This is a genomic window from Nocardioides dilutus (assembly GCF_054779555.1).
Genome location: NZ_BAAGYA010000004.1, coordinates 1 through 56,563, shown reverse-complemented (window position 1 = coordinate 56,563; position 56,563 = coordinate 1). Strand labels below are relative to the sequence as shown.

The window sequence follows — 56,563 nt, the reverse complement described above, 5'->3', positions numbered from 1 at the left end:
CGGCGGGGGCGGGACGAACCGCTCCTCGCCGTGGGCCGAGGAGAGCTCGGCCGGCTCGGCTGACGCATCGGCTTGCGGGTGGGACGCCGGCTCGGCGACTACGGCTTCGCCGGGGTCGAGCTCGGCGCGCTCGCCGTAGTTCTCGACGATCGCGCGCCAGGCCTCGTCCTCGTTGCTGCGCGGCACACAACGAGTGTAGAAGCCGCGCCGCAGACCCGGTCTGGTGCCGACGTCGAATGCGACTAGGCTCCACCCACGGTGGCCCGACCGGGTGGGTCTCGCGGGTGGAGAGAGGTGCACGGGTGTTCTACTGGTTCCTCAAGTGGATCGCGCTCGGCCCGGTGCTCAAGCTCGTGTTCCGCCCGCAGGTCAGTGGCGCCGAGAACGTCCCCGCGACCGGCCCGGCGATCCTCGCCAGCAACCACCTGTCCTACGCCGACTGGCTGTTCATGCCGCTCACGCTGTCGCGGCGGGTCACGTTCGTGGCCAAGGCCGAATACTTCAACACCCCCGGCATCAAGGGCTGGTTCCAGAAGAAGTTCTTCTCCGGCGCCGGCCAGGTCCCGATCGACCGCTCCGGTGCCTCCGCGGCCGAGGGTGCGCTCAGCAGCGCCCGCAAGATCCTCACCGCGGGCGAGCTGTTCGGTATCTACCCCGAGGGCACCCGCTCCCACGACGGCAAGCTCTACCGGGGCAAGACCGGCGTCGCCCGGCTCGCGCTCGAGTGCAAGGTCCCGGTGATCCCGACCGCCGTGGTCGGCACCGACGTCGTCGCGCCGCCCGGCCAGACCTTCGGCAAGTTCACCCGCCCGATCGTGCGCTTCGGCAAGCCCCTGGACTTCTCCCGCTATGAGGGCATGGAGAACGACCGCTACATCCTGCGCTCGATCACCGACGAGATCATGTACGAGATCATGCGCCTCTCCGGCCAGGAGTACGTCGACCAGTACGCCACCAAGGCCAAGGAGGAGGGCAAGCGCCTCGAGCGCGAGGAGAAGGCGGCCGCCGAGGCCCGCGAGATCGAGGCCGAGCTCCGAGGGCAGGCGAAGGCGTCCTGACCGACGCGCCCTCGTCTTCGGTGAGGCCCTCGCCGGGCCGCAGGCTGGTACCCGCGGGCGTCCGCCGGATGCTCACCGCCTGGTTCGCTCCGGCGATGACGGTCGAGGACCGGATGTTCCGCTGGTTGGCGGTGGTGCGGGTGATCGTGCTCGTCAACGCGGTCGTGCTCGTCGTTTACCGATTCGACAACGTCCAACGACCGGTCCTGGCGGCGGTCTGTGCGGGGGTGATGATCGCGTGGACGGGCCTCGCGATCTGGGCATACCTCGAGCCGTCGCGGCGTCGGCCACCGCTCCTGGTCGCCGACCTCGCCGTGGCCGTGGCGCTGGTCGCGATGTCGCCGGTGGTCAAGGGCGCGGGCTTCAGTGCGACGATCCCCGGCTTCTGGGTGATGGGCGCACTGCTGGCCTGGGCCGTCCATTGGCGCTGGGTCGGTGGTCTGGTCGCCGGCCTCGTGCTGAGCGTCGTCGACCTGTCGGTGCGCCAGGACATCGCCCAGGTCAACTACGCCAACGCCTTCCTCCTGGTTCTCGGCGGCACGATCATCGGCTTCCTGGTCGAGTCGCTCCAGCTGATGGCTGCCGAGCGCGACCGGGCCCAGCGCTCGGCCGCCGCGGCGGCCGAGCGGGCCCGGCTGGCGCGGGCCGTGCACGACGGGGTGCTCCAGGTCCTCGCGCTGGTGCAGCGTCGGGGCGCTGAGCTCGGTGGGGAGGCCGCAGAGCTCGGACGGCTGGCCGGAGTGCAGGAGGTCGCGCTGCGCACGCTGATCCGCGCCCAGGACGCGGTCGTGTCCACCCCCAACGAGGCGATGGTCGACCTGACCGCCGCCCTCTCCGCGCTGGGCACCCGGCCCGGGGTCCACGTGGCGACACCGGGGTCGGCGGTCGAGGTGCCTCGGGCGACTGCGCAGGAGCTGGTGGGTGCCGTCGGCGCCTGCCTGGACAACGTGGCTCGCCACGTCGGCGCCGGCGCCCCGAGCTGGGTCCTGCTGGAGGCATGGCCGGACCGGGTCGAGGTTTCGGTGCGCGACGAGGGCCCCGGCATCCTGCCCGGGCGGCTGCGGGAGGCCGAGGTCGAGGGTCGGTTGGGGGTGGCGGAGTCGATCCAGGGCCGGCTGCGCGAGCTGGGCGGGACCGCCACTGTGCACACCGGGCCGGACGGCACCGAGTGGGAGCTGGTCGCCCCGCTGGAACCCACGAGGCCGCCGCCGCGATGACCATCCACACCACGCACCCCTTCGCCGACCCCGAGCCCGACGGCGTACGGCGGTTCCGCGGGCGGCTCGGTGGGGCGGTGACCCTGTGGACGGCCGACTCGGGCGGCGGGCGGTCCGGCCTCACCGTCACCTCGCTCATGGTCGCGCTGGGGGAGAACGCCCGGGTCCTCGCGCTGCTCGACCCCGACTCCGACCTGGCGGAGGGGCTGGAGGAGTCAGGTGCGGCGGTCGTCCAGCTGCTGTCGTGGGGGGACAGAGGGCTGGCCGAGGCATTTGCGGGGACGGCGCCGGCACCGGGCGGGCTGTTCCGGCAGTCCGAGTTCGTCGACACCGCCTGGGGACCGCGGCTGGCCGCTGCGTCCACGTGGGCCGGCCTGCGCCTGGAGACGAGCGCCGAGGTCGGGTGGTCGCGGCTGGTCACCTGCCTGGTCGAGCACGTCGAGGTCGGCGAGGACTCAGACCCGCTGGGGCACCGCCGGGGCCGGTTCACCCGGCTCCGGCCGCCCGAGGCCGGTTAGCCGGCGGCCTCGGTCGCCTCGTCCCGCCCGGCCACGCAGAACTCGTTGCCGGCGGGGTCGGTGAGCGTCACCCACCGGAAGGATTCGTCCCCGCGTCGCTCCACCAGCCCGGCGCCGGCGGCCAGGAGCCGGTCGACCTCGGCGTCGAGGTCCTCGGCGGTGAGGTCGAGGTGGAGCCTGTTCTTGCCGGGCGTGGGGTCGTCGACCTTCTGGAACGCCAAGGTGACGGGGCCGCCCGTGACGAGCAGGTAGGCGCCGTCGTAGGGGTCGGCGACAGTGCCGCCGACCTGCTCGGCCCACCAGGCCGCCAGCGGGGCCGGGTCGGTCGAGTCGCAGGTGATCATGCCGATGGTGAGTGTCATGCGCGTCACCGTAGGACGACCCACCGACAGCCTCGCCGCGTTATGTTCTGCGGCGTGACCGAAGCCAGCGGGGCCCCCGCCGTCCGGGTGATGGTCGTCGACGACCATCCGATGTGGCGGGACGCGGTCGAGCGCGACCTCCGGGCGGCCGGCTTCGACGTCGTCGGGGTCGCCGCCAACGGCACCGAGGCACTGGCCCGGTTCCCCGCATGCCGGCCCCAGGTCGTCGTCCTGGACCTCCAGATCCCGGAGCCCAACGGCGTCGAGGTCACCGCCCAGGTCCTCCAGCACGACCCGAGCGCCCGGGTGCTGATCCTGTCCGCCTCGGGTGAGCAGTCCGACGTCCTCGACGCGGTGAAGGCGGGTGCCACCGGCTACCTGGTGAAGTCGGCTTCCCGCTCCGAGCTGCTCGACGCCGTACGCCGGGTCGCCGCCGGCGACACGGTGTTCACACCGGGCCTGGCCGGCCTGGTGCTCGGCGAGTTCCGCCGTCTCAACGAGGGCAAGCCGGAGACCGACCAGTCGCAGCCGGCGCTCACCGAGCGCGAGACGGAGGTGCTGCGGATGGTCGCGAAGGGCATGTCCTACAAGCAGATCGCCGAGCGGCTTGTGCTCTCGCACCGGACCGTGCAGAACCATGTGCAGAACACGCTGCGCAAGCTCCAGATGCACAACCGGGTCGAGCTCACCCGCTACGTCATCGAGCACGGGCTCGACGAGCCCGATGAGTGACCTGCTGAGCATCGCCGACGAGCTCTACGCGCTCGGCCTCGGTGACTTCACCCCGGCCCGGGACGCCAAGGCCAAGGAGCTCAAGGGCACCGAGCTGGCTCCGCGGGTCAAGGCGCTCAAGAAGCCGTCGCTGGCCGCGTGGGTGGTCAACCTGCTCGTCCGGCACGAGACCGAGCAGGTGGAGCAGGTCCTGACCGTCGGCGCGGCCCTCCGAGAGGCGCAGGCCGCCATGTCGGGCGACGAGCTGAGAGCCCTGACCAGGCAGCGGCGACAGCTGACCGCCGCGGTCACGACCCGGGCCCGGGCGCTGGCGCGCGAGCACGGCCAGAAGGTGACCGATGCGGTCGCGGAGCAGGTCGAGGCCACGCTGACCGCGTCGATGGTGGACGAGGGCTGCGCCACCGCGGTCCGCAGCGGTCTGCTCGTCACCGCACTGTCCGCCACCGGCGTGGACGCAGTGGAGATGGACAAGGCGGTCGCACTTCCGGAGGCGCTCGGGTTCAGCGCCCCGGCCCGCGAGTCCGTCGTGCCGGAGAAGCCGGATCTCCACGTCGTGCCCGACCCCGACCGGGACGAGAAGGCAAAGCGGGCCGCCCAGGAAGCGTTCGACGCCGCGGAGGATGCCCTCGCCGAGGCCACCGAGTCATTCGAGACCGCAGCCGCCGAGCTGTCCGAGCTGGAAGCCCGGTCGATGCAGGTCCAGGCCGAGATCGACGAGCTCAAGCGCGAGATCGCCGAGCTCGAGGAGACCGCCGACGAGGTCGACGAGGCCATCGGCGAGGCCGAGGACGCCCGCGACGAGGCCCAGGAGGCGGTCGCCGAGGCCATCCGCGAGCGGGACGCCGCCGCGGCGAAGCTGGCCCGGCTCCAGCGTTAGCGTGCCCAGCCTTTCGAACGCTCGACGGCGTCCATCCAGCGGGCGTGCGCGGCGTCGGCGGGGGCACGGTCGGCCGAGGGAGTGAACGACGTGTCCAGCTGCCAGGTCTCGCGCAGGTCGTCGGTGGACGACCAGACGCCTGTGCCGAGCCCGGCCAGGAACGCGGCACCCAGAGCAGTGGTCTCGACGAGCTTCGGCCGCTCGACCGGCACGCCCACCTGATCGGCCTGCAGCTGGCAGAGCAGGTCGTTGGCCGAGGCCCCGCCGTCGACCCGCAGGGTCGACAGCTCCGGCATCGTCTCGAGCACGTCGCGGACCTCGAAGGCGATCGCCTCGAGCGTGGCCCGGACCAGGTGGGCACGGGTGGTGCCGCGGGTGATCCCGATGATGAGCCCGCGGGCGTGCGGGTCCCAGTGCGGCGCACCCAGGCCGGTGAGTGCCGGGACGAACACCACGCCGTCGGTGGAGTCGACGGTGGAGGCGATCGCCGCGGTCTCGGCGGCCGACCCGACGATCTGCAGGCCGTCGCGTAGCCACTGGACGGCGGCCCCGGTCACGAAGATCGCGCCCTCCAGGGCATAGGTCAGCTCGCCGTCGGGGGAGCGCCAGGCCGCCGTCGACAGCAGGCCGGCGTCCGAGCGCTGCAGCGTCGTCCCGGTGTTGGTCAGGATGAAGGAGCCGGTGCCGTAGGTGCACTTCGAGTCGCCCTCGTCGAAGCACGTCTGACCGAAGAGCGCCGACTGCTGGTCGCCGGCGACGCCCGCGATCGGCAGGTCGAGGCCGAGGAACGACGCGGGGTCGGTGCGGGCGATCTCGCCCCAGTTGGGGACCAGCTCCGGCAGCGCGTCGCGGGGTACGCCGAACAGCGAGCACAGCTCCTCGGACCAGTCGCCGGCGGCGAGGTCGAACAGCAGGGTGCGTGAGGCGTTGGAGACGTCCGTGACGTGCCAGGTGCCGCGGGTCATCCGGGCGATGAGGTAGGAGTCGACGGTGCCGACGGCGTAGCGGCCGGACTCGACGAGGGCCCAGGTGTTCGGCTCGTTCTCGGCCAGCCAGACGAGCTTGGTGCCGGAGAAGTAGGGGTCCAACCGCAGGCCGGTCAGCTCGGCGACCCGGTCCTCGTGGCCCTCGTCGCGCAGCCGGCCGCAGATGTCCGCCGTACGCCGGTCCTGCCAGACGATCGCGCGACGGGGTGAGCCGAGCGTCTCGCGGTCCCAGAGCACCACCGTCTCGCGCTGGTTGGTGATGCCGATACCGCGCAGCTGCGAGGGGTCGACCTGGGCGAGCGCGGCCCGGGTGGCCTCGAGGGTGGACTGCCAGATCTCCTCGGGGGCGTGCTCGACCCAGCCGGGCTGGGGGAAGTGCTGCGGGAACTCCTCGTAGCCCTTGGCCGCGATCCGTCCGTCCGAGGTGACCACGACGGCGGTGACGCCGGTCGTGCCGGCGTCGATCGCCAGGATGCTCACGCGCGGCCGTCCTCGGTGGCCCGGACGATGTCGAGCACCTGCTGGTCGATCCAGGCGAGCTCGGGGTCGACGCGCATCTCGTAGTTCTCGGTGCCGACCCACTCCTGGAAGTCGGCGTGGCCCTGCGCTCGGGCGAACGCCTGGAGCTCCTCGCCGAGCGCCGCGGTCACCGGCACCTTCTCCTCCTCGGTGGAGGCGGTGAGGTAGAGGTCGTTGAGGTCGAGCAGCCGCGCCAGCTCGGGGATGGGGGCGGCGTGGTCGTCGACGCGCAGGTCGACCGCGATGTCGTCGTTGCCGCCGTAGCCGGCCCCCTCCCGCACGACCAGGAGCGCCGCGGACTGCCGCCCGCGCTTGTCGCCCCCGGCCTCGTCGCCCGCGGTGAGCGCGGCCAGCAGGCGGTGCGCCAGCGGGAGGTCGGGGGAGGAGGCCTCCCAGGCGGCGACCATCGCGAGCACCACGTCCTCGCCGGCGAGGCAGTTGCCCTGGACCGCGAAGCCGTCACCGGTCTCGCCCCCGGCCCACTCGATGCACGCATGTCCGGTGTGGGTGGCCGCGCCGCCCTCCACGTCGACGATGCCGACCTGCCGGTGGTCGCGGCCCTCGTCCTCCTCGAGCAGCCGCAGGAGCGCGACCGAGGCGGTGGCCCCGGCGTCGAGGTGGGCCAGGGCGAGGCCCTTGTAGGCGACGTTGGCGTCGGCCTGGGTGGCGATGGCGCCCACCCCGGCCACCGCGGCGGGGACGGCGGCGCCGACGGCGAGGAACTTCGAGGCGACGGCGACCCCCCAGGACTCCCCGTCGGCGGATCTGGCCACGATCGAGAACGTCATGTGCAGGGACCATAGTGCCCGTGCTCAGTCCCTGGACGCGGCCTCGCGTTGCGCTAGGGTCGGCGTCGACTTGAACGATCCAATTTTCTCAGGAGCAAGCATGCGCGTCGGCGTACTCACAGGAGGCGGGGACTGCCCCGGCCTCAACGCGGTCATCCGGGCGGTCGTCCGTCAGGGGGTCAAGACCCACGGGTTCGAGTTCGTCGGCTTCCGCGATGGGTGGAAGGGCCCGCTCGAGGGCCTGACCATGGAGCTCGGCATCAAGGAGTGCCGCGGGATCCTGCCCCGCGGCGGCACCATCCTCGGCTCCTCGCGCACCAACCCGTTCAAGATCGAAGACGGGGTCGAGCGGATCAAGGACAACCTCGCGGCGGCCGGGGTCGACGCCCTCGTCGCGATCGGTGGCGAGGACACGCTCGGCGTCGCCACCAAGCTGTTCGACCTCGGGGTCAACGTGGTCGGCGTTCCCAAGACCATCGACAACGACCTGTCCGGCACCGACTTCACCTTCGGCTTCGACACCGCGGTCAACGTGGCGACCGAGGCGATCGACCGGCTGCACACCACCGCGGAGTCACACCACCGGGTGCTCGTCGTCGAGGTGATGGGCCGCCACGCGGGCTGGATCGCGCTGCACGCCGGCATCGCGGGCGGCGCCAGCGCGGTGCTGATCCCCGAGCAGCCGTTCGACATCGAGGCCGTCTGCGCCCACGTCGAGACCCGCTTCCAGACCCAGTACGCCCCGATCATCGTCGTCTCCGAGGGCGCCGTGCCGGCCGAGGGTGGGGACATGACCTTGGTGTCCGGCGAGCTCGACGCGTTCGGCCACGTGCGGCTCGGCGGCATCGGTGACCGGCTGGCCAACGAGATCGAGCAGCGCACCGGCAAGGAGGCCCGCGCGGTGGTGCTCGGCCACATCCAGCGCGGCGGCACACCGTCGGCCTTCGACAGGTGGCTGGCCACCCGGTTCGGGCTCAACGCCATCGACGCGGTCGCGGACGGCGACTTCGGCAAGATGGTCGCCCTGCGGGGCACCAACATCATCCGAGTGCCGCTCAGCGAGGGCACCGCCGAGCTCAAGCTGGTCAGCCCCGAGGAGTACGCCGAGGCCTCGGTCTTCTTCGGCTAGCAGCCGCCCGGACGGGCACCGCCGCGGCGCCGGGGTGTGGTCGACAGGGCCGCCGGTTCGGTGTCTGATGGGGCCAAGCCACTCGCAACTCGGAGCAGGAGGCTCGCATGGCCACGCAGACCGCAGAGCGGGACGTCAACGGTCCTGAGCCCGACCTCAAGCGGGTGATGGGGCCCAAGCTCCTCCTCCTCTTCATCGTCGGCGACATCCTCGGCGCCGGGGTCTACGCGGTCACCGGCCAGATGGCCGGTGTGGTCGGGGGGATCGTGTGGCTGCCGTTCCTGGTCGCCTTCATCGTGGCCACACTCACGGCGCTGTCCTACCTCGAGCTCGTGACCAAGTACCCCCAGGCCGCGGGCGCCGCGCTCTACACCCACAAGGCCTTCGGCCTGCACTTCGTGACGTTCCTGGTCGCGTTCGCGGTGATCTGTTCCGGCATCACCAGCGCCTCGACGTCCTCCAACGTGCTGGCCCAGAACCTCACGGGCGGTCTCGAGGCGAACGGCTGGATCGACGAGCTCCCCGGCAAGGGCACGATCACGCTCATCGCGCTGGGATTCATGGTCCTCCTGGCCCTGATCAACCTGCGCGGTGTGGGCGAGTCGGTGAAGTTCAACGTGCTCCTCACGCTCGTCGAGGTGACGGCGCTGACCATCGTGATCGGCGTGGGGTTCTACGTCATCGCCCAGGGCGACGGCAGCTTCGACCGGGTCACGACGTTCGAGAACCCCGACGACAAGGGGATCTTCCTGGCGGTGACGGCCGCCACGTCGATCGCGTTCTTCGCGATGGTGGGCTTCGAGGACTCCGTCAACATGGTCGAGGAGACCCAGGAGCCGGAGCGGATCTTCCCGCGCACGCTGCTGACCGGTCTCGGCATCGCGGTCATCATCTACATGCTGGTGGCGATCTCGGTCGTCACGGTCCTGAGCTCGGACCAGCTCGCCGAGATCAACGAGGCCGAGGGCCGGGCGCTCCTCGAGGTCGTCAAGGTGGGGTCACCGGACTTCCCGATCGACAAGTTGTTCCCGTTCCTGGCCGTCTTCGCGGTGGCCAACACAGCCCTGATCAACATGCTGATGGCCAGTCGGCTGCTCTACGGACTGGCCCACCAGGACGTGCTCCCACGCACCCTGGGCAAGGTGGCGCCCAACACCCGGGCGCCCTACGCCGGGATCATCTTCTCGACCCTGCTCGCGCTGGGCCTGATCGTCTACGTCGCCAACCGCGAGGACAACGTCGTCGCCAACCTGGCCAACGTCACCGCGCTGCTGCTCCTGGGCGTCTTCACGGTCGTCAACGTCGCCTGCCTGGTCCTGCGCGGCGACGGCCGTCCGTCGCTGTTCCGGTCGCCGGGCCCCACCCCGGTGCTCGGGGCGGCCGCCTGTCTCTTCCTGATCGGGCCGTGGGTGGATCGCGAGACCATCGTCTACCAGATCGCCGGGGTGCTGCTGCTGATCGGTGCGGTGCTGTGGGCGATCACCTGGGCCACCAACCGCGGTGTCCGGGCGCAGCGCACCGGCTTCCGCAACATCGACCACATGGACGAGGACCCGCCACTGCGCTAGCCAGGCGCCGTCCAGGATCTCGCGCGGAGTCGGGGCCGCGGGGCGGTCCGCCGTACGCTTGACCGGTGACGATCCCCGACCTCGAGACGCTGCGCGCGCTCGGCCCGGCGCAGCAGCCGGCCTACGACGACGCCGCGGCCGTCGAGCGAGCTGTTGCCCGCCTGCGCACCATGCCGCCGCTGGTGTTCGCCGGTGAGTGCGACGACCTCAAGGACAAGATCGCCGCGGTCGCCCGTGGTGAGGCCTTCCTGCTCCAGGGCGGCGACTGCGCCGAGACCTTCGACGGCGTCACCGCCGACAACGTCCGCAACAAGCTGCGGGTGCTGCTGCAGATGGCCGTCGTCCTGACCTACGCGGCCTCCGTGCCCGTGGTCAAGGTCGGCCGGATCGCCGGGCAGTACGCCAAGCCGCGGTCCTCGGACCTCGAGACGCGCAACGGGGTCACCCTCCCGGCCTACCGCGGCGACGCCGTCAACGGCTTCGAGTTCACCGCCGAGTCCCGCGTGCCCGACCCGCAGCGACTCGTCGACGTCTACCACTCGTCGGCGGCGACCCTCAACCTCGTCCGGGCGTTCGTGACCGGCGGCTACGCCGACCTGCGCCAGGTGCACACCTGGAACACCGACTTCGTCCGTGAGTCCTCGGTCGGCCAGCGCTACGAGCTGGTCGCCGCCGAGATCGAGCGCGCGCTGACGTTCATGAAGGCGATCGGCGCCGACCCCGACGAGTTCCACCGGGTCGACTTCCACTCCAGCCACGAGGCGCTGCTGCTGGAGTACGAGCACGCGATGACCCGCATCGACTCGCGCACCCAGACGCCCTACGACGTCTCGGGCCACTTCGTCTGGATCGGCGAACGCACCCGTCAGCTGGACGGGGCGCACGTCGAGCTGCTGCGCCACATCCGCAACCCGATCGGCGTCAAGCTCGGGCCGTCGACCTCGCCGGACGACGCGATCGCCCTGGCCGAACGGCTCAACCCCGACAACGAGCCGGGCCGGCTGACCTTCATCACCCGGTTCGGTGCGGGCAAGATCCGCGACGGGCTCCCGGTCGTGGTCGAGAAGGTCACTGCGTCAGGAGTCGAGGTCGCCTGGGTGTGCGACCCGATGCACGGCAACACCTTCGAGGCGTCGTCCGGCTACAAGACCCGGCGGTTCGACGACGTGATCGACGAGGTCCAGGGCTTCTTCGACGTGCACCGCGCGCTGGGCACGTGGCCCGGCGGTCTCCACGTCGAGCTCACCGGCGACGACGTCACCGAGTGTGTCGGCGGCGGCGAGGACCTGCTGGAGATGGACCTCGGCAACCGCTACGAGTCGGTGTGCGACCCGCGGCTCAACCGGGTGCAGTCCCTCGAGCTCGCGTTCCTGGTGGCCGAGATGTTGCGCAAGGCGTCCTGACCCCACGCACCTCTCACGAAACGGGTCTAGCGTCCGTGCATGCGAACCCGTCTGCTCGCGGCCGCGGTGCTCGCGGCCGTCGCCCTGCCACAGCCTGCCTCCGCGGCCGACGCCGACGTCACCGTCGAGCACCTGACGTACCTGCCCGGCAAGGTCAGAGTCGGGCTCGGTGAGACCGTGACCTGGACCTTCCCCGAGGTCACCCAGCACACCACCACCTCCGACCAGGGCTTCTGGGACAGCGGTGCGAGGTCGGGTGGCGCGACGTACGTGCGCACCTTCACCTCGGCGGGGCGGTTCGCCTACCACTGCACGTTCCACCCGAGCATGCACGGCTCGGTGGCGGTCGGGCTGCGGGTCGTCGCGCCGAGCGTGAGCGTGCGCGCGGTCAGGTGGTCGACGGTCAAGGGGGCGGGCGGCACGACGTTCGACGTGCAGGTCAAGGTCGGCTCCGGGCCGTGGAGGGCCTTGCTGACCGACACCAAGAAGCCGAGGGCCAAGATCGCGGTGGGCTCGGACCCCGTCAAGGTCCGCGCCCGGACGTCGAAGGGCGGCGAGGACTCCGGGTGGTCGAGGGCGGTGCGCCTCACGTAGGTCCGTAGGTTGTGAGGGTGATCGATCTCCGCTCGGACACCCTCACCAAGCCCACCGAGGCAATGCGGGCCGCGATGGCACGTGCCGAGGTCGGGGACGACGTCTACGGCGAGGATCCCACGGTCCGCGCGCTGGAGGAGCGGGTCGCGGGGCTGCTGGGCCACGAGGCCGCCCTGTTCACGCCGACCGGGTCGATGGCCAACGTCCTGGCGGTCGGGTCGCTCGTCGCGCCCGGCCAGGAGGTGCTCTGCGAGTCCTCCGCGCACATCGCCCGGGCCGAGCTCGGCGCCCACGCCGCGATCGGCGGGCTCACGATGCGCACCTGGACGCATCCGCGCGGCCAGGTCGACCTGGCCGCCGTCGCCGCGATGTTCGCGCCGGACATGGGTCCGTTCTTCGTGCCCACCGCGGCGGTGTCCGTCGAGAACACCCACAACTTCGCCGGGGGAGCGGTGCTGCCTCTGCAAGACCTCCGCGACCTGCGCGAGTTCGCCCTCGGTGCCGGGGCCCGCATCCACCTCGACGGTGCCCGGCTCTGGAACGCACACGTCGCCACCGGAACGCCCCTCGCGGACTATGGCGCCGTCGCCGACGTCGTCTGCGTGTGCCTGTCCAAGGGCCTCGGCGCACCCGTCGGATCACTGCTCGTCGGCTCGGCGGACGCGGTCGCGCAGGCCCGGGTGCGACGCAAGCGGCTCGGCGGCGGCATGCGCCAGGTGGGCATCCTGGCGGCGGCCGGCCTGCACGCCCTCGACCCGGCTCACGGGCACGTGGAGCGGCTCGCCGACGACCACGCGCACGCCCGGCTGCTCGCCGAGGCGTGCGGGGTCGACCCCGCCTCGGTCGACACCAACATCGTGGTGGTGCACCGTGCGGACGCCGCGGCGTACGTCGCCGCCGCAGAGGCGGCCGGTGTGCGGATCGCCACCGTCGGGCCGGCCACGGTCCGCCTGGTCACCCATCTCGACGTGAGCCGCGCCGACGCCGAGCGCGCCGCCGCGGTGCTGGCCGGGCTCTGACCGGTCGGTCAGCCGGCCAGGAAGACGTCGCTGATCGCGGTGAAGTCGCGGCGCGCCGGTCCGTCTCCCGGAGCGGTGGTCGCGACGATCTTGAGCACGACCTTGCGCACCTCGACCGGCCCGACCTCGACCGTCTGCAGCGTCCGGCTGTCCTCGAGGTCCTGCCGGACGAGGTCACCGGCGCCGAAGTTCCAGGTCACCTGGGTGATCCGGCGGTGTCCGGCGTACCAGTCGAACGTCGCACCGGCGTCGTCGGTCGCGGTCTTCGCGTAGCCGTTGACCAGCCCGACCTCGGAGATCCTGGTCTTCTCGGGGAAGGTGAAGACCAGCTTGAACCCCGAACCGTCGCCGGCCGCCCGCCACGCGGTCTCCGGGACGCCGTCGAGCATGTTGCTGGCGTCGTAGGAGGTGGGGTTGCCGTCGACGTCCTGCGTCGACGGCGCCGTCCTCGGAGCCTCGGCGCTGGCCTCCGCGGTGTGGTCGACGGGATCCTGGCCGGCCTCGGCCGAGCCGCTGGGCGACGGGTCCCCCGCGGGCTCGTCGTCATCGCCGAGGGCCTGACCGAGGAACCAGGCGCCGACGACGAGCGCCGCGAGCAGCAGCACCGCGCCCGCGACCCAGAGCGCGCGCGGTCGTCGGCGGTCCTCCCAGTCCTCGTCCCACTCGTCCCAGTCCTCGTGGTCGTGCTCGTCGTCGACCTCCGCCTCCTCCCACGCCCCCGCGGGGACCGGGTCGGGGACGTCTGGAGACGAGTACGACGCCGGTGTCTCCGCCGCGGTCTCGGCAGGAACCACCTCGTCCGCGAAGAGGGGGAAGCGGGGCGGAGGCGGTGCCTCGAGCACGGCTGGTGGTAGCCGTGGCAGGGCCGGGGGAGCAGCGACCCGGACGTCGTCCGGCCCCGCCGGACGCGGGCCCCGCTCCGCGGTGTCGGTGCGCCAGTCGTGGTCGTCGTCGTCGGGTCCGGCGGCTTCCACCGGCGACGACAGCGGTGGTCCGTCTCCGAGGTCGATCGGGTCCGACAGCGGGTCGGCGTGGCGGGACGCGACCGGGTGGCCGCAGTTGGTGCAGAACCTGCCGAGCCCCAGGACGTGACCACATTGCGTGCAGTGCTTCACGGTGTCATGCCTTCCCGCGCCGGCCCGCCCGATTCGTGGCTGATGGTCCAGGTGGATGTTCGGCGGTCAGCCTATGCGGATGTGCGACGCCGCGTCCGCACGGCCCACCGCTCGGGGCAGCCGCCGCACCACCTGGGCGAGCTCGCGCAGGTCCGACCCGGCGAGCGCCTGGGGCCCGTCGCACAGAGCGGTCTCCGGCTGCGGGTGCACGTCGACGATCACCCCGTCGGCGCCGACGGCGATGGCGGCGCGGGTGAGGGGCACGACGAGGTCCTTGCGCCCGGCCGCGTGCGACGGGTCGACGATCACCGGGAGGTGGCTGGTGGACTGGACGACCGGGATCGCGGAGATGTCGAGGGTGTTGCGAGTGGCGGGCTCGAACGTGCGGATGCCGCGCTCGCACAGGACCACGTCGAGGTTGCCGCGCTGGGCGATGTATTCCGCGGCCATCAGCCACTCCTCGACGGTGGCGGTCATGCCCCGCTTGAGCAGCACCGGCTTGCCGGCCTCGCCGACCGCCTGCAGCAGCCCGAAGTTGGCCATGTTGCGGGTACCGACCTGAAGCATGTCGGCGTGCTCGGCCACGACCGGCACATCGCGGGCGTCGACTACCTCGGTCACGACCGGGAGGCCGGTCGCGGCGCGGACGTCGGCCAGGATCTCCAGCCCGGCGAGGCCCAGGCCCTGGAAGGCGTACGGCGAGGTGCGCGGCTTGAAGGCGCCGCCGCGCAGCAGGGTCGCGCCGGCGGTGCGCGCCATCACCGCGGCCTCGTAGGTCTGCTCGTGGCTCTCGACGGCGCAGGGACCCGCGATGAGCGTGAAGGTGTCCGGCCCGATCGGGACCTGGTGGGCCGGCGGGCCGACCCAGACCGTGGACCGCTCGGGATGGTGCTGGCGGCTCACCAGCTTGTAGGGGTCGGAGATCCGGTGGACGTCGGCGACGCCTGCCAGGGTGCGCAGGTTGAGGTGGTGGAACGAGTCGATGTCACCGACCAGGCCGATGATCGTGCGCACCAGCCCGCGGGAGACGAACGCCTCACCGCCGACCTCCTCGACCCTCGCGACCACCGCGGCGATCTCGTCGTCGGTGGCGCCGGGTGCCATCACCACGACCACCGCGTGAACCTAGCCCCGGGGCCGGGGTCCGCACGGTCCGGAATCCGGAGTGCGGACAGGTGTGACGCAATCGTGACGTCGGGCGGTCACCTGGCGGCTCAGACGGTGAGGTGCTGGACCTCGCCCTCGACCCGGCGCCGGGGCGCGAGCTCGACGGTCAGCATCGCGGCCAGGACCATCAGGCCTCCGAGGACCATCCGGCCCGTGAGTCCCTCGCCCCCGAGGAGGACGGCGAAGAACGCGGCGAACACCGGCTCGGTGCTCATGATGATCGCGGTGCGGGTCGGCGCGAGGTGCGCCTGCGCCCAGGTCTGGGCAAGCAGGGCGAGCGCGCCGGCCACGAGGGCCATGTAGACCACCGACAGCCAGTCCCGGCCGGTCGCGGGCAGGACCACCCCGTCGGGCGCGGTGGCCAGCAGGCAGACCGCCGCGATGACGAGCAGCTGGACCACCGACATCCCCAGCGCCTCGCTGGGCGTGGACCACGCGCCGAGGCCGACGATGTGCAGCGCGTAGATGAGGGACGCCACCAACGTGATCGCCTCGCCGTACCCGACCGAGAACCCGTCCAGGGTGAGCACACCGAGCCCGGCGGTTGCCAGGACGACCGCCGCCCAGGTGACCGACGTGACCCGGGTGCGCAGGATCAGCGCGGCGAACAGGGGTGTCGCCACGACGTACATGCCGGTGATGAAGCCGGAGACACTGGCGGCCGTGTGCGCGAGCCCGGCGGTCTGGAGGATCTGCGCGACGCCGTAGAGCAGCCCGAGGACGAGCGCGTGGCGACGTGACTCGCCGGAGAGCCGGCGCAGCGCCCCGGGCGCGACCGCGGCCATCACCACGCCCGCGATCAGGAACCGCACCGCCAGGAAGTCCAGCGTCGGCACCCGGTCGAGCAGGTCCTTGATCAGGAAGAACGTGCTGCCCCATGCCGCGGTGGTCGCCAGCAGTGCCGCGGTGGCGAGCAGGGACGTACGACGCGAGGCCACGCTGCCAGTCTCGCGGGTCGCTCTACTGAGTCAGATCAGGTAGAGCGTGACCGTGGAGCCCTTCGGGATCTCCGAGCCCGCGTCGGGGTCCATGGAGAACACGAAGCCGAGGCCCAGGTAGCCGGGCGCCTCCGTCACCACGACCTCGAACCCGAGGCCCTGGAGGGTCGCGGTGGCCGACTCCACGCCCGACGCCACCACGTTGGGCACCTCGACGAGCTCGGGACCCAGGGAGACACGGAGTGCGACGGTGTCGTTCTTGAACAGCGTCCCACCGGGCGGGTCCTGCGCGATCACGAGCCCGGACGCGACGTCGTCGTTGTATTCCGCCGTGCGCTCGACTCTGAGGCCACGCCGCTCCAGCACCCGCTGCGCCCGGTCGGCGTCCTTGCCGACCCAGTCGCCAACAGGGATCGGCCGGGGGCCTTTCGAGACGATCAGGTCGACGATCGCGCCGGGCCGCAGCGTGGTCCCGGCCTTGGGGTCGGAGTTGATGACGATGCCCGGTGGCACGGTCTCGGAGAACTCCTCGATGGTCTTGCCGTAGGCCATCTGGGTGTCGAGGATCTTGTCCTGGGCCTGGTCGACCGTGAGTCCCTTGAGCTTGGGCAGCTCGTAGGTCTCCTTGCCCAGCGACACGACGATCGCGACCTTCTCGCCGTCGAGCACCCGGTCGCCGGCGCCCGGGTCGGAGCTGATGACCCGGCCGCGCTTGACCGTCGAGGAGTAGGCCGGCTCGCTGACCACGACCTCGAGACCGGCGCTCTCCAGACGCTCGGTGGCCTCCGCCTGGGTCAGCCCGATCACCCCAGGGGTGGTCGTGTAGCGCGCGAAACCGAACCACCAGGCGCTGACGCCGATGGCGCTGGCCAGCAGCACCGCGATCACCAGCAGGACCGGGCCGCGCCGGGACCGGCGTGGGCGCTCGGGCCGGTCCCGCGGCGGGCGGGTCGTCCGGGCCGGGGGCGGCGTCGGGGCGAGCCGGACCGGTGTGTCCTCAGCTCGGGCCTCCTCCCGGTGCAGGGTCGCGGTCGGCTCGCGGCGCGGCCGGCGGAGCACCTCGGCGGTGTCGTGCGGGTCGGTCGGGACCTTGGCCAGCTCGGCGTCGGCGTAGGTGCTCGCGGGCACCCTGGGCTGCAGGTCGGCGACGAGGTCGGCGTCGTCGCTCACCCCGGCGTTGAGCGCCTGGGTGACCCGGCGGACGTGCTGGAGAAGGACGCCGGCGTCGGCCGGACGCTGCTCCCGGTCCCGAGAGGTGGCACGGGCGACCAGCGCATCGACGTACGCCGGGATGCCGGGCACGGCGGCCGAGGGGGCCGGGACGTCCTCGTGCACGTGCTTGTAGGCGACCTGGATCGGCGTCTCGCCCTGGTGTGGCTTGGACCCGGTGAGCAGCTCGTAGAGGATCACGCCGACGGCGTAGACGTCGGCCCGCGCGTCCGAGCGGCCCTCGACGACCAGCTCGGGAGCGATGTAGGAGACGGTGCCGATGAGCACGCCGGTCGCGGTGTGCTTGGTGTTGGCGCTGACCGCCTTGGCCAGCCCGAAGTCGGCGACCTTGACCCGCCCGTCGTCGGCGATCAGCACGTTCTCGGGCTTGACGTCGCGATGGACGAACCCGGCCCGGTGTGCGGCCGCGAGCGCGGAGACGACCGGCTCGAGCAGCGCCAGCGCCCGCGAGGCCGACATCGGCGCCTCCTTGCCGATGGTGTCCCGCAGTGTGTGGCCGGGGACCATCTCCATGGCGAGGAAGACGGTGCCGTCGTCGTTGCCCTGGTCGTAGACCGCCACGACGTTGGGGTGGGAGAGCCGGGCCGCGCTGCGCGCCTCGCTCACGAACCGGCCGGCGAACTCGTCGTCGTCGCCCAGACCGGGGTGCATGACCTTGACCGCGACGGTGCGGTCGAGCCGCAGGTCCATGGCCTCGTAGACGGTGGCCATGCCGCCGCGGGCGATCCGGCCGCTGATCCGGTAGCGGCCGTCCAGGAGCCGGCCGACCATGGGGTCGCTGAGGCCCGCGGGCTCGCCGCGTGGGGGGTCCGGGGCGTCACGCCGGTCGGACACGTCGACCTCCTGCGTCCGGACGGGGAAGGTCTCCGGACTGCCCCATCGTACGGATCCGGCGGGTCACGCCCGTTTCGACGCTCCGTGGCGCGGCGTGGCTCCCCCGGGCAGCGGCACGGGCCCTGGGGTGCGACGATTCCCCCATGACAGACCTTCCGCTGGCTGAGCACGACCTGGGCGCCCTGGTCGAGGAGTGGCTGGACTGGTCGGAGGCCGGACGCCTGCTCGGGGTCACCGAGGCCAAGGTGCGCACCATGATCCGCGACCACCAGCTGGCCGCCGCGGTGCCGCGCCCGGGCACCGGGCCGCAGGTGCCGGCGGGGTTCATCCAGGACGGGCTGCCCGTCAAGGGACTACCGGGCCTGCTCACGGTGCTGCACGACGGTGGCTACGACGACCGCGAGATCATCGCCTGGCTGCACCTCGACCTGGACCTGCCGGGCCGCCCGATCGACGCGCTGCGGGAGAACCGCGGCGCGGAGGTCAAGCGCCGGGCCCAGGCGATGGCCCTCTAGAGCGGGTAGGACGGGCAGGGCGGGCGCCGTGAAGTGGGACAGGCAGACGGTCAAGATGGTCGTGATCGTCTTCGTGACGGTCGCGTTCACCTCCTGGGTCATCAAGTTCGCCGTCGACCACGACGGCGAGACGATCACGATCGGTGGCCCGGACCCGTCGTCGCAGGTCGCCGCAGACCCCGGGTCGGGGCCCGACCCCGCCTCGGCCGACGTCGAGACCGGGGACACCGACCCCGAGAGCGGCCTGCCCTGGGTGATCGAGGACGACCTCCCCGTGTTCGCGCAAGGCACCTTGGCGCTCATCGACCAGGGTGGCCCGTTCCCGTGCGGCAAGGACGGGGCGACCTTCCACAACCGGGAGGGGATCCTCCCCGACCACGACGTCGGCTACTACGCGGAGTACACCGTGCTCAGCGCCACCTCCTGCGAGGGCCCGCGCGGCGAGCTGAGGATCGTGACCGGCGAGGGTGGCGAGTTCTACTGGACCGAGGACCACTACGAGTCGTTCCAGCGCATCGCGCGGAGGGCGGGATGAGCGGCCTCGCGGCTGTCCTGGCCGGGCGCCGCACCTCCGGCGTCTACCTGTGGCACGCGGCGTTCGAGGTGGCCGAGGTGCGGCACGCCGTCGAGCACGTCGGCTGGCAGTTCGGCCACGTCGACGGCTGGCGGCGGTCCGACAAGGTCGGTGTCCTGACCGCCGTCGGCGAGGCGCTCGGCTTTCCCGACTACTACCGCGGGCGCAGCCTCGACGCGCTGTGGGACTGCCTGACCGACGTCGCGGAGCCCACGGTGCTGTTGTGGGACGGCTGGGGGACGCTCGCCCGGGAGGACGAGGTGACCTTCGCCAAGGTGCGCGGGATCCTCGAGGAACGCGCGGCCCTCGCGCCGCCGTTCACGACGCTGCTTCGCGGTGAGGGCCCGGAGATCGACGTCCCGTCCCTCGACTGAGACTCCGGTCAGTCGGCGGTGGGCGTCGAGCCGCCGGCCACCTCGTAGCTCCACACCTCGCTGTGCGTCGAGACCGGCTTGGGCGCCTCGCCGCCGGCACGCTCGACTGCGGACCGGTGCCCCTCGGCGAAGCCGGGCGAGCTCACCCACGCCTGGAACGCCTCCTCGTCGCGCCAGCGCGTGACGACGAGCCACTGCTCGCGGTCGTCGGTCGGGCGGAGCAGCTCGAAGCCCTCGAAGCCGTCGGCGCCGTCCACGGCACCCGCCCGCGCGGCGAACCGGTGCGCCAGCTCGTCGCCCGACCCGGCGGGCACGGTGATGGCGTTGATCTTGATGGTGGTCACTCGCTCAGCCTGCCAGGGCGGTCAGACGACGCGTTGGGTCACGGCGGTCGCCAGCCCGCGTAGCACCTCGCGCGCGCTGTCGTCGATGTCGGCGCGGTCGAGCGCCGACAGGGCGTGCTGACCGAGCTGCTCGATGACGCCCTCGACCTGAGCGTGGGCGCCGGCGTCGTCGATGATCGTGCGCAGCCGCTCGACGTCCTCCACCGACAGCGGGGTGCCGAGCGCCGCGTCCAGCTCCGCCGCGGCGGCCGGGGGAGCGGCGTCCAGCGCGAGCGCGATCAGGACCGTGCGCTTGCCCTCCACCAGGTCGTCGCCGGCCGGCTTCCCGGTGACCTGGGGGTCGCCGAAGACGCCCAGCAGGTCGTCGCGGAGCTGGAATGCCTCGCCCAGCGGCAGTCCGAAGGCGCTGAGGTCCGCCAGCGTGGCCGTCGAGCCGCCGGCCAATGCCGCGCCGATCTGGAGAGGCCGCTCGATGCTGTACTTCGCGGACTTGTAGCGCAGCACCGTCATGGCGGTGTCGACGTCCGCGGTGCCGCGGGCCTGCGCCGAGACGTCGAGGAACTGGCCGGCGATGACCTCGGACCGGCACAGGTCGAAGACCTCGAGCGCCGGCGCAACCGCGCTGAAGGGCAGGCCGCAGCGGCGCAGCAGCTCCTCGGACCACGACAGGAGCAGGTCGCCGAGCAGGATCGCCCCGGCGGCGCCGTACTGACCCGGATCGCCGCGCCAGCCTGTCGAGCGGTGCTCGGCCTCGAAGGCGCGGTGGGTGGCGGGGTTGCCGCGGCGGGTGTCGGAGGCATCCATCAGGTCGTCGTGCACGAGGGCGCTGGCGTGCAGCAGCTCGAGGGCGGCGCAGGCTCTCGTCACCGCGCGCTCGTCTGCGGGGGCCGCCACAGCGTGGTGCCCCCACCAGCAGAACGACGCGCGGAACATCTTGCCGCCGGCGACCGACGTACGGGCGGCCGCGACCAGCCGCTGCGCATCCCCACCGAGCGGGGCGAGCCGCTCGGCCTGGGCGTCCAACGCCTCCGTCAGCGCGTCCTGGACCCGGGCCCGGAAGCCTTCGACGTCCCAGGTCGCGCTCACGTCCTCGACCCTAGGGGTCGGTCGCCCGGCGATCGCACAGTGGTCAGGATTGGGTGGCGCACTCGCCGTCGCGGAGAATCGGGCCCATGATCACGGGACGCGGGCGCAGCATCAAGGAGCTGCTCGAGCAGGGAGAGCACTCCTACTCCTTCGAGTTCTTCCCGCCCAAGGACGAGGCCGGCGAGGCCCAGCTCTGGGACGCGATCAGCGCGCTCGAGCCCTACCGCCCGACGTTCGTCTCCGTGACCTACGGCGCCGGCGGCACGACCCGGGACACCACCGTGCGGGTGACGGGCCGGATCGCCCAGGAGACGTCGCTCACCCCGGTCGCCCACCTCACCTGCGTCGGGCACACGCGGGCGGAGCTGGAGCACATCCTCGACTCCTACGAGGAGGTCGGGGTCCAGCACCTGATGGCCCTGCGGGGCGACCCGAGCGAGGGGCCGCGAGCGGAGTGGCAGCCGACCCCCGGCGGCTTCAACTACGCCACCGAGCTGGTCGAGCTGGCCCACGCCCACGGAGGCTTCCGGATCGGTGTCGCGGCGTTCCCGGAGCTGCACCCGTCGTCCCCGTCGCTGGACCACGACGCCGACGTGCTGGTCGCCAAGGCTCGCGCGGGAGCCGAGTTCGCGGTCACCCAGATGTTCTTCCGCGCCGAGGACTACTTCGCGCTGGTCGACCGGGTGCGCGCCCGCGGGGTGGACATCCCGATCCTGCCGGGCATCATGCCGATCCTGAACCTGGCCAACATCCGCCGGCAGGGGGAGCTGATCGGCACCGCCGTTCCCGACAGCGTGGTCCAACGGATCACCGCCCACGAGGGCGACCCCGTAGCCATGCGGTCGGCGGGGATCGCCCTGGCCGCGGAGCTGTGCGAGGAGCTGCTCGCAGGCGGGGCTCCCGGCCTGCACTTCTTCACGCTCAACCGGTCGAAGGCGACCCTGGAGATCTTCTCGGCGCTGAACGTCCGGGTCTGAGCGCTACTGTCGCGGCCATGTCGCGCACCGTCACCGTGACCGGCCACGGGTCGGCCACGGCCGTCCCCGACACCGCCGTCGTCAGGGTCGCCGCCCTCCACCGGGCGGCCGGGATGGCCGAGGCGCTGTCCGGGGCCGAGTCGGCGCGGTCGGCCGTCGTCGCGGCCGCCGGTGAGGCTGCCGGCGACCTGGTCGTCTCGTCGACGGACCTCAGCGTCTGGCCGGCCCACGACAACGAGGGACGCCGCGCCGGGTTCGAGGCGCGGCACGCCCTGACCATCACCGGAGGCGACCTGGACACGGCCGGGGCCCTCGTCGGGCGGCTGGCCGAGGAGGTCGGCGACCGGCTCCAGGTCGAGAGCGTGTCACTGTCGGTCGGGGACCCGTCGGCCGCCGTCGGTGAAGCGCGCGAGGCGGCGTTCGCCGATGCCCGCGCCCGGGCGGAGCACCTGGCGGGGCTCGCGGGCGCCTCCCTCGGCGAGGTGCAGGAGATCGCCGAGGGTGCCGGCGCCCCGGTGCCGCGCGGTGGCGTCGAGGCGTTCGCGGTCAAGGCCGATGTGGGATTCGCCCCGGGTCAGACGGTGCTCACCTCGACCGTGACGGTGACCTGGGCGCTGGTCTGACGGGCGGCGAGTTGCACCGGACTAGCCGGTGAAACTCACGCCGGGCCGACGGCCTGCGCCACAAGCGCGGCGGAAAGGCCGACGAACGGCAGGCCACCCCCGGGGGTGGCGTGCGCACCGGCGGCGTAGACCCCGGCGACCGGTGTGGACGGACCGAGGCGGCGGCGGATCGTGGCGCGGCCCTGCCAGAGCACGCCGAGCGGTGAGCTGCCCCAGTGCTCGACCATCTCGCGCGGCGAGCGGTCGACCCGCTCGACGACGTGCTCGCGCAGGTCGATCCCGTGCCGGGCGAGCGCGTGCAGGATGTCCTCGGCGAGCCGGCCGCGCCCGAGCACCGTCCAGGCCGCCCCCCCGGACCGGGCCCGGCCACCGGTGCGCACGACAAGCATCGGGTCGCCGTGCAGCACGGTCTCGTGCGGCATCGACGCGAGGTGGTCGGCCAGCTCGCCCTCCAGGCCCACGTGGCAGACGACCGGAGGCATCGCGGGCATCGTGCGCTCGACGTACGCCGCGAGGCTGGGCAGCGTGCGCGGGTCGACGGCTACGACGACCACGTCCGCGTCCACGTCGCCGCCCGAGGTGCGCAGGCCGACCGCCCGGCCGTCGCGGACCACGACGTCCTGGACGGCCACCCCCGTCTCGACGGCCACCCGGCGGGTGGCCAGTCGCGCCGTCAGTGCGGTCGCGAGCACGCCCATGCCGCCCTCGACGGTCCACGCGCCGAAGCGTTGCTCCAGGTAGGCCACCAGCCCGGCCCAGGCTGGCACGTTGCGCGGGTCGTGTCCGTCGACGACGAAGGGGTGGGCCGCGACCTGGCGCAGCCGCTCGTCTCGGAACCGCTTCTTGAGCCGGCGGTGCAGGACCTCGCGCGAGTCCAGCCGGGCCGAGACCTCCTTGGGCAGCGCCTCGGGGGTCCAGGGCACCTCCAGGTAGGCGCGCCGGAGGACCTCCCAGTCGTCGGCGTACGACGCCACGTGGTCCACCCACTGCTGCCCCAGGCCGTGGCCGAGCCCGTCGAACGCGGCGATCTGCGCCGCCCGGGAGCCCCCGGGCAGCCGGACGACCGAGGCGTCCTCGAAGACGTGCTCGCGGACGATCTCCAAGGGCACCAGGTCGAGCTCGCGCTCCGCCGGGCGCCCCGACTTGCGGAACAGGTCGCGGATCACGGCGGGCAGCAGGGTCGAGGCCGTGGTGTCCCAGGACCAGTCGCCGGCCGTCACCGGCACCAGGGCGCCGCCGAGGTCGGGGAGGCGCTCGATCAGGGTCACGTCGTGCCCGAGCTTGGCGAGCCGGGCCGCGGAGGCCAGACCGCCGAACCCGCCTCCGACGACGGCGACCCTCACGGGGCGGCCGGCTGCGGGTCGCCGCGGCCCTTCCACCGTCGCCAGCCGCGCCTGACCAGCTTGGCGACGAAGTAGAGGACCACCAGGCCCGTCGCCAGCAGCACGCCCGCGATCGCCGCGGCCGCGCGCGGGTGCTCGATCGCGAACCACACCACGGCCAGGACGGCGAAGTCCTCGCCGAGACTGGCGAGGACGTTGGTCACCGGCTCGGGGGAGGCGTTGATGGCGAGCCGGCTGCCGGCCTTGACCAGGTGCGAGGCCAGCGCCGTGCCGCCGCCGACGGTGCCACTGACCGCCTGGTCGAGGGTGTCCGCCTCGCCGGCGAGCAGCACTCCGATGACCGCGCCGACCGTGGGCCGGATGGCGGTGGAGATCACGTCCCAGGTGGAGTCGACGTAGGGGATCTTGTCTGCGACGAACTCCATCGCGTACATGAACGCCGCCGCCCCCAGGACCTCCCACCGGCCGAGCGCGTCGGGGACCTGCTCGAGGTCGCCGACCCGGTCGGCGATCCCCAGGACCAGGACGACGAGGTAGGCGTTGATGCCGCTCGCCCACCCGCTCGAGAACGCCAGGGACAGGGAATCCACGTCGTGATCCTAGGGAGACGGCGCTGCTCGACAGCGCTCGACGGGGCTACTCGACCTCGATCGTGGGCGCGCCGGTCATCGCGGCGAGCTCGGCGTACGTCGTGCTGAAGACGGCGGCCGGGTGGCCGGCGGCGGCCCACACGACGTCGTAGCGCTCCAACCACGAGTCCAGCCAGGTCGGGACCGGCCGGTGGTGGCCGATGGGGGAGACGCCGCCGATGACCTGGCCGGTGTGCTCGCGGACGAACTCGGGCTTGGCCCGGCGGAGTGCACCGACCCCGATGGTCGCCGCGGCCTTGTCGGTGTCGACCCGATGGGCGCCGGAGGTGAGGATCAGTACGGGCGCGCCGTCGGCGTCGAAGAGCAGGCTGTTGGCGATCGCGCCGACCTCGCAGCCCAGCGCTTCGGCGGCCAGCGCTGCGGTGTGGACCGAGTCGGGCAGAATGACGACCTCACCGGTGCCGCCGAGGCGTGCGTGCTCGTCGCGGAACCTGGTGATCGAGGGGTGCTCGGCCGTCATGGGGCGAGCCTAGGAGCATGGCCCGAGACGTCGAGGAGGGGGCAGCGAGTGGCGGAGGACGTTGCCGATGACAGGGCCGATGACAGGGCCGATGACAGGGCCGATGTTCCGGGTCGGCCGAGCTCGGTCACCCGGGCGATCCGGATGCACTGGCTGCTCGTGCTGCTGGGGCTGGTCGTCGTGGTGCTCACCGTCGTCCTCAACGACGAGCTGATCCGGACCTGGGCCGAGGGGCGCCCCGACCTGCGCCGGGTGCTGGAGACCCAGGGCCTGCAGGCGATCAAGGACGGCGAGGTGCGTCCGCCGGCCTTCGTCGCGCCGGCGATCACGCTGTTCGTGGTCGTGGGTCTGCTGATGTGGATGCTGCTTGTCTTCTTCGCCAACGGGAACAACTGGGCGCGTCTGTGCCTGACCGCGTTGCTCTTCTTCGCCGCGGTCACCACGGTCGCCGGGATCCGCACCCACCCGCCCGGGGTGTTCGTGGTGCTGTCGGTGGCCTCGATGGTGCTGGAGGTGGTCGCGGTGGCCTATCTCTGGCACCCCGACACCAACAGGTTCCTGCGGAGCACGCCCGACCCCTGAGGTCTTGTCTGGCTCTTGACGCGCTGTCCTCGCCCGGAGGTATGATTCGAACAGATGTTCGAACAACCTGAGGGGGAGCGATGCGGCGTTACGACGACCCGGTCGAGGTGCGGCGGGGCCCGGTCGGCGGTGTGCTCGCGACGCTAGCCCCTGGCGCCGACACCACCGATGGCTCCACCGAGGGCTACCTCGACGACAGGGCGCCTGCGCAGTTCCTCTGGCGCGGGCGGCTCTGGAAGGTTCGGGCGGTGCTCGCCCACTGGGTCGAGACCGGTCCCTGGTGGAGCTCCCCGGGGGTGCGGGCGGTGATCGGCTCGCACGACGAGCAGCATGACGAGCAGCACGACGAGCAGCACGACGAGCAGGGGGAGCACGAGCCGGCGTTGCCGCGGCCGCTGGGTGACCTGATCACCGAGCGGGAGCTGTGGCGGGTCGAGGCTGCCCGCGGCCGGGACATCGAGGACACCGGTGGGGTCTTCGACCTCGCCTTCGACTGGGCAGACGGCCGCTGGCAGCTCGTCGGCTGCGTGGACTGAGAGGACTGAAGAGAGAGCCATGACCGCCACCACCACGACCGTGACCACCAACCCGTTCGGCCTGCCGGCCACCACCCACTCCTACCTCGCCCGGGCCGCGGAGTCGCTCAGCGAGGCGATGGCCGACACCGAGGTCTCGGCCCGCTACGCGCACGCCCACGTAGCGGCACTGCGGGCCGCGGCCGCGCTGCTCGCCGCCCGGGCCAGGCCCGCCTCCGGGCGCCGGCGTCCGCAGAAGAACGCCTGGGTGCTGCTGGCCGAGGTGGCCCCCGAGCTGGCGGAGTGGGCGAGCTTCTTCGCCGCTGGTGCGCCCAAGCGCGCTGCCGCTGAGGCCGGCTCCACCCGGGCGGTCACCGAGCGCGAGGCCGACGACCTGGTCCGCGACGCCGACCGGTTCCTCGCGGTCGTGGAGCAGTCGCTCGGGCTGGCGCCGCACGTCCCGCAGCTCCCGCTCGCCCGCCGGGTGGGATAGACCGAGCAGTGGGGCACTGATGCCCGACCCCTTCGTCCACCTCCACGTCGCCTCCGGCTACTCCCTGCGCTACGGCGCCTCGCACCCGCAAGCCCTGGTCGCCCGAGCCGCCGAGCAGGAGATGGACACCCTGGCGCTCACCGACCGGGACGGCGCCTACGGGGCGGTGAAGTTCGCCCGCGCCTGCTACGCCGCGGGGGTTCGCCCGGTGCTCGGGGTCGAGCTCGCCCACCGGCCGGCGCTGGCACCGGCGGTTCCGGACGACGGCCCACGGCGACGTACGCCGGTGCGCGGCGGCGCCTTCCGCGAGCCGGTCGGCGGTGGTCTCCCGCGGGTCACGTTCCTGGCCACGGCCGACAGCGCTGGGGGAGGCCGGTCCGGCTGGGCGGCGCTGTGCCGGCTGGTCTCGGCGACCCACCTGTCCGGCGAGCGGGGCGTCCCGGTCCTCGACCTCGAGACGCTGCCCGACGACGTACGCACGGGTCTGGCGGCCGGCCACCTGATGGTGCTGCTCGGCCCGGCCTCCGAGCTGGCCCGGGCCGCGCTCTGTCCGTCCGAGGGCCGCCGCGACGCCCTCGGCCTGGCCGCGCTCGCGCCCTGGCGAGACCTGGTGCCGCGCACCCACCTGCAGGTCGAGCTCGTCTCCCACCGGCTCCCCGGCGGCGGAGCGGACCGCGGCGCCTGGGGGCCGGGCACCTCCGCGCACGCCGCCCGGATGGCCGGCCTGGCCCGGCGGGCCGGGCTCGGCGCGGTGCTGACCAACGCGGTGCGCTACGCCGACCGCGGCGACGCCACCACCGTCGACGTCCTCGACGCGGCCCGCCGGCTGGTGGCGCTCGACCGGCGGCACGTCGACCGGGGCAACGCCGAGGGCTACCTCAAGTCCGGCAAGGAGATGGCCGAGATCGCCGAGGAGGTCGTCCGGCTCTATGCGGGATCCGGGGGAGGGCTGGGCGAGACGATGCGAGAGGCCCAGCAGCTGCTCGCCCACACCCGCGCGGTCGCCGACCGGTGCGCCCTCGACCCGCGCCGCGACCTGGGCCTGGGGGAGGTGCACTTCCCGGAGTTCGAGCTGTCCACCGACCACACCGATGCCGACGTCGCGCTGCGCGCTCGGTGCGAGGGTGCGATCGGTGACCGCTACGGCTCGGGGCCCAAGGCGGTCGTCTGGAAGCGCCTCGACGACGAGCTCGAGCTGATCCGCGGCCTGGGCTACGCCTCCTACTTCCTCACCGTCGGCGACGTCACCGACCTGATCCGCGAGATGGGGGTGCGCTGTGCGGCGCGCGGGTCGGGCGCGGGCAGCATCGTCAACTACCTGCTCGGTGTCTCCGGGGTCGACCCGGTGCGCCACCGGCTGCTCATGGAGCGGTTCCTCTCGCCGCTGCGCGAGGCGCTGCCCGACATCGACGTCGATGTCGAGTCCGCGCGCCGGCTCGAGGTCTACGAGCGGATCCTCGACAGATACGGCGGCGAGCGCTGCGTGACCGTCTCGATGATGGACACCTACCGGGTCCGGCACGCCGTCCGTGACGTCGGCGCCGCGCTCGGCATGCCGCCCAGCGAGACCGACGCGATCGCCAAGGCGTTCCCGCACATCCGGGCCCGGGACGCCCGGGCCGCGCTCCGCGAGCTGCCCGAGCTGCGGGCCAGCGGGCTCACCGACACCCGGCTCGACGTCATGTTCCAGCTGGTCGAGCGGCTCGACGGGCTGCCCCGGCACGTCGCCATGCACCCGTGCGGGGTGCTGCTCTCCGATGCCACCCTGCTCGACCGGACCCCGGTCGAGGCGAGCTTCGCCGGCTTCCCGATGAGCCAGTTCGACAAGGACGACGTCGAGGACCTCGGCCTGCTCAAGCTCGACGTCCTGGGCATCCGGATGCAGTCCTCGATGGCGCACGCGGTCGCCGAGATCAAGCGAACCGACGGGATCGAGATCGACCTCGACGACGAGACCCAGGTGCCGCTGGACGACCCGGAGACCTACGCCGTCATCTCCTCGGCCAAGACCCTCGGCATGTTCCAGATCGAGTCGCCGGGCCAGCGCGAGCTGGTCGGCAAGTCCGGCATCGGCTCCTTCGAGGACATCATCACCGACATCTCGCTGTTCCGGCCCGGCCCGGTCAAGAGCGACATGATCACGCCCTACTTGGAGGGCAAGCAGGGCTGGAAGACGCCGACCTACCTCCACGACGACCTGCGGCCGATCCTCGGCGACACCCAGGGCGTGGTGGTCTTCCACGAGCAGGTCATCGAGATCATCGCCCAGTTCGCCGGCATCTCCTTCGCGGAGGCCGATGAGAAGCGCCGCGCCCTCGGCGACGTCGAGGGGATGGCCGAGACCAAGCTCTGGTTCTTCCCGCGCGCCCTCGGCCGGGGCTACCCGCTGCCGGTGGTCGAGAGGATCTGGGAGGTGCTCAAGGCGTTCGCGTCGTTCGGGTTCTGCAAGGCCCATGCCGCGGCGTTCGCACTGCCGACGTTCCAGTCGGCCTGGCTCAAGACGCACTGGCCGGCGCACTTCCTGGCCGGCGTGCTCACCCACGACCCGGGGATGTACCCCAAGCGACTGATCCTCGACGACGCCCGCCAGCTCGGCCTGGCGGTGCTCGGGCTCGACGTCAACGCCAGCGAGAAGGCCTACGTCGTGGAGCGGATCGAGGGCCCCGACGGGCGACCGCGCGATGGCATCCGGCTGGCGTTGGCCGAGGTCAAGGGCATCAACGAGGCCGAGGTGGAGCGCATCGTCGCGGGCCGGCCGTTCCACTCGCTCACCGACTTCTGGCACCGCGCCCGGGTGTCCCGGCCGATCGTCGAGCGGCTGGTGCTGGCCGGTGGGTTCGACGGGGTCTATGCCATCGCCGGGGCCATCGGCGCGGAGACGGGGCGGCGTGGCCGGGTCACCCGTCGCGACCTGCTGCTCCAGGTGGCCGAGCTCGACCGGCACGCCCGCGCGGTCGACAAGGGGAGCCGGGGCCGCGGGGGCCGGGCGCTCCGGTCCGGCAGCCGGGCCGGCTCGGTCGCCCGGGCCAAGGCCGACGACGCGGCCGCCCGCAACAGCTCCGACCCCCGGGTCCGCGACACGGTCGCAGACCTCGAGCGCCACCCCCTCGGGAACGCCGGGGTCTGGGCCAAGGCGGCCGCCCAGTCCAAGGCCACCCCGGCTCCGCCTCCCGTCGACTCGGTGCAGCTGACCCTCGCCCTCGGCGACGAGCCCGCCGAGGGCGAGGTGTCCGGGCTGCCGGAGATGACCGCCGAGGAGCGGATGCGCGCCGAGCTGGAGATCCTCGGCCTCGACGTCAGTCGGCACGTCGTCGACTCCTACGCGCCGTTCCTCGACGCGCTCGGCGTGGTCCGCAGCCGCGACCTGCTCACCCGTCGGAGCAGGTCCGAGCTGCTGGTGGCCGGGGTCAAGGTCGCCACCCAGACCCCGCCGGTCCGCTCCGGGCGCCGGGTCATCTTCCTGACCCTCGATGACGCGACCGGCCCGGTCGATGCGACATTCTTCGAGGACGCCCAGGGTCCCTACGCCGCCACGCTGTTCCACTCCTGGCTGCTGGTCGTGCGCGGTGAGCTGCGCAAGACCGGCTACCGCGGGGTCTCCCTGCGGGCCACCGGCTGTTGGGAGCTGCCGGTGCTGGCTTCGCTGTGGCAGCGCGAGGGGCTCGAGGCGGTGCGCGAGCAGATGGCGGTGGTCCCGGAGGGCTTCGCCGGCGTCGGGACCATCGAGGCGGTCACGGGTGCCGCGGAGAGTCGGTCCAGCCGTCCGGTGATGGCGTCTCCCCAGGCCTTCGGGCAGGAGACCGAGGCCGAGACGGGCCACGCTCCCTTGGATGCGCCGCTTCGCGGCGTAGCCGGCGGCATGGGGCGGCGCCGGGTGCTGGTGCACTCCAGCGGCTTCCAGGTCTCGCCCTACGCCGACATCAAGCCGGCCGGTGAGGACACCAAAGAGGTGGCCCGCAAGCTGTGGCACCGCAGCCCGGGGAGCCCGGGATGAGACCCCTAGGGTGGTGCCCATGTCGAGCGAGCGTCCCAGCGAGCGACGGGCGAGCGCCCGCACCGCGGTGGTGTGGGAGGCACTGGAGAGCGCGCTCGACCAGCCCGGCGCCTCCTACGAGCAGGGGGCCCGCATCGTCGACGTCGGCGGCGGCACCGGCGGGTTCGCCGTCCGGCTCGCCGAGCTCGGCCACCAGGTCACCGTGGTCGACCCCAGCCCCGACGCCCTGGCTGCCCTCGGCCGCCGGGCCCGTGAGGTGGGCGTGGAGGTCACCGGACTCCAGGGCGACCTGTCCGACCTGGCTTCGCTTGTCGACGGCCAGGTCGACGGGGTTGTCGACGTGGTGCTCTGCCACGGAGTGCTCGAGGTGGTCCACGACCCCGCCGCCGCGCTGGCCACGATCCGCGAAGTGCTGCGTCCCGGCGGCACCCTCTCGCTCCTGGTCGCCCAGCGGCACGCTGCCGTCATCGCCCGCGCGATGGCCGGCCACTTCCCGCAGGCGCTCGCGATCCTGGCCGACGCACCCGACACATCCACCAGCAAGACGGGACACCGGTTCACCGCGGACGAGGCCACCGCGCTCCTCGAGCAGGCCGGCTTCGAGGTCGTCTCGACCCACGGCGTCCGGGTCTTCGCCGATCTGGTCCCCGGCTCGCTGCTCGACCTCGAGCCCGGAGCGACGGCTTCGCTGGTCGAGCTGGAGAGGGCCGTCTCGGAGCGTCCCGAGTACCTCCCGCTGGCTACCCAGCTGCACCTGTTGGCTCGCTGACCGCCGCCGCAGGTCCCTTGATGAACCGACCACCGTGGCTTCCGAGCGGCGGTGACATGACGACCACCCCGATCCTCCACGTCGACATGGACGCTTTTTACGCCTCGGTGGCCACGAGGGACCGCCCCGACCTCCACGACGTGCCGGTCATCGTCGGCGGTGGCTACCGCGGGGTGATCCTCGCTGCCAACTACCACGCCCGCGCCTACGGGGTCCGCTCCGGCATGCCCTCCACCCGGGCCCGGCGGCTGTGCCCGCACGCGGTGTCGGTGTCGGCCGACCATGACACGTTCTCGACGGTGTCCGCGGCGGTGGTGGAGACCTTCCGCCGGGTCACCCCGCAGGTCGAGGTGGTCTCCCTGGACGAGGCTTTCCTCGACGTCCGCGGGTCGACCCGGCGCCTGGGTGACCCGCCCGGGATCGCCGAGTGGCTGCGCGCGACCATCCACGACGAGCAGGGCATCACCTGCTCGGTCGGGGTGGCGGCCTCGGTCTCGGTGGCCAAGCTGGCGAGCCGCCGGGCCAAGCCCGACGGTGTGGTCGTCGTACCCCCCGAGGCGATCACCTCGTTCCTGCATCCCCTCGACGTCGGCGAGCTCTACGGGGTGGGGGAGAAGACCCAGGCGATGCTGCACCGGCTCGGCCTGGTCACCGTCGGCGACGTCGCGCACACGCCGCTGCGCACCCTGCAACGCGCGGTTGGGGAGGGGCTGGGCGGCCAGCTCCATGACCTGGCCTGGGGCACCGACCGGCGCGAGATCACCCCGGGCCGGGTGTCAGTGTTCGGCATGGGCGGCGACCCGGACAAGTCGATGGGCGCGCAGGAGACCTTCGGTCGCGACATCGACGACCGTGACGTGGTGCTGCGCGAGGTGCTCAAGCTGACCGCCAAGGTCGCCTCCCGGATGCGCGTCGCCGGGGTGGCCGGCCGCACCGTCTCGCTGACAGTCCGGTTCGCCGACTTCACCACCATCACCCGGGCCCGGACGATGCGCGAGTCCACCGACGTGACCCAGGAGATCTACCGCACGGCGGTCGCGCTCTACGACGGGCTGGGCCTGCAGCGGGCCCGGCTGCGGCTGGTCGGAGTCCGGGTCGAGGGCCTGGTGCCGCGCACCTCGGTCCACCGTCAGCTCGTCCTCGGCGAACGCGAGCACGGCTGGTCCGACGCGGACCGGGCCGTGGACCGAGCGACCCGGCGTTTCGGGGGCGCTGCGGTGCAGCCGGCGAGCCTGCTCGCGCGCTGACCAGGGATCCACCCGACGCGCGGCTCAGGCCTTTGGTCACAATTCTGCCGAGACGCCTAGTCTCGCCACCGGCGCCTGCCTACACTTGGCGTGTCGACGGTCGCTCAGACCCGCCGCGTGGGGACCTGACGGGAGGAACCGGTGCCACTCTCCGAAGAGGAGCTTCGCCTGCTCGAGCAGATGGAGCGCGCCCTCGTCGAGGAGGACCCGAAGTTCGCCTCCACTCTGCGCGGCACCTCGCTGCGCCGCTCGGCCCGCCGCCGCGCGATCCTCGCCGGCGCGGTCTTCCTGGCCGGCGTCACGATCCTGATGACCGGGGCCATCACCCAGATGCCGTTCATCGGCATCGCCGGGTTCGTGGTCATGCTCGGCTCCGCCACCGTCGCGCTCACCGCGATCCGCGGCCAGCAGGCGGCCTCGGCCCCCGCCGACCCCCGCACCGCGATGCACCCGTCGCGCGGTTTCGCCGTCATCGACGGCGGCCGCACCAGCCGACCGCGTCGCCAGCGCCGTACGTCGGCTGGGCACGGCTCCTTCATGGAGCGCATGGAAGAGCGCTGGCGCCGGCGCCGGGAGTCCGGAGGTTTCTGATCGCTACGTCCCGAGGAACGAGGGACGAAGCGATCGATGGTGGTTGAGCAGCGACCGCGGCTGAGGAACGAAGCCGCGACGGAGCGTGTCGAAACCTCGTGAGCCGGGGCTGGAACTCACCCCACGTGGTCGACCACACCCGCATAAGCAGGCCGCTGTGAGTCCTCGTCGTCGCTCGGCGGGCGGCTGACCACCCGCTCCCGCGCGAACAGCGACCGCGGCCACCACTCGGCCCGGCGACGTGTTCGGAGGGTCGCGCCGCCGGTCAGTGCCACGACACACGTCTCGGCGTCCGCGCGCCACGCCCCGTCGGCGCCTGGGTCCCGCTCGGCGTAGCGGGACAGCTCCAGGGCGAGCACGATCCGGTCGAGAGCGACGACGGCGTCCGAGTTGACCTCGGGTCCTCGGCGGGGCCGCTCGGGCGTGAACTCGTCGGGCGGTGCGCCGAACCAGCGCACCAGTGTGTCCGCGGTCTGCCGGGGGGAGCGATCGCGCGGCCAGGTCAGCCCGAGATCGCGCGCGGTGTCGCGGAGCTCGAGCCAGGCGTCCTCGGGGCCGCCGCGGAGTCGTGTGGCGCGACGTCGACGTCGCATCGCGCGAGGGGCCAGTGCCAGCGCCAGGAGCAGCGTGACCACGAGGAGGATCAGCAACACCAGCAGCCAGGGGATGTCGGAGCCGGAGCCCGCTCCCGCGGTCTCGTCGTCGCCCGCCGCGGACGGGGACGCCGAGTCGCGCACTGGTGGGTTCGCGATGTCCTCCTCGCTGGGGTTGGTGGTCGGCTCGTCGCTGGGGATGATGACCGGCTGCGTCGTGTAGTCCGGCACGGACTCGGCCCGGCCGCCGGGGGTGGGCTCGAACCGCACCCACCCGGCGCCGGCGATGTAGAGCTCGGGCCAGGCGTGCAGGTCGTGGGCGCTGTAGACATAGGTGCCGGTCCCGACCTGCTGGGGCCGCAGGAAACCGACGGCGACCCGGGCGGGGATGCCGAGGATGCGTGCCATCACGGCCATCGAAGCGGCGAACTGCTCGCAGTAGCCGGTGCGTCCGCCGGGGCCTTCGCTGAGGAATGCCAACAGGTCGTCGGCCCCGTTGGCGAGCACCGCGGAGTCGTCGTAGGTGAAGCCGCCGCCCCGGCGGAACCAGTTCTGCAGGGCCACGGCCTTCTCGAACCGGGACGGAGCCTTCTCGGTCACGTCGAGGGTCAGTTGCCGGATCTCCTCGGCGAGTCCAGACGGCAGGTCGGTGAACTCGTCGCTGACCTGCCCAGCGGCGGTCGGCGCGACCGCGAGATCGGCGGCGTCGAGGTTGAGCTCGATCGACGAGAACTCCCACTCCAGGCCGGCCGTGTCGAGGCCGTCGTCGCTGGCGAGGAAGTCACGGGTGTCCTCGTCGTAGCGCCAGTCGCCGGGTGCCTCGATGCGGCTGATCAAGCTCTGCGTCGGGAGCCATGTCGAGGAGAAGTCGTCGGTGGCGCTGATCGCGTAGTCGAACTCCTGCCGGGTGACCGACGGGTCCACGCCCTCGAGCGAGGGCATCTGTCCGCTGGCCTGGTTGCTGCTCGGCACGTCCCGGTCGCCGGAGCTCCATGCTTCGGAGGAGAACCTGTTGAGCACGGCGATCCGGAGGTAGGACGGGTCTGGATCGTCGGTGACGACTCGCAGGAGGTCCTTGTCGGCTCCCCTGATCAGGTCGCGACGCAGGTCGACCATGGGGTTGTTGATGTCGATGTCCCCGCTGCCGCCCGACCCGGGTCCGAAGTCGAAGACCTGGAGCTGCAGAGTTGGGATGGCCGCCGGGACCACGATGGCGAGCGTCGTGACGACACCACCGATCACACCGGCGGTTCTCCGCACCGAGCCCGTGCGCACCCCGAACGCATCCGCGTCGACACCGCCCTGGTCACGGAGGAGCGACCGGCCCCACCGGGAGACCTGCTCGTCCTCGTGCACGAACAGCATCGCGATGAAGCCGGCCGCGGTGGGGGCGAAGACGTACCAGGACGGGCCTGACCCGAGCATGCTCAGCGGCACGCTGAAGATGGTGAGCAGTGGCACCCCGGCGAGCGGGACCCGGCGCAGCGTGCACGCGAGGAAGTCCACCAGCAGCATGCAGCCCAGCCCGCCCACGACGAGGATCGGGTCGACGGGCGGGACGTCGGCGGGCACGGGGGAGGCGAACTGGTTGGCGCTGTCGACGGCCGCCTCGAACTTGTCGGTCAACCGCGTCCACGCCGCGCCCACTGGCAGCGGTGACCCGGTGAGCATCAGCGAGGCCGCCACCGCCGTGGCCAGTGTCTGCGCCAGCACGACGACTGCGGCGGGTGAGCGCCACCAACGGGCCAGGGTGCCGGAGGCGACCAGGACGGCCCCGAGCAGGAGCAACGGGCCGAGGAACCGGCTCGAGTGCTCCACGAATCCGCGCCAGGAGAGCATGGCGACCCACGTGGTGGCCACGCTGAGGGTCGAGAGCGTGGCAAGGGAGACCAGGCTCGCGCGCGATCGGGGCATCACCATGTGGTCACCTGACCCACCCCGGTTCCCACCGGGGCCGCGCCGGCGCGCGAGCGGGCGCTCTGCGTCGACCCGCGGCCCAGCTCGTCCCACGCGCTCTCCAGGCGGTCGCGCGGACCGAGCGGGACCGCGCGCCACCCCTGCTGGGTCAGCAGTCCCGCTGCTCCGCCGGTACCGCCCCCCGAGACCCACGCGTCCACGTCGAGGGCGACCGCCAGGGCCGAGCCGGCGTGTGCGTGCATCCGGCGCAGGACCGGCGTGTCGGTGGGCTCCATGCCACCGACAACGGCGACGACCAGTCCGCCGCCTCCGTGCTCGGTGAGCCACCCGGTCTCGAGCTTGGGAGCCTGGGTGGGTGCCAGCACGGCCAGCGCCTCGAGGAGGGGAGCGGTGTTGAGGTCGGACTCGCGCAGGTGCCAGGCGCTCGAGGGGTCCTCGCCGGACGCGGTCACCAACCGGACGGCGAAGCCACGGTGGGTCAGGTGCACGGCGATGGACGCGGCGACGGACACGGCGGCCTCGAGCGAGGAGGCGATGCCCTGCCCGCGGTGCGATCGCATCCGGTTGTCCAGGAACAGCGTGGCCCGCGACTGCCAGGGCTGCTCCTCCCGGCGCACCATCAGCTCACCCATCCGGGCCGAGCTGCGCCAGTGCACCCGGCGGAGGTCGTCGCCCTGGCGGTACTCCCGGACCGTGACGTCCTCGGCGCTTCCGGTCGCGAAGGCGCGGGGCCGGTTGTCGCCCGACCCGGTCCAGGCACCGCCGAGCGGGATGGAGGACAGCGGCACGGTGCGCGGCGTCACCGTCAGCGGCACCGTGGTCTGGAAGGCCCGGGCCAGCTCGATCAGGCCGAACGGGTCGACCACGCGCACCGTCATCGGGCCGATGTCGAACTTGCCCCGGACGTCCGAGCGCACCTGGTAGGACACGTGCCTGCGCCAACCGTGACCTATCCCCTCGAGCACGAAGCGCGGACGGGTCCCGAGGACGTAGGGCAGGTGGTCCTCGAGCAAAAGGACGCCGCTCGGGGTGCGGCCCTCGTTGGTGAGCGAGAGCTGCACTCGGGCCGGCTGGCCCGCCGAGACCAGCTGCGGTGTGACCGTGCGGACCAGGGCGAGGCGGTAGCGACTGCGGCCGATGAAGAGGGCGTTGACCAGCGGCAGGGCGAGGACGAGGACGCCGACCCGGCCCAGCGAGGTCTCGCCCATCAGCACCCCGCACACGATGGCGGTGGCGCCTGCGGCCACGAACGACCGACCCCGGAGGGTCAGGCCACGCAACGCCTCGCGCATGGCTGCCAGTCTCAGGTGGCGGTCGGGACCGGCACGGAGGCGACGATCCCCTCCAGCACCGCTGACGTGGAGCGTCCGCTCATCGAGGCCTCGACGCTGGGCAAGAGGCGGTGGGCGAGCACCGTCTGCGCGAGCTCGTGGACGTCGTCGGGCAGAACGTAGTCGCGGCCCTTGATGGCCGCCATCGCCTTGGCCGCGCGGACGAGGTGGAGAGTGGCGCGGGGCGAGGCGCCCAGCGTGAGGTCCTCGGTGCGCCGGGTCGCCGACGTCAGCGCGACGGCGTAGCGCTGCACGGCGTCGGCCACGTGCACCTGCCGGACGATGCCGATCAGCTTGGCGATCTCGGCGGCGTCGGTGACCGGTTCGAGGTCGTCGAGCGGGTTGCTGTGGGTGTGCGAGCCGAGCATCGCGATCTCGGCCGCCTCCACGGGGTAGCCGACCGACACCCGCGCCATGAAGCGGTCGCGCTGCGCCTCCGGGAGGGCGTAGGTGCCTTCCATCTCGATCGGGTTCTGGGTCGCGATCACCATGAACGGCAGGTCGAGCTCGTAGGTCGTGTTGTCCACGGTGACCTGGCGCTCCTCCATGCACTCCAGCAGCGCCGACTGCGTCTTGGGCGAGGCACGGTTGATCTCGTCACCCACGACGATGTTGGCGAACACGCCGCCCGGTCGGAACTCGAACTCCCGGGTGTTCTGGTTGAAGATCGAGACGCCGGTGACGTCGGACGGCAGCAGGTCCGGCGTGAACTGGATGCGTCGCACCGAGCAGTCGATGCTTCGGGCCAGCGACTTGCTGAGCATCGTCTTGCCGACGCCGGGAACGTCCTCGATCAGCAGGTGACCCTCGGCGAGCAGGACGGCCAGGGTCGACTGGACGACGTCGGCCTTGCCCTCGATGACCTTCTCGATGTTGGCACGCACGCGCCCGACCACGCGGGCGAGCGTCTCCAGGTCGGCGCCACCTCGGTGTGCGCCACCCGCTGGTGGGCCCTCCGTCGACTCGACAGCCGGCTCAGCCACTCGCGTACCCCTCTCGCCGCGGCGACGCCTGTGCGTCCCGTCACCCTTCGCCGAACCCTTCGCTGAACACCGTAGGCGTTGACCTCAACCGCGGCACCCCGGCGGCGCAGATCGTGACCGCTGCGCAACCCGGCCCAGAGGTTGGGAAGCGCGAGGCGATCGGGGAGCGACTCGCAGTTGCGAATGGGTGAATGTGGTTGACGGGGGAGGGAAGTGGAGTAATGTGGAGGAAAGTGGAGGGGCCGAGCGGCAACGAAACGGCACAGCGAGTGGAGGCGCCCGATGTTCTTCATGGGCACCTACACGCCGAAGCTCGACGACAAGGGGCGGCTGATCCTTCCGGCGAAGTTCAGGGAACAGCTGGCGGAGGGGCTCGTGGTGACGCAGGGACAGGAGAAGTGCCTGGACGTGTGGCCCGAGTCCGACTTCATGGCCGAGGCCCAGCGCGCGAAGTCCCGGGGCATGACCTCGAAGACCGGCCGCGACTACGCCCGCATGCTGTTCGCCAGCGCCGAGCAGGGTGTCCCCGACAAGCAGGGCCGGATCTCACTGACGCCCTCGCTGCGCGAGTACGCCGCCCTCACCCGCGACGTCGTGGTGATCGGCGCGATGGACCGCGTGGAGATCTGGGAGCCGACCCGCTGGCGCGAGTACTCCGCCTCCGCCCAGGAGAAGTTCGCCGAGCTCGACGAGGAACGCGTCACCGACTGACCCGACCCCCAGCACAAGCCGCAGCACCGACCACAACTGCATAGGGGCTCGTAGGACGAGGTCTCGGCCCGCTCCCCACTCCCACTGCGGGGGCGGCCGCGTCATCTGGGGCAACTTCCCCGGTTCCAGAGGACACGGCCAGGCGGAGCGGCCTGAGACCTGGCCCTACGAGCCCCACCCTCTTCCCCACACCGCTCATCCGAAGGGTCGAAACCATGAGCACCATCCATCCCGCGCCGCGCCGGGTGCGGCACCAGGCCCGAGAGGCGGTGGCCGTGATGGCCTTCTCGGCCGTCACCTCGGTCTGTCTGGCCGCGGCCCTGCTGGTCCTGACCCACCTCCCACTGGGCTGACCGTGGACAACCCCCGCCACGTCCCGGTCCTGCTCGACCGGGTCGTCGCGCTGTTGTCCCCGTGCCTGCAGCAGCCCGGATCGGTGCTGGTCGACGCCACGCTGGGCCTCGGCGGACACACCGAGGCGGTCCTCACGCGCTGCGGGCTGGCCAGGGTCGTCGGCATCGACCGTGACCCCGCCGCCCTCGAGCTGGCCCGCACCCGGCTGGAGCCCTTCGGCGAGCGCTTCACCGGCGTGCACGCCGTGTACGACGAACTGCCGGACGTGCTCGGCGACCTCGGCCTCGCGGCGGTCGACGCCGTGTTCTTCGACCTCGGGGTCTCCTCGATGCAGCTCGACGTCCGCGAGCGTGGGTTCGCCTACGCGGAGGACGCCCCGCTGGACATGCGGATGGACGGGACGACCGGGCCCACCGCGGCCGACGTTCTCAACACCTACTCGGTCGCCGAACTGACCCGAGTCCTGCGGGACTACGGGGAGGAGCGGTTCGCGCGCAAGATCGCCGCCGCCGTCGTGCGCCAGCGGGAGCAGGCGCCGTTCACGACCTCGGCCCGGCTCGTCGAGCTGCTCTACGCCGAGATCCCTGCACCGGCCCGCCGCACCGGGGGCCACCCTGCCAAGCGCACGTTCCAGGCACTCCGGATGGAGGTCAACGACGAGCTCGCGGTGCTGCGCCGGGCGATCCCCGCGGCCATCGACGCGATCGCGGTCGGGGGCCGGGTGGTCGTCGAGTCCTACCACTCGCTCGAGGACCGCCTGGTCAAACGGGCCTTCGCCGAGGCCACCCGCTCGACCGTCCCGGTGGATCTGCCGTTCGTGCCCGAGGGCAGTGCCCCCGCGCTGCGCCTGGTGACCCGCGGAGCCGAGCGGGCCGACGAGACGGAGATCCAGCAGAACCCACGGGCCGCCTCCGTGCGGCTCCGCGCCGTCGAACGCATCGGCCCTTCTTCCCCGGGAGCAGCTGCATGAACACCACCGCCGCCGCCGTGTCGGCCGTCAGCCGGGCCAGAGCCCCCTTCGAGGCCGCCGTCGAGCGCGCCCGCCTCACCGTCGTGCCGCACCGCCGGGTGCGGGCGCCGCGCATGCCGTTCGTGACCCTGGTCAGCGTGGTGCTGCTCGGTGGCATCGTCGGGCTGCTGTGCTTCAACACCCAGATGCAGCAGGCCTCCTTCGCGGCGACCACGCTCGAGGAGCGGGCCGCCAATCTCAGCGCCCGGGAACAGACCCTGCAGAGCGAGCTCCAGGCGCTGCGCGACCCGCAACATGTCGCGCTCCTCGCCGCCCAGGCCGGCATGGTCGCGCCCCTGGACGCGTGCACCCTCAGGCTCGGCGGCCAGGCGCAGGAGGGCAGCACCTGTACGCCGGCCGCCAGAGGCAACACCCCGAACCCGCTGTCTCCTGCGCCCCCCAAGCCCGCCGTCATCGACCCGCCGCCCCAGATCGTGACGGTCCCGGCCGCTGCCGACTCCAGGCCGGCGCGTGACAAGAACCCGAACCACGGCCAGAACCAGAACCAGAACCTGAACGACAACCACCAGGCTCGCGACACGGGCCGAGGCTGACCTCGATCGGCGCCGACGACGGCGACGATGACAGTCCCATCCACCTACGACGCACCCGAGACGAGGAACGACAGTGCCGCGACGCCGGAGCACCCGGGGGGTCCCGCAGTCGCGCCTGCGGGTCGGGTTCGTCCTGATCGCCATGGTGCTGTCGGTGTTCGGGGCTCGGCTGGTGCAGCTCCAGGGGGTCGACCCCGGCTCCTACGCCGCGATGGCGGCCGCCGAGGGCACTCAGGAGGTCGTGCTGCCCGCCGAGCGCGGGGACATCCTGGACCGCAACGGTGAGCCGCTCGCAGACTCCGTCGACGGGCTGATGGTCGTCGCCGACCCCGCCCAGACCGCCGAGGACGCCCCTGCGATCGCCAGGTTCCTCGCCGAGCGGCTCTCCGTCGACTACATCGACACCCTGGCCCGGCTGCGTGACCGCGGCAGCCGCTTCGAATACATCGCTCGCCGCGTGCCGTCGACACTGGCCGACGATGTGCTCACCGAGGCCGACGCCCGGGGCATCGAGGGTCTGTGGACCGAACGGGACCCGGTGCGCACCTACCCGGCGCACGACGTGGCGGCCAACCTCATCGGCTTCATGGGCACCGACGAGGCGTTCGGCGGCCTGGAGCAGGTCTTCGACAAGCACCTGTCGGGCAAGGACGGGTCGGCGCGCTACGAGGTCGGGGCCGGCAACCGCATCCCGCTCGGCACCAACGAGGTCGAGGAGGCCGTCGACGGGGCCGACCTCACCACGACGATCGACCGGGACCTGCAGTGGTTCGCCCAGCGCGTGCTCCGGGACGCGGTGCGCAAGGCCCGCGGCGACACGGGGGTCGCGGTGATCCTGGACTCGCGCACCGGCGAGGTGCTGGCCGATGCCGACTACCCGACGTTCGACGCGGCCTCCCCGGCCGACTACCCGACCGATGATCGCGGCGCCCGGTCGATCAACCTGGCCTACGAACCCGGCTCGGTCGAGAAGGTGCTCACCCTCTCCTCACTCATCGACGCGGGTCGGATGACGGCACGCACGAAGTTCACCGTGCCGGGCACTCTGGCCCGCCAGGACCGGGTCATCCACGACTACTTCGAGCACGGCAAGATCCGGCTCACGCTCGCCGGCATCCTGGCCAAGTCGTCCAACGTCGGCACCGTGCTGGCCGCCGACAGGTTCAAGCCCGGCGAGCTGCGCGCCTACCTCGAGGCCTTCGGGCTCGGCCAGCGCACCGGAGTCGGTCTCGAGGCCGAGTCGCCAGGCATCCTGCCCGACCCGTCGCTGTGGACCGAGCAGGCCGAGGACCGGATCGCCTTCGGCCAGTCCCTGGCCGTGACGCCCATCCAGATGGCCGCCGCGGTCAACACCATCGCCAACGACGGGGTGCGGGTCTCGCCCAGCCTGATCAAGGGCACGGCGGTGCGCGACGACGGTGTGGAGGTGGGCACCGACGTGGCCACCACCCGACGGGTGGTCAGCTCGCATGCCGCCCGACAGACCACGCTGATGATGGAGCGGGTCGTCGACCCCGAGGACGGCGTCGCCCCGCGGGCCCAGGTGCCCGGCTACCGGGTCGCCGGCAAGACCGGCACCGCCCAGCGAGTGGGGCCCGAGTGCGGCTGCTACGACGGCACCTTCACCGTCTCCTTCGGGGGTTTCGCTCCCGCGGACGACCCGCGCTTCACGATCTACGTCGCCATCCACAACCCGCGCAACGGCGGCGGTGGCGGCTCGGTCGCGGGACCGGTCTTCTCCCAGCTGATGGGGTTCACGCTCCACAGGTACGGCGTGGCCTCGTCGGGCCGCAAAGGCACTGTCCTGCCGGTCACCTGGTGACTGCCGGAACGGCCGGCGGCGGCGGCCCCCACGAGCCCAGATAGCCTGCTCCGGTGAGGGGCGAGGGGCATGACGACGAGCTGTCGGTGCGCCCGAAACGTCCGCCGCTCACCCCGCTGAGCCGCATCGTGGCCTGGTTGGCGGCGCACGACGCCACGACTCGCGGGGACGGCGATCCCACCATCCTCGTCACCGGCCTGACGCTGAGCTCCAAGCGCGTGTGGCCCGGCGACCTGTACGCCGCGCTGCCGGGTGCCTTCACCCATGGTGTCGAGTTCGCCAGGGACGCGCTGGCCGCCGGGGCCGTCGCGGTGCTGACCGACCCGGTCGGTGCCGCCCAGCTGCCGGCCGGGGTGCCGGTCGTCGTGGTGGAGCAGCCGCGCCGTCTCCTCGGCGGGCTCGCCGCGTGGATCTACGGTGAGCCGGCCCAGGAGATGCGGATGATCGGCGTCACCGGGACGCAGGGCAAGACCACCACGACCCGGCTGGCCGAGAGCGGCATGCAGAAGGCGGGAATCACCGCCGCCGCGGTCGGCACGGTGGGCACGAGGATCGCCGGACACGACGTCGCCACCTCGCTCACCACGCCTGAGGCGCCGGACCTGCACGGCTTGTTCGCGGTGATGCGCGAGCAGCGGGTCGTCGCCTGCGCCATGGAGGTGTCCAGCCAAGGGCTGATGCTCGGTCGGGTCGACGGGATCGTGTTCGACGTCGCGGTGTTCCTCAACCTGGGACGGGACCACCTCGACTTCCACGAGACGCTCGAGGACTACTACCTCGCCAAGGCCTCGCTGTTCACCCCCGCCCGGGCGCGGCGGGCGCTGATCAACATCGACGACGCCCACGGGCGCCGGCTGGCCCAGGAGACCGAGCTCCCTGTCGAGACGTTCTCGACCCAAGGCGGCGCCGCGGACTGGACCGTGTCCGATCTACGGCTCGGACCCTCACGCTCGGAGTTCGTGGTGCACGGCCCGCTCGGCGGGGCCCTGGTGCCAGCCGCGAGCCCCCTGCCCGGCCAGGTCAACGTCGCCAACACGTTGGCCGCGCTGGCCGCCTGCGCCGACGCCGGGCTCGACCTCGAGGCCGTGGCGGCCGGCATCGCCGCCTCGGACGGGGTGGCGGGCCGGTTCGAGCGGATCGAGGAGGGCCAGGACTTCACCGTGATCGTCGACTACGCCCACAAGCCGGACGCCGTCGAGGCAGTCCTGCGCACGCTGCGTCCGCTGACCGAGGGCGAGCTGATCGTGGTGATCGGCGCCGGGGGCGACCGCGACCCGGGCAAGCGCCAGATCATGGGCCGGATCGCGGCCGGGCTCGCGGACGTGCTGATCGTGACCGACGACAATCCGCGCAGCGAGGACCCGGCCCGGATCCGCCACGCCGTGCTGCTCGGCGCCAAGGCGGTGCGCGGCAGGCGGGTCATGGAGGTCGGCGACCGCGGCGAGGCGATCGGCATGGCCGTCCGGCTCGCGAAGCGAGGCGACATCGTGGTGATCGCCGGCAAGGGACACGAGGCCGGCCAGGAGGTGCAAGGCACCGTCCATCCGTTCGACGACCGCGATGTGGCCCGGGCCGCACTCAGGGCCCTGCCCGGCATGGCGTGAACGACCGCCCGACGACGTACGCGATCATGACCGCATGAGGGCAGTGCTGCTGGGCGGAGGCATCGCGCTGCTCATCTCCCTCCTCGGCACCCGGTTCGCGATCCGGCAGTTCACCCGTCTCGGCTACGGCCAGGAGATCCGCGACGACGGCCCGATGACCCACCACACCAAGCGGGGAACGCCCACCATGGGCGGACTCGTCATCATCCTGGCCGCGCTTATCGGGTACGTGGCCGCGAAGGCGATCACCTGGAACGCACCTTCGGCCTCGGTGCTGTTGCTGCTCTTCCTCTTCGTCGGGCTGGGCGCCGTGGGCTTCCTCGACGACTTCATCAAGGTGGCCAAGCGGCGCAGCCTCGGTCTGCGCAGCAAGGCCAAGCTCATCGGCCAGGGCGTGGTGGCGCTGACCTTCGGCGCGCTGGCGCTCTCACCTTGGCTGGAGGACGACCGGGGGCGGACCCCGGCCTCGACGAAGGTCTCGTTCCTCCGCGAGATCGAGTGGCTCAGCCTCCCGATGGTCCTGGCGATCGTGCTGATCCTGGTCATCGTGACCGGGACGAGCAACGCGGTGAACCTCGCCGACGGTCTCGACGGTCTCGCCACCGGCGCGTGCGTGATGGTCTTCGGCGCCTACACGTTGGTGAACATCTGGCAGAACAACCAGTTCTGCCAGGAGCACCCCGGCCCGCTCTGCTACAACGTCCGCGACCCGCTCGACCTGGCGGTGATCGCGGCCGCCATCACCGGCGCCTGCTTCGGCTTCCTGTGGTGGAACGCCTCGCCGGCCGCCATCTTCATGGGGGACACGGGGTCGCTCGCGCTCGGTGGCGCCATGGCCGGGTTCGCGATCCTCACGCGCACCGAGCTCCTGCTGCTCGTGCTGGGCGGCCTCTTCGTCCTCATCACGATGTCGGTCATCGTGCAGGTGGGGGTCTTCAAGGCGAGCCGGGCCAGTGGCCTCTTCCGGACCGTGTTCCGGGTCCAGGCCGGCCATCGGGTCTTCCGGATCGCGCCCCTGCAGCACCACTTCGAGAACCTCGGCTGGGCCGAGGTCACCGTCGTGATCCGCTTCTGGATCATCACCGGCCTCTTCGTCGCCACCGGTCTCGGTGTCTTCTACGCCGAGTGGGTCGCCAGGCTGTGATTTCCCCACAAAAGCGCGCGAAGGAGCGCTACGCGCGGAGTGCAAGTCTCCGCGGGGACCCCATCAGGCGGTGAGTCCGGACCACCTCGGCCGTCACGACTCCTGGGACGGCGTCCGCGCGGTCGTCGCCGGGTTCGGCGTCTCCGGCTTCGCGGCCGCCGACAACCTCACCCATCTGGGGGCGGCCGTCACCGCCCTCGACGAGTCCGCGGAGGGACACCAGAAGGTTGAGAAGGCCGAGCTGCTCGAGGTGCTCGGCGCGACCGTGCGCCTTGAGCCCGGCGCCACCGCCACGCTCCCCGACGACGTCGACCTGGTCGTCACCTCCCCGGGCTGGAGGCCGAGCGCGCCGCTGCTCGCCCAGGCCCGGGCGCGTGGCGTCCCGGTGTGGGGCGAGGTCGAGCTCGCCTGGCGGCTGCGCGACCCGAACCACGAGACCCCCTGGCTGGTCGTGACCGGCACCAACGGCAAGACCACCACCACGCAGATGCTCGACGCGATCCTGCGCGCCGACGGCCTGCGCAGCCAGGCGGTGGGCAACGTGGGGCTGCCGATCGTCGAGGCGGTGATGGACCCGCTGCCCTACGACGTCCTCGCCGTCGAGCTCTCGTCGTTCCAGCTGCACTACACCGACTCCATGAGCGCCGAGGCGGCGGCGGTCCTCAACGTGGCCGAGGACCACCTGGACTGGTACTCCTCCATGGAGGACTACGCCGAGGACAAGGGCCGCGCCTACGAGCGCGTGCAGCGAGCGTGCGTCTACAACGTCGAGGACCCCCTCACCGAGCAGCTGGTCCGGGAGGCCGACGTCGTCGAGGGCGCCCGGGCCATCGGCTTCACCCTGGGACTCCCGAGCATCGGCATGCTGGGCGTGGTCGAGGACATCCTGGCCGACCGCGCCTTCGTGGAGCAGCGAGCCTCCAGTGCCGCAGAGCTGTGCAACCTCGCCGACCTCGCGGATGTCGACGGTCGGCCGCCGGCACCCCACACCGTCCAGAACGCGCTGGCCGCAGCCGCACTGGCGCGGGCGCACGGCGTCAGCCAGGCCGCGGTGCGTGACGGTCTTCGCGCGTTCCGCCCGGACGGACACCGGATCGCGGTGGTCGCCGAGCGCGACGGCGTCACCTGGGTCGACGACTCCAAGGCCACCAACCCGCACGCCGCCAGGTCCTCGCTGCTGGCCTACGACCCGGTCGTCTGGGTGGCCGGTGGGCTGGCGAAGGGGGCGAGCTTCGATGACCTGGTCCGTGCGGTGCGGAGTCGCCTGCACGGCGTCGTCCTGCTCGGCCGCGACCGCGACGTCATCGCGGAGGCGCTCGCGCGACACGCGCCGGATGTCCGTGTCATCGACGTGGGGGACGGCGAGACTGCTGTGACTGTTGGTGAAGTTGACCATCAGGGTGACGGACGGGATCGAGGGCTCAGCGCCATGCGGCGCGTCGTGCGAGCCGCGGCCGAGCTGGCTCGGCCCGGGGACACGGTGCTCCTGGCTCCCGGATGCGCCTCGATGGACATGTTCACCGACTACGCCGCCCGCGGTGACGCGTTCGCCGCGGCGGTGCAGGAGCAGACCGGGACGGGGTAGCGGAAGGAGCGGCGATGACGCTGGTCGCACCCCCGCCGGTCGACACCGCTTCACCACCCCTTCGCAGGCCCCGGGGTTGGCTTGGCCGCCGGCTGGGTCATCGGCTGGGTCATCGGCTGGGTCATCGGCTGGGTCATCGGCTGGGTCATCGGCTGGGTCGCGGGTGGTTCGCCGCGCTGCGCGAGGCACTCGACCGGCCGCTCACGGCCTACTACCTGCTGCTGGCCGCCTCCGCCCTGCTGCTGACCATCGGCCTGATCATGGTGCTGAGCGCCTCGAGCGTCTACTCCTACCGGGTCCACGACGGCGACAGCTACGCGGTCGTACGCCGGCAGCTGGTCTGGGTGCTGATCGGGCTTCCCTGCGCCTACGCCGCCAGCCGGATGTCGATGGCCTGGATCCGGCGGCTGGCCTACCCCGCCTACCTCGTCTCGCTCGCGCTGCTCGTGCTGACGGCGTTCATCGGCGTGACCGTCAACGGCAACCAGAACTGGCTCGCGATCGGGCCGGCGCAGATCCAGCCCTCAGAGCTGGCCAAGCTAGGACTTGTCGTCTGGGCGGCGCACGTCTATGCCAACAAGGACCGGCGCCTCGACAGCCTGCACGCGGTGATGGTGCCGGTCGTGCCGGGACTGCTCATCGCGATCGGTCTCGTGGTGGTCGGCGAGGACCTCGGCACCGCCCTGGTGCTCGTGGCCATCCTGCTCGGCATGCTCTGGGTCGTCGGCGCCCCGATGCGGCTGTTCGTCCTCTGCTTCTCGATCCTCGGGGTCGGGGCGCTGGCGATGGCGAGCATCAGCCCCGAGCGGCTCACCCGCATCACGACGTTCGTGGATCCGTTCAAGGACTACCACGGGGCCGGCTGGCAGCCCGTGCACGGTCTCTATGCGATGTCCTCGGGGGGGCTGCTCGGCGAGGGCATCGGCGCGAGCCAGCAGAAGTGGGGAGACCTGCCCGAGGCGCACACCGACTTCATCTTCGCGGTGCTCGGGGAGGAGCTCGGCCTGGCCGGCACCCTGCTCATGATCAGCCTGTTCCTGACCATCGCCTACGCCGCGGTCCGGGTCGCCCGGCGTACCCCTGACCCGTTCGTGCGCTACGCGACCTTCGGGGTGGTCGTGTGGCTGCTCGGGCAGATGATCATCAACGTCGGCATGGTTCTGGCCCTGCTCCCGGTCATCGGCATCCCGCTGCCCCTGGTGTCCTACGGCGGCTCGGCGCTGCTCCCGTCACTGGTCGCGCTCGGCCTGCTGGTGGGGTTCGCACGCCGTGACCCGGAGGCGGCGCGCGCGCTGGCGCAGCGCAAGCAGCAGAGGTCGGCGGGTCTGTCCGCGGGCCGGTTCCCGAGTCGCGGAGCCTGACCGCGTGCTCCCTCTCTAGGCTCTGGAGCACTGTGCGCATCCTCCTCGCCGGCGGCGGCACCGCCGGCCACACCTCGCCGCTGCTCGCGACCGCCGACGCGCTGCGCCGGCTCGAGCCGGCGTGCGAGATCACCTGCCTCGGCACTCCGAAGGGACTCGAGAACCGGGTCGTCCCGGAGGCCGGCTACCCACTCGAGCTGGTGCCGCCGGTGCCGCTGCCGCGCAGGGTGGGCGGCGACCTCGTCAAGGTGCCCGCCCGACTGCGACATGCGGTGCGAGAGACCCGGGCCGTTCTCGACCGGGTGCGCCCGGACGTGGTCGTCGGCTACGGCGGCTACGTGTCCGTGCCCGCCTACCTCGCGGCCCGGAGGGCGCGCCTGCCGATCGTCGTCCACGAGCAGAACGCGCTGCCCGGACTCGGCAACAGGCTCGGCGCCCGGTTCGCCCGCCGGGTCGCGGTGAGCTTCCCCGCCACCAGGCTGCCGAGGGCGGAGTACGTCGGCCTGCCGATCCGCCGGATGATCTCTCTGCTGGACCGCGAGGCGACGCGCGCCGAGGCGCGGGAGTTCTTCGGCCTCGAGCCCGACCGGCCGACACTGGTCGTCACCGGCGGGTCCCAGGGCGCGCGCCGTCTCAACGAGTCCGTGGCCGCCGCCGCCGAGTCGCTCGCCGCCGCCGGCGTCCAGGTCCTGCACGTGGTGGGCCCCCAAGGCACCGCCACTCCGTTGCCGACGTCGGTGCCCTACGTCGTCGAGCCCTACGTCGACCGGATGGACTATGCGCTCGCGGCGGCCGACCTGATGATCTGCCGGGCGGGCGCCAGCAGCGTCACCGAGGCCGCCGCGGTCGGCGTGCCCGCCGTCTTCGTGCCGCTCCCGATCGGCAACGGGGAGCAGGAGCTCAACGCCCGGCCGGTCGTCGAGGCCGGGGGAGCGGTGCTGGTCTCCGACGAGGCGTTCACCCCTCAGTGGGTCATCGACAACGTGCCGGCACTCGCCACCGACCGGGCCCGGCTCGCCACGATGGGCGCAGCCGCCTCGGGGCTGATCCCGCGCGACGCGGACGACAAGCTGGCGCGGATGATCCTCGAGGCCGGCGCATGAAGCTCGAGGTGCCCGCCGAGATCCCGCTCTCGGACCACCTCGGGCGCGTCCACCTCGTCGGCATCGGCGGTGCCGGTCTCTCCGGCATCGCTCGGCTGCTGCTCGCACGCGGGGTGCCGGTGAGTGGCAGCGACGGTCACGACTCACCGACCCTGGACGCCCTGCGCGAGGCCGGGGCCGTCGTCCACGTCGGTCACGACGCCGGCCACCTCGGCGACCTCGGACCCGGGGACACCTTGGTCGTGTCGACGGCGATCCCCGCTGACAACCCCGAGTTCGTCGAGGCCGGTCTCCGGTCCCTGCGCATCCTGCCGCGCTCGGCCGCGCTCGCCTCGCTGATGGTCGGCCACCGCGCCGTGGCTGTGGCAGGCACGCACGGCAAGACCACGACCACCTCTCTGCTCACCGTCGCCCTGCAGGCGGCCGGCGCCGACCCGACCTATGCGATCGGTGGCGACCTCGCCGCCACCGGGGTCAACGCGGCCCAGGGGAGTGGGGACCTGTTCGTCGTCGAGGCCGACGAGAGCGATGGCGCCTTCCTCGTCTACAGCCCCTTCGCCGCCATCGTGACCAACATCGAGGCCGACCACCTCGACCACTGGCAGGACGAGTCCGCCTACGCGCGGGCGTTCGACGACTTCGCCGCTCATGTCGACCCGGCCGGCTTTCTGGTCTGCTGTGTCGACGACCCGGGGGCCGCGGCGCTGGCCGAGCGGGGCTCGCGCTGGGGCCTCAAGGTGATCACCGTGTCGACCCGCGAGGGCGTCGCCGACGTCGGCCCCGGCGCCTTGTCCGGCGTGGCGCTCTGGTCGCCGGGTGACCACTACCTGGCCGACGCCCTGGCGGCGTACGCCGCGGGGGCGGCGCTCGGCTTCGACCCGGGCGCCCTGCGGACTGGCATCGCGTCCTACACCGGCACCCGTCGCCGGATGGAGCTCAAGGGAGAGGCGGCGGGCGTCCGGGTCTACGACAGCTATGCGCACCACCCGACGGAGATCGCCGGAGACCTCCAGTCGGCGCGCGCGCTGGCCGGCGCGGGGCGTCTGGTGGTCGCCTTCCAGCCACACCTGCCCTCTCGGACCCGGATCCTCGGACCGGAGATGGGCGCGGCCCTGGGTGCGGCCGACGAGGTCGTCGTGTGCGACGTCTACCTGGCCCGTGAGAACGCCGACCCGGAGGTCACCGGGGCCCTGGTGGCCGACGCGGTCGCCCTGCCGACCGACCGCGTCACCTACGTCCCGGCTCTCGCCGACGTCGCCGCAGCGCTGGCCGCCCGGGCCGAGCCCGGCGACCTGGTCCTCACCCTCGGAGCCGGTGACATCACCCAGGTCGGCCCGCGGGTTCTCGCGCTCCTGGCGGGGCACGACGATGCCTGAGACGCTCGACCCGGTGACCGCCCGGAGCCGGCGCCGGTTCGCGCGCCGGCAGTGGCGGCGCCGCTGGCTGGCCTGGCGCTACGTCGTGGTGCTGGTCCTCCTGCTGGCCCTGGTCGGCACCGGGGGCTACGCGGTCTGGTTCTCCTCCTGGCTGGACGTCGAGCGCGTCGACGTCAGCGGCGCCCAGACCGACTCGACGTCCGACGACGTCCGGGCCCGTGCGCTCATCGAGGACGGCACGCCGCTCGCCCGAGTCGACCTCGACGGCGCCGAGACCCGGGTGCGGTCTCTGGCGATCGTCAAGGAGGTCGACGTCAGTCGGCAGTGGCCGGACACGGTGCTGATCGAGATCGTGGAACGGGTCGCGATCGCGGTGGTGGAGATCGGCGGGCGGCTGCGCGGGATGGACGCCGACGGCGTGGTGTTCCGCGACTACAACCGAGCGCCATCGGGGCTGCCGCGGGTGCAGACCGATATCGGCACCTCGGCCGAGGCACTGCGCGAGGCGGCGCTGGTCATCTCGGCGCTGCCCGAGTCGCTGACCCTGATCGTGGACTACGTCCTGGTGGCGACCGTCGACGAGATCTCCCTGTTCCTCAAGGACGGCCGCCAGGTCGTGTGGGGGAGCGCGGACGACTCCGAGACCAAGGCTCGGGTCGCGATCGACCTGCTGCAGAAGGTCGACGCCCAGGTCTACGACGTCAGCGTGCCCACCCAGCCGACGACCAGCTGAGCCGGAGCGCGATCGCCGCGCGGCGGCGTGTCGCCGCGATCCGGGCGGCCGGCGTACCTACTGTCATGGGCATCGGCAGGTTGACATAACTATAACCCTCAGCCTGAGGGTCACAGTTCGCCGATCAGGACGTCAACTCAGGACGTCGACTCAGGGGAAACATCGAGCAGGGAGAGGACCAGGGCCGTGGGAGCAGCGCAGAACTACCTCGCGATCATCAAGGTCGTCGGCATCGGCGGCGGCGGTGTCAACGCGGTCAACAGGATGATCGAGGTCGGCCTCCGGGGCGTCGAGTTCATCGCGATCAACACCGACGCGCAGGCGCTGCTGATGAGCGACGCCGACGTCAAGCTCGACATCGGCCGGGAGCTCACCCGAGGTCTCGGTGCCGGCGCCAACCCGGAGGTTGGCTCCCGGGCCGCCGAGGACCACGCCGACGAGATCGAAGAGGTCATCAAGGGCGCCGACATGGTGTTCGTGACCGCCGGTGAGGGCGGCGGCACCGGCACCGGCGGTGCGCCCGTCGTGGCCCGGATCGCTCGGTCGCTCGGGGCGCTGACCATCGGTGTTGTGACCCGCCCCTTCGCGTTCGAGGGCCGCCGCCGTGCCAACTCCGCGGAGGAGGGCATCGCCCAGCTCCGGGAGGAGGTCGACACCCTGATCGTGATCCCCAACGACCGGCTGCTGTCGATCAGCGACCGCAACGTCTCGGTGCTCGACGCGTTCAAGCAGGCCGACCAGGTTCTGCTGCAAGGTGTCTCGGGCATCACCGACCTGATCACCACCCCGGGCCTGATCAACCTCGACTTCGCCGACGTCAAGTCGGTGATGGCCGACGCCGGCTCGGCGCTGATGGGCATCGGCTCGGCGCGAGGTGAGGACCGTTCGGTCGCCGCGGCGGAGATGGCGGTCTCGAGCCCGCTCCTCGAGGCCAGCATCGACGGTGCCCACGGCGTCCTGCTCTCCATCGCCGGTGGGTCGGACCTCGGTCTGTTCGAGATCAACGAGGCCGCCGCCCTGGTGGCCGAGGCGGTCCATCCCGAGGCCAACATCATCTTCGGTGCCACCATCGACGACGCGCTGGGCGACGAGGTCCGGGTCACGGTGATCGCGGCCGGCTTCGACGGCGGCATGCCCAAGCGGGCCAAGGAGGGCGCGGGACTGCGGCGCAACCAGCCGGCCCAGTCCCAGCCAGCACAGTCCCAGCAGGAGACGCTCAACGCGGCCCGGGCGCTCGGCGAGGCGAAGCGGACCGAGGGCGCCAAGGAGCCGGTCGCCGCCGGGGCGACCACGACTCCGACACCTCGGCCCAGCGCCACGCCGGACAGCGCCACGGCGCCGCGGCCCTACGCCTTCGACGACGACGACCTGGACATCCCGGACTTCCTGAAGTAGCCCGCTGGTCTGCCCGGCAGGATGGGGGGCGATGTATGCCTTCCGGACCAGCCACGGCCCGGCCGACCTGTGCTTCACCGACAGGTTCGGCGGGGTCAGTGCGTCTCCCTACGACGAGCTCAACCTGGCGCTCGAGAGCGGCGACGCGCAGACCGCGGTGCGACGCAACCTGCACCTGCTGCTGGACGACTTCGCGCCGGCCGCCGAGCTGTGCGACCTGGTGCAGGTCCACGGCGCCGACGTCACCGTGGTCGACCCGCAGTCACCCGTTGCTCGGCCGCAGGGGGACGCGCTGGTCACCCGTGAGCCCGACGTCGTGCTGATGGTGCGCGTCGCCGACTGCGTCCCGCTGCTGCTCCACGCCGTGGACATCGGCGCGGTGGCGGCGGTGCACTGCGGTCGCCCGGGGCTGCTCGCGGGAGTCGTGCCGCGGACCCTGGAGCGGCTGCATGCCTGGGGTGGCTCGGACATCACCGCGTGGATCGGGCCGCACGTGTGTGGCGCCTGCTACGAGGTGCCCGCTGCCATGCAGGACGAGGTCGCCGACGCCGTACCCGCCGCCCGGGCCACGACGTCGTGGGGGACGCCGTCGCTCGACCTCGGCGCCGGCGTGCGTGCCCAGCTCGAGGCCGGAGGAGTCTCCGTCGAGGATGTCTCCCGCTGCACCCGAGAGTCGGCCGACCTCTACTCCTACCGCCGCGACGGGGTCGACGCGGGTCGGCAGGCAGGGCTGATACGGCTGCGGAGGCCGGCGTGAGCGCCCGGCTGGAGCAGCTCCGCGCCGGTCTCGCCGGGGTCGAGCAGCGGATCGCCGCGGCGTGCGCCGACGCGGGGCGCGACCCCGCCGAGGTCCGTCTCGTGGTGGTGACCAAGACGTTCCCGGCCTCGGACGTGCGGCTGCTGGCCGAGCTCGGGGTCACCGACATCGGCGAGAACAAGCAGCAGGAGCTGGCGGCCAAGCACGCTGAGCTCGCCTCGGAGATCGCGGTCCGCTGGCACTTCATCGGGCACCTGCAGAGCAACAAGGCCGGCCCGGTTGCCGAGGTCGCGGACGTGGTCCACTCCGTCGACCGGGCCAAGCTGCTCGCCCCGATGGCGCGGCGGGCCGAGCAGCGTGGCCGCGACCTGGAGGTGCTGCTCCAGGTCGGTCTCGACCCGGCAGGGAGCGACCAGCGCTCGGGCGCGAGGCCCCAGGATCTCCCGGCCCTGGCGGACCTGGTGGCCGCGTCGGACCACTTGGTCCTGCGTGGCCTGATGGCGGTCGCTCCGCTGGGTGAGGAGCCTGCGCGTGCCTTCGCCCGGCTCGCGGAGATCCGGGCCGCGTTCCTGACGGCACACCCCTCGGCGACGTGGCTCTCCGCGGGCATGAGCGGTGACCTCGAGGACGCGGTCCGGGCCGGTGCGACACACGTGCGTGTCGGCTCCGCGGTCCTCGGATCGAGGCCTTCGGTCCAGTAGCGTGCAAAACCAGGAGCTCCATCACGCCCGGAAGGCAGGCAGTCATGAGCGCGATGCGCAAGATCGGTGAATACCTCGGCCTGCTCGAGGACACCGGGCGCTACGACGAGGACTACGACGAGCGCTACGACGACGGCTATGGGGCCGGCTACGCGTCCGGGCACCGGTCTGGTGACGAGCGCACCGAGGAGCACGCTGTTGCCGTTCCGGCCGGTCGCTCGCGGCTGCGCGAGGCCCGCGGGACGGTCTCCGACCTCAGCGAGCGGCGCCGCCCTGCGGTGTCCAGCATCGAGCTGTCCCGGATCACCACGCTGCACCCCCGCACCTACAACGAGGCGCGCACCGTGGGCGAGAACTTCCGCGAGGGCACCCCCGTGATCATGAACCTCTCCGAGATGGACGACGCCGACGCCAAGCGCCTCGTCGACTTCGCTGCCGGCCTGGTGTTCGCCACCCGGGGCACGATCGAGCGGATCACCAGCAAGGTCTTCCTGCTGTCGCCGCCCAACGTCACTGTCGCGGCCGAGGACAAGGCCCGGCTGGTCGAGACCGGTGGGTTCTTCAACCAGAGCTGACCACCCACCCCAGGACCCGCTGACGTCGCCTTGCCCGGCCGGGGGATGATCTCCTCGTGAACACCGTCTGGGTCGTGCTCTACGCGGTCGTCTGGGTGTTCTTCGGCTTCCTCTGGGTGCGCTTCGTGGTCGACTGGGTGCAGGTCTTCGCGCGCTCCTGGGTGCCCACAGGTCCGCTGCTGGTCGGGCTGGAGGCCGTCTACTCGACGACCGACCCCCCGATCAAGGCGCTGCGCCGGGTGATCCCGCCCCTGCGCATCGGACAGATCGCCCTCGATCTCTCGTTCATCATCGTGATGATCGTGACCTGGATCCTGCTCCAGTTCCTCGCCGGCTTGGCCCGCTGAGCCGCTCGGCCCCCTTGTCGGCCCACGTCATCTGCTCGGCCTTCTTGGTCAGCCCTGTCACACCAGCCCCACCAAGGCGCTACAGTTCGACGGACCGTTGCCGTCGTCCGATGACGCTCGGCGCGATGCAAGGATGTTGTCCCGTGTGCACACAACGATGGGTGGAACGACCATGCCGCTGACGCCTGAGGACGTGAGTAACAAGCGCTTCACGCCAGTACGGCTCCGCGAGGGCTACGACATGGGTGAGGTCGACCAGTTCCTCGACGAGGTCGAGGCCGAGCTCGCCCGGCTGACCAAGGAGAACGACGACCTCCGCGCCAAGTTGTCAGCCGCACAGACCGCCGGCGGCGCCTCGAGCTTCGAGCCCGCGGCCACGCAGCAGACGCCTGCGGTCAAGGAGCCCGAGCCCGAGCCCCAGCCGGAGCCCGTCGTGGCCGCGGCGGCCGCGCCGGAGACACTGCGCGTCGAGACCGTCCCCGAGGCGTCCAACGCCGCCGCGCGGCTGCTCGAGATCGCGACCCGCAACGCCGACGAGCTCGTCGACCAGGCCAAGGACGAGGCAGACAAGATCATCGGCGAGGCCCGCACCAAGGCCGAGCGGCTCGACTCGGAGTCCAAGGTCAAGGCGGACCGCCTGGAGTCCGACGCCCGCACCCGCGCCCAGATGCTCGACTCCGAGACCGCCGAGCGCCGCCAGCAGATGTTCGGCGAGCTCGAGCGCGAGCGCGACAAGCTCAACGCCGAGGTCGAGAACCTGCGGGCCTTCGAGCGGGAGTACCGCTCGCGCCTGAAGAGCTACTTCACCCAGCAGCTCGAGGCCCTCTCCGGCCCGGGCGAGTCGCCGGTCATCGGCGACGACCAGCCGGCTCCCAAGCGCCTGCGCTCCATCCTCGGCGACGAAGAGGGCTGAGCCCCTGCGGCGTGGCCCGAGTGCCCGCCGCGTCGTCGAGACACACCGAATGGCTGTCCCTCCGTCCGGAGGGCAGCCATTTCGTGCGTGTCGACGTGCGTGTCGACGTTCTGGGGGGCATTCGCGGTGAGCCTGTTTGAGCCGGTCCAGTCCAGCGGCTACGGTTCCGCCAGCACCGCGGCCATCCGTCGTGGTCGACCGGCCAGAGGAAAGGCCGTGCCATGGCACGCAGCACCACCAAGTCCGTCGCCGGGAAGGCGGCCTCCGCCGCGCGCAAGGTGATGGGACGCCGATCCGCCAAGCCCGCCGCCGCGGCGCCCGCGAAGAAGGCGGCGCCCGCGAAGAAGGCGGCGCCGGCCAAGAAGGCGGCGCCCGCGAAGAAGGCGGCGCCCGCGAAGAAGGCGGCGCCCGCGAAGAAGGCGGCGCCCGCGAAGAAGGCGGCGCCCGCGAAGAAGGCGGCGCCCGCGAAGAAGGCGGCGCCCGCGAAGAAGGCGGCGCCCGCGA

At 72.2% G+C, this 56,563-nt stretch carries 57 protein-coding genes (1 of these 57 cut by a window edge); 41 read left to right on the top strand and 16 right to left on the bottom strand.

From position 1 onward, the window contains the following. Positions 1-186 carry the 5' portion of a hypothetical protein gene (locus ACYVC6_RS21530; protein ID WP_460716590.1) on the bottom strand. 216 nt of this gene lie to the left of the window's left edge, so 186 of the gene's 402 nt are visible here — the first part of the coding sequence; the start codon lies at positions 184-186; its stop codon lies off the left edge, out of view. 98 nt (positions 187-284) lie between these two features. Between ACYVC6_RS21530 and ACYVC6_RS21525 the strand changes: the two genes are divergently transcribed. The 3 genes from ACYVC6_RS21525 to ACYVC6_RS21515 all read left to right on the top strand — a co-directional run bounded on the left by ACYVC6_RS21525 (position 285) and on the right by ACYVC6_RS21515 (position 2,793). Next, a complete protein-coding gene (locus ACYVC6_RS21525; RefSeq protein ID WP_460716589.1) occupies positions 285-1,058 on the top strand; it encodes a lysophospholipid acyltransferase family protein in 774 nt (257 codons plus the stop codon). Positions 1,059-1,153: 95 nt separating this feature from the next. Next, complete coding sequence (macS, locus tag ACYVC6_RS21520) at positions 1,154-2,275, top strand: MacS family sensor histidine kinase (RefSeq protein WP_460716588.1); 1,122 nt, start codon at positions 1,154-1,156, stop codon at positions 2,273-2,275. Continuing rightward, entirely contained in the window at positions 2,272-2,793 is a 522-nt protein-coding gene (locus ACYVC6_RS21515; RefSeq protein ID WP_460716586.1) for a flavin reductase family protein, read from the top strand. The genes macS and ACYVC6_RS21515 overlap by 4 nt, the downstream gene beginning before the upstream one ends. On the opposite strand, the gene ACYVC6_RS21510 is transcribed toward ACYVC6_RS21515, so the two are convergent. Further along, on the bottom strand, positions 2,790-3,155 hold the full coding sequence (locus tag ACYVC6_RS21510; protein ID WP_460716584.1) for a VOC family protein: 366 nt from the start codon (positions 3,153-3,155) through the stop codon (positions 2,790-2,792). The genes ACYVC6_RS21515 and ACYVC6_RS21510 overlap by 4 nt on opposite strands. 90 nt (positions 3,156-3,245) lie before the next feature. On the opposite strand from ACYVC6_RS21510, the gene ACYVC6_RS21505 reads away from it, so the two are divergent. Together ACYVC6_RS21505 and ACYVC6_RS21500 are read left to right on the top strand one after the other, a co-directional pair. Continuing rightward, on the top strand, positions 3,246-3,887 hold the full coding sequence (locus ACYVC6_RS21505) for a response regulator (RefSeq protein WP_460716830.1): 642 nt from the start codon (positions 3,246-3,248) through the stop codon (positions 3,885-3,887). After that, a complete protein-coding gene (locus tag ACYVC6_RS21500; protein ID WP_460716583.1) occupies positions 3,880-4,764 on the top strand; it encodes a hypothetical protein in 885 nt (294 codons plus the stop codon). The genes ACYVC6_RS21505 and ACYVC6_RS21500 overlap by 8 nt, the downstream gene beginning before the upstream one ends. On the opposite strand, the gene glpK is transcribed toward ACYVC6_RS21500, so the two are convergent. Together glpK and ACYVC6_RS21490 are read right to left on the bottom strand one after the other, a co-directional pair. Next, positions 4,761-6,230, bottom strand: a complete 1,470-nt coding sequence (gene glpK, locus ACYVC6_RS21495) for a glycerol kinase GlpK (protein WP_460716582.1) — start codon at positions 6,228-6,230, stop codon at positions 4,761-4,763. The two genes, ACYVC6_RS21500 and glpK, sit on opposite strands and share 4 nt — an antisense overlap. Next, the gene (locus ACYVC6_RS21490) at positions 6,227-7,057 is read right to left on the bottom strand and encodes a DUF1028 domain-containing protein (RefSeq protein WP_460716581.1); all 831 of its coding nucleotides are present in this window, start codon (positions 7,055-7,057) and stop codon (positions 6,227-6,229) included. Before ACYVC6_RS21490 ends, glpK begins: the two co-directional genes overlap by 4 nt. A gap of 100 nt (positions 7,058-7,157) precedes the next feature. Between ACYVC6_RS21490 and ACYVC6_RS21485 the strand changes: the two genes are divergently transcribed. The 5 genes from ACYVC6_RS21485 (at position 7,158) to ACYVC6_RS21465 (ending at position 12,770) form a co-directional block, all read left to right on the top strand. After that, the gene (locus ACYVC6_RS21485) at positions 7,158-8,186 is read left to right on the top strand and encodes a 6-phosphofructokinase (RefSeq protein WP_460716580.1); all 1,029 of its coding nucleotides are present in this window, start codon (positions 7,158-7,160) and stop codon (positions 8,184-8,186) included. A gap of 107 nt (positions 8,187-8,293) precedes the next feature. Then, entirely contained in the window at positions 8,294-9,754 is a 1,461-nt protein-coding gene (locus tag ACYVC6_RS21480; protein ID WP_460716579.1) for an APC family permease, read from the top strand. 65 nt (positions 9,755-9,819) lie between these two features. Then, entirely contained in the window at positions 9,820-11,157 is a 1,338-nt protein-coding gene (locus ACYVC6_RS21475) for a class II 3-deoxy-7-phosphoheptulonate synthase (RefSeq protein ID WP_460716578.1), read from the top strand. 39 nt (positions 11,158-11,196) lie between these two features. After that, positions 11,197-11,751 (top strand): plastocyanin/azurin family copper-binding protein, encoded by a 555-nt coding sequence (locus ACYVC6_RS21470; protein WP_460716577.1) that lies wholly within the window; start codon positions 11,197-11,199, stop codon positions 11,749-11,751. Positions 11,752-11,768: 17 nt separating this feature from the next. Further along, on the top strand, positions 11,769-12,770 hold the full coding sequence (locus ACYVC6_RS21465) for a threonine aldolase family protein (RefSeq protein WP_460716576.1): 1,002 nt from the start codon (positions 11,769-11,771) through the stop codon (positions 12,768-12,770). 8 nt (positions 12,771-12,778) lie between these two features. Here ACYVC6_RS21465 and ACYVC6_RS21460 read toward each other — a convergent pair whose 3' ends face one another. From ACYVC6_RS21460 to pknB, 4 genes are all read right to left on the bottom strand, one after another. Then, positions 12,779-13,885 carry an NADase-type glycan-binding domain-containing protein gene (locus ACYVC6_RS21460; RefSeq protein ID WP_460716575.1) on the bottom strand — a complete coding sequence of 369 codons (1,107 nt, stop codon included), beginning with the start codon at positions 13,883-13,885 and terminating at the stop codon, positions 12,779-12,781. A gap of 66 nt (positions 13,886-13,951) precedes the next feature. Next, on the bottom strand, positions 13,952-15,001 hold the full coding sequence (gene aroF, locus ACYVC6_RS21455) for a 3-deoxy-7-phosphoheptulonate synthase (RefSeq protein ID WP_460716574.1): 1,050 nt from the start codon (positions 14,999-15,001) through the stop codon (positions 13,952-13,954). A 98-nt stretch (positions 15,002-15,099) separates the two neighbouring features. Further along, positions 15,100-15,990, bottom strand: coding sequence for a DMT family transporter (locus ACYVC6_RS21450; RefSeq protein ID WP_460716573.1), 891 nt, complete (start codon positions 15,988-15,990; stop codon positions 15,100-15,102). Positions 15,991-16,020: 30 nt separating this feature from the next. Further along, positions 16,021-18,054, bottom strand: coding sequence for a Stk1 family PASTA domain-containing Ser/Thr kinase (gene pknB, locus ACYVC6_RS21445; RefSeq protein ID WP_460716572.1), 2,034 nt, complete (start codon positions 18,052-18,054; stop codon positions 16,021-16,023). A 143-nt stretch (positions 18,055-18,197) separates the two neighbouring features. Between pknB and ACYVC6_RS21440 the strand changes: the two genes are divergently transcribed. The 3 genes from ACYVC6_RS21440 to ACYVC6_RS21430 are packed head-to-tail and all read left to right on the top strand — an operon-like array spanning position 18,198 to position 19,517. Continuing rightward, positions 18,198-18,569 carry an Rv2175c family DNA-binding protein gene (locus ACYVC6_RS21440; RefSeq protein ID WP_460716571.1) on the top strand — a complete coding sequence of 124 codons (372 nt, stop codon included), beginning with the start codon at positions 18,198-18,200 and terminating at the stop codon, positions 18,567-18,569. A gap of 28 nt (positions 18,570-18,597) precedes the next feature. Next, positions 18,598-19,104 (top strand): guanyl-specific ribonuclease, encoded by a 507-nt coding sequence (locus ACYVC6_RS21435; protein ID WP_460716569.1) that lies wholly within the window; start codon positions 18,598-18,600, stop codon positions 19,102-19,104. After that, complete coding sequence (locus tag ACYVC6_RS21430) at positions 19,101-19,517, top strand: barstar family protein (protein WP_460716568.1); 417 nt, start codon at positions 19,101-19,103, stop codon at positions 19,515-19,517. Before ACYVC6_RS21435 ends, ACYVC6_RS21430 begins: the two co-directional genes overlap by 4 nt. Positions 19,518-19,525: 8 nt before the next feature. On the opposite strand, the gene ACYVC6_RS21425 is transcribed toward ACYVC6_RS21430, so the two are convergent. After that, on the bottom strand, positions 19,526-19,861 hold the full coding sequence (locus ACYVC6_RS21425; protein WP_460716567.1) for an antibiotic biosynthesis monooxygenase family protein: 336 nt from the start codon (positions 19,859-19,861) through the stop codon (positions 19,526-19,528). Between the two features lie 21 nt (positions 19,862-19,882). Next, positions 19,883-20,947: a polyprenyl synthetase family protein gene (locus tag ACYVC6_RS21420; RefSeq protein ID WP_460716566.1), complete on the bottom strand. Its 1,065-nt coding sequence runs from the start codon at positions 20,945-20,947 to the stop codon at positions 19,883-19,885. Between the two features lie 86 nt (positions 20,948-21,033). On the opposite strand from ACYVC6_RS21420, the gene metF reads away from it, so the two are divergent. After that, a complete protein-coding gene (gene metF, locus ACYVC6_RS21415; RefSeq protein ID WP_460716565.1) occupies positions 21,034-21,924 on the top strand; it encodes a methylenetetrahydrofolate reductase [NAD(P)H] in 891 nt (296 codons plus the stop codon). 17 nt (positions 21,925-21,941) lie between these two features. Further along, a complete protein-coding gene (locus tag ACYVC6_RS21410; RefSeq protein ID WP_460716564.1) occupies positions 21,942-22,547 on the top strand; it encodes an SIMPL domain-containing protein in 606 nt (201 codons plus the stop codon). 35 nt (positions 22,548-22,582) lie between these two features. Here the strand turns inward: ACYVC6_RS21410 and ACYVC6_RS21405 are convergent, their stop codons facing one another. Genes ACYVC6_RS21405 through ACYVC6_RS21395 form a run of 3 tightly spaced genes read right to left on the bottom strand, consistent with a single transcriptional unit; the run spans position 22,583 to position 25,000 of the window. Beyond that, positions 22,583-23,890, bottom strand: a complete 1,308-nt coding sequence (locus ACYVC6_RS21405; RefSeq protein ID WP_460716563.1) for a phytoene desaturase family protein — start codon at positions 23,888-23,890, stop codon at positions 22,583-22,585. Next, on the bottom strand, positions 23,887-24,480 hold the full coding sequence (locus tag ACYVC6_RS21400; RefSeq protein WP_460716562.1) for a DUF4126 domain-containing protein: 594 nt from the start codon (positions 24,478-24,480) through the stop codon (positions 23,887-23,889). The genes ACYVC6_RS21405 and ACYVC6_RS21400 overlap by 4 nt, the downstream gene beginning before the upstream one ends. 46 nt (positions 24,481-24,526) lie before the next feature. Continuing rightward, entirely contained in the window at positions 24,527-25,000 is a 474-nt protein-coding gene (locus ACYVC6_RS21395; protein WP_460716561.1) for a YbaK/EbsC family protein, read from the bottom strand. 48 nt (positions 25,001-25,048) lie between these two features. On the opposite strand from ACYVC6_RS21395, the gene ACYVC6_RS21390 reads away from it, so the two are divergent. The 7 genes from ACYVC6_RS21390 to ACYVC6_RS21360 all read left to right on the top strand — a co-directional run bounded on the left by ACYVC6_RS21390 (position 25,049) and on the right by ACYVC6_RS21360 (position 33,191). Beyond that, entirely contained in the window at positions 25,049-25,582 is a 534-nt protein-coding gene (locus tag ACYVC6_RS21390; protein WP_460716560.1) for a hypothetical protein, read from the top strand. A gap of 80 nt (positions 25,583-25,662) precedes the next feature. Further along, positions 25,663-26,118, top strand: a complete 456-nt coding sequence (locus ACYVC6_RS21385; RefSeq protein WP_460716559.1) for a DUF6504 family protein — start codon at positions 25,663-25,665, stop codon at positions 26,116-26,118. Positions 26,119-26,137: 19 nt separating this feature from the next. Continuing rightward, complete coding sequence (locus ACYVC6_RS21380) at positions 26,138-26,590, top strand: SAV_6107 family HEPN domain-containing protein (protein WP_460716558.1); 453 nt, start codon at positions 26,138-26,140, stop codon at positions 26,588-26,590. Positions 26,591-26,609: 19 nt separating this feature from the next. Then, positions 26,610-30,584, top strand: a complete 3,975-nt coding sequence (locus ACYVC6_RS21375) for a DNA polymerase III subunit alpha (RefSeq protein WP_460716557.1) — start codon at positions 26,610-26,612, stop codon at positions 30,582-30,584. A 19-nt stretch (positions 30,585-30,603) separates the two neighbouring features. After that, entirely contained in the window at positions 30,604-31,353 is a 750-nt protein-coding gene (locus tag ACYVC6_RS21370; RefSeq protein ID WP_460716556.1) for a methyltransferase domain-containing protein, read from the top strand. 56 nt (positions 31,354-31,409) lie between these two features. Beyond that, on the top strand, positions 31,410-32,600 hold the full coding sequence (dinB, locus tag ACYVC6_RS21365) for a DNA polymerase IV (RefSeq protein ID WP_460716554.1): 1,191 nt from the start codon (positions 31,410-31,412) through the stop codon (positions 32,598-32,600). 141 nt (positions 32,601-32,741) lie between these two features. Next, positions 32,742-33,191 carry a DUF3040 domain-containing protein gene (locus ACYVC6_RS21360; protein WP_460716553.1) on the top strand — a complete coding sequence of 150 codons (450 nt, stop codon included), beginning with the start codon at positions 32,742-32,744 and terminating at the stop codon, positions 33,189-33,191. Between the two features lie 116 nt (positions 33,192-33,307). Here ACYVC6_RS21360 and ACYVC6_RS21355 read toward each other — a convergent pair whose 3' ends face one another. The 3 genes from ACYVC6_RS21355 to ACYVC6_RS21345 are packed head-to-tail and all read right to left on the bottom strand — an operon-like array spanning position 33,308 to position 38,015. After that, positions 33,308-35,704, bottom strand: a complete 2,397-nt coding sequence (locus tag ACYVC6_RS21355) for a transglutaminase family protein (RefSeq protein WP_460716552.1) — start codon at positions 35,702-35,704, stop codon at positions 33,308-33,310. After that, positions 35,698-36,993, bottom strand: coding sequence for a DUF58 domain-containing protein (locus tag ACYVC6_RS21350; protein ID WP_460716551.1), 1,296 nt, complete (start codon positions 36,991-36,993; stop codon positions 35,698-35,700). Before ACYVC6_RS21350 ends, ACYVC6_RS21355 begins: the two co-directional genes overlap by 7 nt. 11 nt (positions 36,994-37,004) lie before the next feature. After that, on the bottom strand, positions 37,005-38,015 hold the full coding sequence (locus ACYVC6_RS21345) for an AAA family ATPase (protein ID WP_460716550.1): 1,011 nt from the start codon (positions 38,013-38,015) through the stop codon (positions 37,005-37,007). Positions 38,016-38,297: 282 nt separating this feature from the next. On the opposite strand from ACYVC6_RS21345, the gene mraZ reads away from it, so the two are divergent. From mraZ to ACYVC6_RS21250, 19 genes are all read left to right on the top strand, one after another. Then, complete coding sequence (gene mraZ, locus ACYVC6_RS21340; RefSeq protein WP_460716549.1) at positions 38,298-38,726, top strand: division/cell wall cluster transcriptional repressor MraZ; 429 nt, start codon at positions 38,298-38,300, stop codon at positions 38,724-38,726. Positions 38,727-38,941: 215 nt separating this feature from the next. Continuing rightward, positions 38,942-39,079: a hypothetical protein gene (locus tag ACYVC6_RS21335; protein WP_292679506.1), complete on the top strand. Its 138-nt coding sequence runs from the start codon at positions 38,942-38,944 to the stop codon at positions 39,077-39,079. 2 nt (positions 39,080-39,081) lie between these two features. After that, on the top strand, positions 39,082-40,050 hold the full coding sequence (gene rsmH / locus ACYVC6_RS21330; protein ID WP_460716548.1) for a 16S rRNA (cytosine(1402)-N(4))-methyltransferase RsmH: 969 nt from the start codon (positions 39,082-39,084) through the stop codon (positions 40,048-40,050). Beyond that, positions 40,047-40,643, top strand: a complete 597-nt coding sequence (locus ACYVC6_RS21325; RefSeq protein ID WP_460716547.1) for a hypothetical protein — start codon at positions 40,047-40,049, stop codon at positions 40,641-40,643. Before rsmH ends, ACYVC6_RS21325 begins: the two co-directional genes overlap by 4 nt. 73 nt (positions 40,644-40,716) lie before the next feature. Further along, positions 40,717-42,465 (top strand): peptidoglycan D,D-transpeptidase FtsI family protein, encoded by a 1,749-nt coding sequence (locus ACYVC6_RS21320; protein WP_460716546.1) that lies wholly within the window; start codon positions 40,717-40,719, stop codon positions 42,463-42,465. 53 nt (positions 42,466-42,518) lie between these two features. After that, positions 42,519-44,069: a UDP-N-acetylmuramoyl-L-alanyl-D-glutamate--2,6-diaminopimelate ligase gene (locus ACYVC6_RS21315; RefSeq protein ID WP_460716545.1), complete on the top strand. Its 1,551-nt coding sequence runs from the start codon at positions 42,519-42,521 to the stop codon at positions 44,067-44,069. A 34-nt stretch (positions 44,070-44,103) separates the two neighbouring features. Next, a complete protein-coding gene (mraY, locus tag ACYVC6_RS21310) occupies positions 44,104-45,213 on the top strand; it encodes a phospho-N-acetylmuramoyl-pentapeptide-transferase (RefSeq protein ID WP_460716544.1) in 1,110 nt (369 codons plus the stop codon). Positions 45,214-45,283: 70 nt separating this feature from the next. Continuing rightward, positions 45,284-46,798, top strand: a complete 1,515-nt coding sequence (murD, locus tag ACYVC6_RS21305; RefSeq protein ID WP_460716543.1) for a UDP-N-acetylmuramoyl-L-alanine--D-glutamate ligase — start codon at positions 45,284-45,286, stop codon at positions 46,796-46,798. 14 nt (positions 46,799-46,812) lie between these two features. Continuing rightward, positions 46,813-48,159, top strand: coding sequence for a putative lipid II flippase FtsW (ftsW, locus tag ACYVC6_RS21300; protein ID WP_460716542.1), 1,347 nt, complete (start codon positions 46,813-46,815; stop codon positions 48,157-48,159). Positions 48,160-48,191: 32 nt separating this feature from the next. Next, positions 48,192-49,262 carry an undecaprenyldiphospho-muramoylpentapeptide beta-N-acetylglucosaminyltransferase gene (murG, locus tag ACYVC6_RS21295; protein WP_460716541.1) on the top strand — a complete coding sequence of 357 codons (1,071 nt, stop codon included), beginning with the start codon at positions 48,192-48,194 and terminating at the stop codon, positions 49,260-49,262. Next, positions 49,259-50,638, top strand: a complete 1,380-nt coding sequence (murC, locus tag ACYVC6_RS21290; RefSeq protein ID WP_460716540.1) for a UDP-N-acetylmuramate--L-alanine ligase — start codon at positions 49,259-49,261, stop codon at positions 50,636-50,638. Before murG ends, murC begins: the two co-directional genes overlap by 4 nt. Further along, positions 50,631-51,371 (top strand): cell division protein FtsQ/DivIB, encoded by a 741-nt coding sequence (locus ACYVC6_RS21285; RefSeq protein WP_460716539.1) that lies wholly within the window; start codon positions 50,631-50,633, stop codon positions 51,369-51,371. The genes murC and ACYVC6_RS21285 overlap by 8 nt, the downstream gene beginning before the upstream one ends. A gap of 186 nt (positions 51,372-51,557) precedes the next feature. Next, positions 51,558-52,766, top strand: coding sequence for a cell division protein FtsZ (gene ftsZ / locus ACYVC6_RS21280; RefSeq protein ID WP_460716538.1), 1,209 nt, complete (start codon positions 51,558-51,560; stop codon positions 52,764-52,766). Between the two features lie 31 nt (positions 52,767-52,797). After that, entirely contained in the window at positions 52,798-53,523 is a 726-nt protein-coding gene (gene pgeF / locus ACYVC6_RS21275; RefSeq protein WP_460716537.1) for a peptidoglycan editing factor PgeF, read from the top strand. Continuing rightward, the gene (locus ACYVC6_RS21270) at positions 53,520-54,224 is read left to right on the top strand and encodes a YggS family pyridoxal phosphate-dependent enzyme (RefSeq protein WP_460716536.1); all 705 of its coding nucleotides are present in this window, start codon (positions 53,520-53,522) and stop codon (positions 54,222-54,224) included. Before pgeF ends, ACYVC6_RS21270 begins: the two co-directional genes overlap by 4 nt. Before the next feature lie 44 nt (positions 54,225-54,268). Further along, the gene (locus ACYVC6_RS21265) at positions 54,269-54,799 is read left to right on the top strand and encodes a cell division protein SepF (RefSeq protein WP_460716535.1); all 531 of its coding nucleotides are present in this window, start codon (positions 54,269-54,271) and stop codon (positions 54,797-54,799) included. A 56-nt stretch (positions 54,800-54,855) separates the two neighbouring features. Beyond that, positions 54,856-55,146, top strand: coding sequence for a YggT family protein (locus ACYVC6_RS21260; RefSeq protein ID WP_460716534.1), 291 nt, complete (start codon positions 54,856-54,858; stop codon positions 55,144-55,146). A gap of 133 nt (positions 55,147-55,279) precedes the next feature. Beyond that, positions 55,280-56,059, top strand: a complete 780-nt coding sequence (locus ACYVC6_RS21255) for a DivIVA domain-containing protein (RefSeq protein WP_460716533.1) — start codon at positions 55,280-55,282, stop codon at positions 56,057-56,059. A 221-nt stretch (positions 56,060-56,280) separates the two neighbouring features. Beyond that, on the top strand, positions 56,281-56,563 hold a 283-nt coding region (locus ACYVC6_RS21250), incomplete at its 3' end, for a hypothetical protein (protein ID WP_460716532.1).

Coding starts and splice junctions, on each gene's coding strand:
- ACYVC6_RS21480 (WP_460716579.1), top strand. CDS start 8,294: ATGGCCACGCAGACCGCAGAGCGGGACGTCAACGGTCCTGAGCCCGAC.
- ACYVC6_RS21385 (WP_460716559.1), top strand. CDS start 25,663: ATGCGGCGTTACGACGACCCGGTCGAGGTGCGGCGGGGCCCGGTCGGC.
- ACYVC6_RS21505 (WP_460716830.1), top strand. CDS start 3,246: ATGGTCGTCGACGACCATCCGATGTGGCGGGACGCGGTCGAGCGCGAC.
- ACYVC6_RS21350 (WP_460716551.1), bottom strand. CDS start 36,993: ATGCGCGAGGCGTTGCGTGGCCTGACCCTCCGGGGTCGGTCGTTCGTG.
- ACYVC6_RS21515 (WP_460716586.1), top strand. CDS start 2,272: ATGACCATCCACACCACGCACCCCTTCGCCGACCCCGAGCCCGACGGC.
- mraY (WP_460716544.1), top strand. CDS start 44,104: ATGAGGGCAGTGCTGCTGGGCGGAGGCATCGCGCTGCTCATCTCCCTC.
- ACYVC6_RS21255 (WP_460716533.1), top strand. CDS start 55,280: ATGTTGTCCCGTGTGCACACAACGATGGGTGGAACGACCATGCCGCTG.
- pgeF (WP_460716537.1), top strand. CDS start 52,798: ATGTATGCCTTCCGGACCAGCCACGGCCCGGCCGACCTGTGCTTCACC.
- ACYVC6_RS21370 (WP_460716556.1), top strand. CDS start 30,604: ATGTCGAGCGAGCGTCCCAGCGAGCGACGGGCGAGCGCCCGCACCGCG.
- ACYVC6_RS21430 (WP_460716568.1), top strand. CDS start 19,101: ATGAGCGGCCTCGCGGCTGTCCTGGCCGGGCGCCGCACCTCCGGCGTC.
- ACYVC6_RS21490 (WP_460716581.1), bottom strand. CDS start 7,057: ATGACGTTCTCGATCGTGGCCAGATCCGCCGACGGGGAGTCCTGGGGG.
- ACYVC6_RS21470 (WP_460716577.1), top strand. CDS start 11,197: ATGCGAACCCGTCTGCTCGCGGCCGCGGTGCTCGCGGCCGTCGCCCTG.
- macS (WP_460716588.1), top strand. CDS start 1,154: ATGACGGTCGAGGACCGGATGTTCCGCTGGTTGGCGGTGGTGCGGGTG.
- ACYVC6_RS21265 (WP_460716535.1), top strand. CDS start 54,269: ATGAGCGCGATGCGCAAGATCGGTGAATACCTCGGCCTGCTCGAGGAC.
- ACYVC6_RS21485 (WP_460716580.1), top strand. CDS start 7,158: ATGCGCGTCGGCGTACTCACAGGAGGCGGGGACTGCCCCGGCCTCAAC.
- ACYVC6_RS21375 (WP_460716557.1), top strand. CDS start 26,610: ATGCCCGACCCCTTCGTCCACCTCCACGTCGCCTCCGGCTACTCCCTG.
- ACYVC6_RS21380 (WP_460716558.1), top strand. CDS start 26,138: ATGACCGCCACCACCACGACCGTGACCACCAACCCGTTCGGCCTGCCG.
- dinB (WP_460716554.1), top strand. CDS start 31,410: ATGACGACCACCCCGATCCTCCACGTCGACATGGACGCTTTTTACGCC.
- ACYVC6_RS21325 (WP_460716547.1), top strand. CDS start 40,047: ATGAACACCACCGCCGCCGCCGTGTCGGCCGTCAGCCGGGCCAGAGCC.
- metF (WP_460716565.1), top strand. CDS start 21,034: ATGATCACGGGACGCGGGCGCAGCATCAAGGAGCTGCTCGAGCAGGGA.
- murC (WP_460716540.1), top strand. CDS start 49,259: ATGAAGCTCGAGGTGCCCGCCGAGATCCCGCTCTCGGACCACCTCGGG.
- ftsW (WP_460716542.1), top strand. CDS start 46,813: ATGACGCTGGTCGCACCCCCGCCGGTCGACACCGCTTCACCACCCCTT.
- ACYVC6_RS21510 (WP_460716584.1), bottom strand. CDS start 3,155: ATGACACTCACCATCGGCATGATCACCTGCGACTCGACCGACCCGGCC.
- ACYVC6_RS21335 (WP_292679506.1), top strand. CDS start 38,942: ATGAGCACCATCCATCCCGCGCCGCGCCGGGTGCGGCACCAGGCCCGA.
- ACYVC6_RS21395 (WP_460716561.1), bottom strand. CDS start 25,000: ATGACGGCCGAGCACCCCTCGATCACCAGGTTCCGCGACGAGCACGCA.
- ACYVC6_RS21440 (WP_460716571.1), top strand. CDS start 18,198: ATGACAGACCTTCCGCTGGCTGAGCACGACCTGGGCGCCCTGGTCGAG.
- ACYVC6_RS21500 (WP_460716583.1), top strand. CDS start 3,880: ATGAGTGACCTGCTGAGCATCGCCGACGAGCTCTACGCGCTCGGCCTC.
- ACYVC6_RS21410 (WP_460716564.1), top strand. CDS start 21,942: ATGTCGCGCACCGTCACCGTGACCGGCCACGGGTCGGCCACGGCCGTC.
- mraZ (WP_460716549.1), top strand. CDS start 38,298: ATGTTCTTCATGGGCACCTACACGCCGAAGCTCGACGACAAGGGGCGG.
- ACYVC6_RS21355 (WP_460716552.1), bottom strand. CDS start 35,704: ATGGTGATGCCCCGATCGCGCGCGAGCCTGGTCTCCCTTGCCACGCTC.
- ACYVC6_RS21285 (WP_460716539.1), top strand. CDS start 50,631: ATGCCTGAGACGCTCGACCCGGTGACCGCCCGGAGCCGGCGCCGGTTC.